The organism is Chitinophaga sp. 01L420, assembly GCF_056399985.1.
Window position 1 is genome coordinate 1 of record NZ_JBFTSK010000055.1, and the last position, 54,665, is coordinate 54,665.

Annotated in this window: 6 protein-coding genes; all 6 read right to left on the bottom strand. The window is 47.4% G+C overall.

What is annotated here, in order from left to right; translation table 11 throughout:
- Positions 1–9,655 (bottom strand): amino acid adenylation domain-containing protein (locus AC1DP6_RS32150; protein ID WP_477058527.1); only part of this gene is annotated, 9,655 nt, incomplete at its 3' end.
- Between the two features lie 56 nt (positions 9,656–9,711).
- On the bottom strand, positions 9,712–19,515 hold the full coding sequence (locus AC1DP6_RS32155; protein ID WP_477058528.1) for a non-ribosomal peptide synthetase: 9,804 nt from the start codon (positions 19,513–19,515) through the stop codon (positions 9,712–9,714).
- Between the two features lie 35 nt (positions 19,516–19,550).
- Complete coding sequence (locus AC1DP6_RS32160; protein ID WP_477058529.1) at positions 19,551–32,483, bottom strand: amino acid adenylation domain-containing protein; 12,933 nt, start codon at positions 32,481–32,483, stop codon at positions 19,551–19,553.
- 33 nt (positions 32,484–32,516) lie between these two features.
- A complete protein-coding gene (locus tag AC1DP6_RS32165) occupies positions 32,517–50,237 on the bottom strand; it encodes an amino acid adenylation domain-containing protein (protein WP_477058530.1) in 17,721 nt (5,906 codons plus the stop codon).
- Positions 50,238–50,313: 76 nt separating this feature from the next.
- Positions 50,314–51,939 carry an MBL fold metallo-hydrolase gene (locus AC1DP6_RS32170; RefSeq protein ID WP_477058531.1) on the bottom strand — a complete coding sequence of 542 codons (1,626 nt, stop codon included), beginning with the start codon at positions 51,937–51,939 and terminating at the stop codon, positions 50,314–50,316.
- A gap of 472 nt (positions 51,940–52,411) precedes the next feature.
- Positions 52,412–53,701: a diaminobutyrate--2-oxoglutarate transaminase gene (ectB, locus tag AC1DP6_RS32175; protein ID WP_477058532.1), complete on the bottom strand. Its 1,290-nt coding sequence runs from the start codon at positions 53,699–53,701 to the stop codon at positions 52,412–52,414.
- Positions 53,702–54,665: the final 964 nt, after the last annotated feature.

Here is a 54,665-nt window from a genome sequence, read left to right on the forward strand (position 1 = left end):
CGGTGTTGCCGACAATAATATGGGCTTCCGTATCAGTAAGCATATAGGCAATACGATCGGCAGGATATGCGGTATCAATAGGCACATATGCACCACCCGCTTTCAGAATACCCAGTATTCCAACGATTAATTCCAATGACCGGTCCATGCAAACAGGCACCATTGTTTCCGCTTTTACGCCTTTGCGCCGCAGATAATGCGCCAGCTGATTGGAACGTTCATCCAGCTCCTGGTAAGTTAAACTTTGTGCTGAAAACACAAGGGCCACCGCGGCAGGTGAAAGCATGGCCTGTTCGGAAAACAGCGCTGCAATTGTTTTATCCTGTGGATAAGCACTGGCAGTGGCATTAAATGCCCCCAGTAATTGTACCTGTTCCTCAGGCGTCAACAACTGTAATTCGCTGATCTTTGCAGCAGGAGAATCCACTATCGCCTGAAGCAATTGCTTAAAATGAAGCATCATCCGGTCTATCGTTCCGGCTGTAAATAAGTCGGCACAATACACTACAAATCCATTCAAGCCATTGGGTCCTTCCTGCAGGTACACTGTCAGGTCAAACTTCGCAGCTACTTCTTCCGTGTCCAGCTGAGACAGTTGTAATGCGCCCATTTCCAGTGAAGCTGCTTCCGGTACATTCTGCAATACAAACATTACCTGGAACAAAGGATGCCGGCTCATATCACGCTCCTTCACTACCAGTTCTACAATTTTTTCATAAGGTACCTCCTGGTGCTCATAAGCACTCAGTGTGGTTTGTTTCACCTGCTGCAACAACGATATAAAAGAAGGATCATCATGCAGATCTGTGCGCAACGCTAATGTGTTAATGAAGAAACCTATCAATCCTTCCACTTCCTGTTGTGTTCTGCCTGCTATCGGACTGCCTACACAAATATCTTCCGTACCGCTGTAACGGTTCAGCAATACATTGAATGCTGCCAGCAAAGTCATAAACAAGGTAACACCCTCTTGTTGTGACAGCGCCTGCAAACGGTCTGACAACTCCCTATCCAGCTCAAATTCGCAGGTACTGCCGCGCACACTCTGCACGGCGGCCCGCATATAGTCTGTTGGTAACTGTAGCGTATCTACGCCGGTAAGCTTTTCTTTCCAGTAATCTGTTTTCCGCTGCAGCACTTCTCCACTCAGGTGCTTCCGCTGCCAGATGGCGTAATCTGCATACTGCACGGGTAAGACAGGCAAATGTGCCGTCCTTTCTTCCACAAAAGCAGCATATCCTTCTTCCAACTCACTCACCAGTATACCGGTAGACCAGCCATCAGAAGCAATATGGTGCAGGTTAAGTACCAGTACATGGTCTGTTTCACCAAATACCAGCAAATGCGCGCGCAACATATGATCCTGTTTCAGATCAAAAGGAACATCAATGAGTGATTTTATGTAATCCCTGCATGCTTTTGTTCCAGGGCCAAAGCGCAGGTTCTCCACAATGGTCAGCTTCCAGCGATCTTTATCCAATACCTGCTGCCAGGCCATTCCATCCTGTTGCACGATGACGGTACGTAATATTTCGTGCCGGTTGATAATAAGCTGCAATGCCTGTTCCAGGGCTACTTTGTTGACGCTCCCCTTCAAATGCAGGATATGCGGCGTATGATAATGTATGCTTCCTTCCAGCTGATCTATAAACCACAAACGTTCCTGACTATACGAAAGCGGAATATGTGCAGGCCTTTCCACCGCCACCAGTGGAGGCGTTATATTTTTTTCGCTGCTGCCGGTAATTCTCCCGGATAAGGAAGAAATCGTCGGATAATCAAATACATCTCCTATGCTGATCTCTACTCCCAGTTTTTTCCGGATGGCAGATACCACGCGGATGGCTAACAGCGAGTGACCTCCCAGTGCAAAGAAATCATTGTGTACACCTACCTCCTCCAGCTCCAGTAATGATGACCAGATGGTGGCCAGTACCAGTTCCGTTGGTGTAACCGGAGCTACTGAAGCTGCACCCAGACTGTCTCTGTCAGGATCAGGCAAAGACTTTTTATCTACTTTACCATTGGCCAGTAAAGGAAACTTGTCCAATACCACCAATGCCGAAGGAATCATGTATTCCGGTAAATGTTTTTTCATACCGGTGATGATAGCCGTAGTATCTATCTGACTATCTGCTGTTATCACATAACCGATCAATCGCCTGCTGCCGCTGTCTTCTCCACGCGCTATCACCACGGCCTGATGCACCGCATCCAGCTGCAGTAAAGCCTTTTCTACTTCTCCCAGCTCCACGCGGTAACCACGGATCTTCACCTGGTCATCTACACGGCCGGCAAACAGGATGTTGCCATCCGGCAGGATCTTTACCACGTCGCCGGTACGGTATAATTTTGATGTAGCCGTTCCTGCAAAAGGGTCTGTAACAAAGCGGCTCTCTGTTAAAATGCCATTATTCAAATAACCTGCTGCCACTCCGTCACCACCAATGTATAATTCACCTGGAACACCCACCGGACATAACTTACGGGCTGCATCCAATACGTATACCCTGGTATTGGAAAAAGGTTTACCAATGGGAATGTGGTGACCATACGTTGCAGGATCATTCACTACATGCAGTAATTTTCCTATAGTCGTTTCAGTTGGCCCATAGTGATTCACGATGGTACAGTTGGCGCCATAAGCACGGATGCTTTTTACCACCGTTGTTTCCAATGCTTCTCCTCCGAAAATGAGCAGTTTCTCCGGCAATAGCAATCTGCCGGAAGCAGACAGCGCTTTCCAGTGGGAGGCCACAATTTTGATACAATCTATTGGATGAACAGAAAAATAATTGTTTAACAATTCTCCATCGCTGATCATTTCTTTAGAAAACACATGCAGCGTTCCGCCTGAAATCAGTGGCGTAAACAATACCGTATTCCCCAAATCCGTAGCGATGCTGGAGAGTAATCCGAAAGAACGGCATTCTTCCACCGGCAGCGCAGCTTTCAGCCCATACAGGTAATCCACCAGGTTGCGATGGGTAACGACCACCCCTTTGGGGTTACCGGTACTGCCAGAGGTATAAATCACATACAAGGGCGCCTCCTGCGCAGATGTAGCAGTCAGTGCGGCTATAGGGCAACGGCTGATAGCAGCCTCCTCTCCGTCCAGCGTAACAACGCTGGCAGTCATTCCTGCAGGCAGTTTTGCCTTGCCGGCATTATTGCTCACCACTATTGCCGCACGGGTATCTTCCAGCATAAAAGAGATACGGTCCGCAGGAAAATCAGGATCGATAGGTACATAGGCAGCACCCGCTTTGAGGATACCTAATATTCCCACCATCATCTCTGCTGATCTTTCTACATACAACGGCACCAATGAACCCGCCTTCACACCCTGCTCACGCAGGTAATGGGCCAACTGGTTGGATTTTTCATCCAGCACGCGGTAACTAAGCCTGGTATTATCAAATACCACCGCCAGCGCATTTGGACTGTGTGCTGCCTGCGCAGCAAAAAGGTCTGTAAACGTTTTATCGGTTGGATAGGCTACCCGGTTGGAAGATAATAAGGGTGCATGCTCTGCTGCTGTAAGCAGGTCAATGTCCTGCAACTGCAGCGCTTCTTTATGAATGATCTGTAATAATGCCTGTTTAAAATGACCAGCAATTTTCTCTGCATAAAACGTGTCCAGCAGATCACTGTTGTAACTGAACAACAGGCTTGTTTCTGCACCAATGCCAATGATAATGGTTAAAGGATAATTGGTATGGGGGTGTACTTCCACCTCCGTCACTTTCAGTTGCCAGGCCCGGGAGGCCACCACTTCTCCCACCGGAAAATTCTGGAATGTAATAGAGGTATCGAACAAATCTCCGCCCACAGGAGTCCATTGCAGGATGCTATTCAGCGCAGTATACTGGTACTCCCTGCTTTGCAACTGTGTTGCCTGCAGTTGCCGCAGCCACGCGGCAATTACTTCCGCCCCATCTGCTCTGGCATACAGTGGCAATGTATTGATATATAACCCAACACGTTGTTCCACACCTGCCAGATCTTCCGGCCGCCCGGAAACAGTTACACCAAAAGCCACGTCATTGCGGCCGGTATAAACAGACAACAGGTAACTCCAGATACCCTGCATCAGTGTATTCGGAGTGATATGCGCTTGCTGCGCATAGGCATTTATCTTTTCAGTGAGGGTAGCATCTAACCTGATCTTCTCTTCTTTATAAACACCAACGCCTTTTGTACGTGCAGCAGTAGCGTCTACAAATGGCAACAGGCAACCATCTTCCATTTCCTTCAGATATGCCTGCCAGTAGGAGGCTGCTTCTTCTTTGTCCTGGCGCCCCAGGTAATGGATATAATCTTCATAACGGTCCTCTGTTACTTCCGGTAACACTTTTCCTGCCAGCAACGCTTCATAATTCTCCAGCAATTCCCCAATCAATATCGGCTGAGACCATCCATCCAACAGGATGTGATGCACGGTCCACAATAACCGGTAGCGGTCTTCCGCCAACCGGATTAAACTGATCCGCATCAGCGGCGCTGTTTTAAAATCGAAGCCCTGACGCAGGTCCGCCTGCTCAAATTCACGAAATGCCTGTTCCTGTTCTGCGGGACTCAATCCCCGGTAGTCCAGCTCCAATGCAGGTAATTCCACCTCTTTATAGATACATTGTACCGGTATACTAAATTCATCTACATAAAAAGCACTTCTTAAAATGCTATGGCGAAGCAATAAATTTTGCCAGGCCTGCTTAAAAGCGGCTGGTTGTAAATGCGCCAGTTCACAATTCATTTGTTCTACATAGGTACCTGACTGCTCATTGTATAATCCCAGGAACAACATGCCTTCCTGCAATCCGCTCAACCGGCATAAACCGGCTAACTGGTCACGTCTTGGTGCGCCTTTGTAAGGAGCAGCCAAAAACCTTTCCAGTGCCTCATTAGAAACCTCTGCGCCCAAACCATAATCCGAAGGGGTGTAAACAGGTACCCGCTGCGATATACAATGCGCGATTAATTTTTCGAGATGAGACAAACAGCCGGCTGCCAGTCTTTCTATCGTAGCGGTATCAAAATGCTTACGACTGAAAGTCCAGTTAAACACCAACTCTCCACCTTCCACCATGCTGTTAACGGAAATTTTATCATGTACTGGAAAATCATCCCCCATAGGCAATCCGGGTGATTCAGCAGTACCGGTTAAAACTCCTGCCCGGCTAACGCTGTTATCCAGCTGCCCCAGGTAATTAAACACTACATCCCATGGGTCTTTTTCCTGTAAATAATCTGCCTTGCTGATATATTTCAGCACCCCATATCCTATCCCTTTATCTGTGACCTTACGTAATTGCTCCTTAACAGACCTGATCATTCCTCCTTCCTTTTCATCTACCGGTACTTCCATCAATACCGGGTAAAGATTGGTAAACCAACCTACGGTACGACTGGTATCTATATCTTTCATTAACGCTTCCCGTCCGTGCCCTTCCAGTCCGATCAGCACCTTAGGATGACCATTCCATTCAGACAAAGTAAGTGCGAGTGCTGTCAGCAGCAGATCGTTTATTTCAGTGTGATATGCCTTCGACGCTTCCTGCAGTAAACTTTTCGTTTGTGCGGATTCCAATACAGCGGTATGGTGTCCCATATCCACCATGGTGATCCTCCCGGTATAGTTTTTATCGACCCGGAGCGGCGCATAACCGGTGGCTACCTTTTGCCAGTATCCCCGTTGTTCCGGTAAACTACGGCGCCGGCTATACGCAGTCAGCGCATTATACCACTGACGGTAAGAGCCGCTCTTCGCGCCTAATACTTCTGTTACTTCTTTGTGGGGATCCTCTTTTAACAATAATTGCAGATCCTCCAGCAGGATACGCCAGGATACACCGTCTACCACCAGGTGGTGCACCACCAGTAATAAACGGTTATTAGTTTCAGCAGCGGGTGTTAACATCAATACCGCTTGGATCACGCAGCCTTTACCGATATCCAGACTTCGCTGAAATTCCGTGCCGGCAGCAGTGATCCGGGCAGACAGCTCTTCTGCAGCAGTTTGCTGCAGGTCCACAGTTTCCAGTTCACCACTGGCCGTACCATATTCCTGGGTCCAACAGGAATTGGTGTTACGGAATGTAAAACGTAGTGCGTCATGGTATTGTACCAGCTTTCTGATGGCTATTGCCAACGTATCTGCTGTTACACTTTTATCTATTCCAAGTAATACGCTCTGGTTAAAATGTGCGGATGTATCTCCGTCCACCAGATCAAAATACCATTGTTGTACCGGCAGTAATCCGCTTTCTCCGGACAGTATACCTTGCTCGCCGATGGCAGCATTATCGCTACGTCCCAATAGCAGGGTACCTAGCCGTTCAATGGTTTGATGCACAAACAGGTCCCGGGGTTGCAGCACATATCCTGCGCGTCTTACCCGGCTAACCACCTGTATCGTAATAATAGAATCGCCGCCCAGTTCAAAAAAGTTATCGTATATCCCTACACGTGCTACTCCCAGCAAGTCTTGCCAGATGCCCGCCAAGGTGTGTTCTATCGCATTTCCGGGCGCCACATACAACTGTTGCGTCAACGCGGTGGCATCGGGAGCCGGCAAAGCTTTCTTATCTACTTTCCCATTTACATTCAGCGGCAGTTCTTTCAACTCCATGAGCAAAGAAGGCACCATGTAATCAGGTAGTCTTTCCTTGAGATAAGCAATAATTTTTTCTCTCTCAAATGGTCCTTCGGGAACTATATATCCCACCAGTTTATTATAGTGGCTATTGTCTTCTTTTTTCACCACTACCACTACCTGGCTGACCCACTGGCATTCCTGCAGCACACTCTCTATTTCACCCAGCTCAATACGGTAACCACGTACCTTCACCTGGTCATCGATACGACCTACATACACAATAGTGCCGTCTGCCTGCCAGTTAACCACGTCACCGGTTTTATACCAACGACCCGGGTGGCCTTCCAGCGTAATAAATTTTTCAACGGTAAGGCTTGCGTTATTGATATATCCTATGGCAACACCATCACCGCCTACATACAATTCCCCGTTTACACCCACCGGTACCGGTCTTACGTTATGATCCAATACCAGCAACTGTGTGTTGGCTAATGGCGCACCTATGGGAATCGTACGCTTTCCTGCCGTTTCATTGATCGGGTAAGCCGTAGCATATACGGTTGTTTCAGTGGGGCCATACATATGCACGATCCTGTTGGGTCCCAACGAAGACAACGCACGATCTACGTGTGGTACCGATACCAGTTCACCACCAAACAACAGCTTCCGCAGGGATTGTAATCCACTCAACCTGTTATCGGTAAAATTGTTGAACAACGCAGTAGTCATAAAACAGAAGGAGATCTGTTCCCGTTCCATCATAGCGGCCAGCTCGTACACATCAGATGCTGCGGCATCGGGAATCAGGTACAGGGCGGCACCTTTCAGCAGCGCGCCATAAATATCGTAAGTGGAGCCATCAAAAGCGTAGTTGGACCATTGCAATACTTTATCTTCCGGCACAATAGCAATAGGCCCCGGCTCATATACCAGCTTTACAATATTGCGGTGGTTCACTGCAATGCCTTTGGGTTTACCGGTAGATCCGGAGGTGTACATTACGTATACCACGGCTTCACTACTGATATTTACCGCAAGCGCATCCGACTCATAAGACAACGCCCCGGCTATATGCAGCCCCATGCCCTCCGGTAATTCCAGCGCGGCAAATAACTTAGCGTCTGTATACAGCAAATGATTCACACCGGCATCCTCCAATATGGCTTTTACCCGCTCTGAAGGGTAATCAATATGAATAGGCACGTACGCATTCCCGCTTTTCAGAATTCCCCATATTGCCACGATCATTTCCAGACCGCGGTAAGATAGCAGGCCAATATAGTTCCCCTGCCTCATACTCCGATCTCTCAAATAATGGGCTACCTGGTTGGACCGGTCATCCAGTTCCTGGTAGCTAAGCTGTTCGCCGGCATAGCTCACAGCGATGGCAGCAGGCGTACTTTTCACCTGCGCTTCGAATAATTCCAGCACCGTTTTTTCCGCAGGATAAGGAGTCGCAGTAGCATTGAAAACGTCCAGCAGCAACCGTTCTTCTGCCCGACTAATCACAGGCAGGCTATTAATGGATGTGGAGGGCGCCTTTACAATCGCCTGTAACAACTGTTCGTAGTTGGCAATCATCCGCTCAATGGTGGCGGCACTGAATACATCCACGCAATATTCTATGATACCGGTTAACCCCTCCGGTCCTTCCCGGAGATTTAACGTGAGGTCCAGTTTAGCCGTATCGTGTTTTATTTCTTCCGTAAAAAGCTGCACCTCTCCCAATGCAAGGTCGGTGGCATCGGGGATATTCTGCAAGGCAAACATCACCTGGAATACCGGTGTGCTGCTCATGTCCCGGTTTTTCACCACGGCCTCCACTACTTTTTCGAAAGGTACATCCTGATGCTCGTATGCTGCTAACGTTGTTTCCTTTACCTGTTGCAGGAAATCTGTAAAGGGAATGTCATCCGACAGCTGGCTGCGTAAAGCCAGCGTATTAATAAAAAAGCCTGCGAGGTCCTTTATTTCGCGTTCCGTTCTGCCAGCGATGGGACTACCCACACAGATGTCGTTTTGACCGCTATAACGGTATAACAGCACTTTAAACGCAGCCAACAGCGTCATGAACATTGTCGTATCCTGTTGCCGCGACAACTTTTTGATGGCAACAGCGAGTTGCGGATCCAGTTTAAACTCCCGTCCCGCGCCACGGATACTCTGTACAGGTGGCCGTTTATAATCGGTTGGCAACTGCAGCATAGCCACTCCTTCCAACTGTTTTTTCCAGTACCCCATTTTTTTATCCAGCACTTCTCCGGAGAGATAGTCACGCTGCCAGATAGCGTAATCCGCGTACTGTACCGGCAATGGCTCCAGATCCGCAGCGCGGCGTTCTGTAAAAGAAAGATAGCCGGCTACCAGTTCGTGTACAATAATGCCTAAAGACCAGCCATCAGCGGCGATATGATGCAGGGTCACCACCAGCACAAATTCCTCTTCTGCCAGTGTTACCAGGTGTGCCCGCAGCAGGTGATCCGCCGACAAATCAAATGGGGTATCTACCAGCGATTTTATATATGCCTGTAGTGCCGTTTCTTTTCCGTGGTAACTTTGGCCCTCTTTCAACATCAGTTCCCATTTGTCTTTTTCCTGCACCTGCTGAAAAGCAACGCCATCTGTTTGCCGGATGRCCGTACGCAACACTTCATGACGGTTAACAATCAACTGCAATGCAGCGGCCAGCGCCTCCCGGTTCAGTTTCCCCTTCAACCGCAATACCGCCGGAATGTGATATTGCACACTTCCTTCCAGCTGATCAATAAACCATAACCGTTCCTGGTTAAAGGATAATGGAATATGGGTGGATCCGTTTCTATGGGCAGGGACTATTTTTTTACGCTGGGATATCGTCTCTTTACCTTGCTGGTGTTCTTGAAAATATGCCAACAGATGTTCTTTATTTTCTTTCAGCTCACTCAGTAATGAGCTGTCAACCGTTTTCTTTTTATCGGTCTTTACAATCAGTTTATCGTTGTCGAAGGATACATTAACGCCGTTATCTTTTGCTTTTTCCAACAGGTCAATAATATCCACCAGGTTAAATCCAGGCATTTTTTAATAATTTAGGTATGAAAAAAGGCATCTACTCCTATCGCACGATTCCTCCATTACAGCTCTATAATATCTACATCTTCATCCGCCAGTGGTTCTTCCTGCTGTTGTACTTTCAGGTATTTCACCAGTGCTTCTATGGTAGGCAACTGGAAGATGGTTCTAACGGATAGTTCCACTTCGAATACGGCATTCATGTCAGCAATCAGGCGCATGGCCAGCAGGGAATGGCCGCCCAATGCGAAGAAATTATCGTGTATGCCTACCCGTTCTACGCCGAGCAATACCTGCCATATATTGGCCAGCTGCTGTTCCCGTTCATCACGGGGAGCAACATATTCGTGCGATGTCAGGGCCATTGCATCCGGTGCCGGTAAAGCCTGTTTGTCCACTTTCCCGTTTGTAGTCAGCGGTAAAACGTCCAGCGCTATGAGCCATGCAGGCACCATGTATTCCGGTAATTTTCCGGCGAGGTATTCCAATATGCCGGGTCTGTCAAATTCTCCACGCGGCACTACATAACCAACGAGGCGATACTGACCGGTATCCGCGCTTTGCTGCGCCACTACTACCGCCTGGCTCACTCCTTCAAAGGCCTGTAATACATTTTCTATTTCTCCCAGCTCTATACGATAGCCACGGATCTTTACCTGGTCATCTATACGACCCAGGTATTCCAGGTTACCATCCGGCAACCATCTTACCAGGTCGCCTGTTTTATACAGCCTGCCGTCTGCCTCCGGATGGAAAGTATCGGCTACAAATTTCTCCCCGGTTAATTCAGGGCGGTTCAGATAACCACGGGCTACCTGTACACCGCCAATATGTAATTCGCCTGCACCACCCAGCGGTACCAGGTTACCTGTTTTGTCTAACACATAGAGTTGTGTATTCGCCACTGGTTTTCCAATCGGAACTATCTTTATATCATCGTTATTACGGGCGGCATGCCAGTAGGTAACATCTATCGCTGCTTCTGTAGGGCCGTATAAATTATATAATTCTACCCCGGCTAATTTTTCCCTGAAAGCGAGTACCTGCTGCGGCCTCAATGCTTCCCCACTGCAAATGACGGTATGCAATTCAGCGCATTCCCCCGCCGTCACATTTTCCAGGAATACATCCAGCATGGAAGGCACAAAATGCAGGGTGGTAATGCCCTGCTGCGCGATGACGTTTTTCAGATACGCCACTTCTTTTTGTCCGCCGGGTGAGGCCAGTACCAGCTTCGCTCCCACCAGCGATGGCCACAATAATTCCCATACCGATACATCAAAACAGAAAGTGGTTTTCTGTAACACTACTTCATGGCTATCCAGTGCAAAATATTCCTGTGCCCATAACAGCCTGTTGACTACTCCACGATGTTCATTCATAACTCCTTTGGGGGTACCTGTAGATCCGGAGGTATAAATCACATACGCCAGCTGTTGTGGTTGCACCACCGTTTTAACGGGAGATATCGGTTCTTTGGCAATATCCACCCACTGTGTATCGAGAGATATGATGTTTTTATTGGCAGCTATACCCGCCAACACCTGAATATGCGTGGCGGTGGTAAGCAATAAGTCTGCGTTTACATCAGACAACATAAACCGGATTCTGTCTGCAGGATATTCCGGGTCTATTGGCACGTAAGCGGCGCCGGCTTTCAGGATCCCCCATATACCTACAAGCATTTCAAAAGATCGCTCCAGGCAAACAGGTACCAATGTTTCCGCCCCTACCCCTTTACCAATCAGGTAATGTGCCAGCTGGTTGGAACGGTCATCGAGCTCACGATAGGTTAACTGCTGATTTTCAAACACCAGGGCAACTGCTTCTGGTGTACGTTCCACCTGTACAGCAAAAAGGTCGATGAGGGTTTTATCTTTCGGATATGCCCTGTGGGTATCATTAAATGCGGTCAGCAATTGCTGTGTTTCTGCCGGTGCGAGTATAGATAATTCACTGATGGTAGTTGCCGGTGTGGCGACTATTGATTCCAGCAGCTGCTCAAAATGCTGCATCATCCGGTCTATGGTCCCAGCATCGAACAGATCGGCACAATAAACGATTTCACCACTCAGGCCCTCTGCATCTTCCTGTATGGAAACAGACAAGTCCAGTTGCGCAGTGGAATGATCTACAGCTTCTTCTGAAAGCTGCGCTTCACCTAAACGAAGCGCCGGTGAACCGGGTAAGTTCTGCATCACAAACATCACCTGAAAAAGTGGTGTCCGGCTCAGGTCACGCACTTTCATCACCTTTTCCACTATTTTCTCAAAGGGCACTTCCTGGTGCTCATAAGCGGCCAGCGTGGTTTCCTTTACCTGTTGTAACAAAGTAATAAAAGATGGGCTACCATGCAGATCACTGCGCAATGCCAGTGTATTGATAAAAAAGCCTGCCAGTCCTTCCAGTTCCTGTTGCGTTCTGCCCGCCACCGGGCTACCGATGCAGATATCTTCCTGCCCGCTGTAACGGTACAATAATACCTTGAAAGCTGCCAGCAAAGTCATAAACAAGGTAGTGCCCTGTTGTTGCGACAATGCCTTCAGCTGGTCGGATAATTTTTTAGAGAAGGTAAACTCGCGGCTGTCACCACGTACCGGCTGTATGGCAGGACGCTTATAATCTGTGGGAAGCTGTAGTGGCACAACACCCGCCAGCTTGTTTTCCCAGTAAACCAATTGGCTGGCCAATGTTTCACCAGATAAATACCTGCGTTGCCAGATAGCGTAATCCGCATACTGGATCTGCAATGGCGGCAATTGAGCGGAAGTTCCCGCTATATATGCGTTGTACAACGCGATCAGTTCCTGTACAATAATACCGGTAGACCAGCCATCCGATGCAATGTGATGCAGGGTAAACTGTAATATGTATTCTTCTTTGTCCAGCACCAGCAAATGTGCTCTCAGCATATGTGCTACTGATAAGTCGAACGGTATCCGGAACAAAGAGGAGATTAAAGATTGCTGTGCGCGGGCGTCTTTTTTATAGGGGCCTACCTGCCTCACATCCAGCTGCCAGCCGTTTTCCGGCAGTATCAATTGATAAGGCTGCCCTTTCTCTTCTCTGATCACTGTTCTCAGCACTTCATGCCGGTTAATGATCGTTTGCAACGCATATTCCAGTGCAGCGATATCCAACACACCCTTTAGTCGTAACACGGCAGGTATATGATAGGCCAGCGTGCCTTCCAGGCGGTCCAGAAACCACAAACGTTCCTGGCTATACGAAAGCGGGATATGCGTGGGCCTTTCCGCTGCTACTACTGCAGGGAGCCGCGAACCTTTATCCTGTTGGTAAAGGTAAGCCGTTTGCGCTGCTACCGTAGGATACAGGAACAAAGACCTGATAGATAATTCCGCATTTAACCGGTTTCGTAAAATGGATATTAAGCGGGTGGCTAATAACGAATGTCCACCCAGCTCAAAGAAATTATCGTGTATGCCTACCCGTTCTACCCCAAGCAATTCCTTCCAGATGGTGGCCAGCTGTTGTTCTGCCTCATTCCGGGGTGCCACATACTCATTGGCGAGCAATGCGGCAGCATCCGGATCCGGCAATGCTTTCTTATCTACTTTACCATTAATGGTCAATGGTAAATGATCCAGTTCTACCAGTAATGATGGCACCATATATTCCGGCAAACGCTCTTTCAGATAGCCGAGTATGGCTGCTTTGTCAAACATAGTATGTGGTACCACATATCCTACCAAACGGCTATTGCCGCTATGGTCCGGCCGGTTTAACACGACTGCTTTACTCACGGTATCTGATTGTTGTAATACACTTTCAACTTCTCCTAATTCAATACGATAACCACGGATTTTTACCTGGTCATCTATACGGCCCAGGTATTCAATGGTGCCATCCGGCAGCCACCGGCCCAGGTCTCCGGCGCGATATAGTCTGCCACCAGGAATAAAAGGATCCGGAATGAATTTTTCCGCAGATAATGCAGCACGGTTCAGATATCCTCTGGCTACGCCCATACCGCCTATATACAATTCACCGGCTACGCCTACCGGCGCGAGCGACTGATATTTATTCAGAATGTAAGCATACAGTGTAGGTATCGGCTTACCGATCACACTCGCACTGCTTTCCAGGTGGGCATCTGTTAACTCCTGGTAAGTTACATGTACGGTGGTTTCCGTGATGCCGTACATATTGATCAAACGGCAATCGGGATATGCCTGTCTCCATGCCTTTATCCTGGCAGGATTCAATGCTTCTCCCCCAAAAATTACATACCGGATAGCCGCAGTATTTTCGGGTGCGGTCAGAAAATCCTGCAGCACATAAAAGGAAGAAGGTGTTTGATTGAGAATGGTTACGCCTTCCCGGATTAATAGTTCCCCAAACAAGGCCGTATCTTTGGTAACCAGTTTAGGCACTACTACGAGGCGGCCACCGAAAAACAATGCACCATACATCTCCCAGACAGAGAAATCAAAAGAGAAGGAATGGAACATTGCCCATACATCCTTTTCATTGAAATCAAACAGCGGGTGGGCGGTTCTAAATAATCTCACTACGTTGACATGCGCTATCAATACCCCTTTAGGCTTACCGGTAGATCCGGAAGTATAAATCACATAAGCCAGTTGAGAAGGTGTGATAACACTATCAATGGCCACAGCAGATTCCTTGCTGATATTTTCCCATTCTTTGTCTACCGCTACTACCTTCAGAGAAGGAGAAGCCTGATGACATATTTCAATACATGCGCTGCTGCTAACAATGATCGCTGCGCTGGTATCGTCAAGTATGTAACGGATCCGTTCTTCCGGATAGGTGGGATCTACAGGTACATACACACCGCCGGCTTTTAATATACCGAGTATGCCAATGATCATTTCCAGGCTCTTATCTATACAAACCGGTACCAGCATTTCTGTGGTCACCCCAAGATGACGTAGATAGCGGCCCAGCTGTGTGGAACGATCATTCAGTTCCCGGTAGGTTAAAGACAAGTCTTCATACACTACTGCTATCGCCTCCGGCGTACGGGATACCTGCTCTGTAAACAGGTCAACGATCGTTTTATCCTTCGGATAATCCGTATCATCCGTATTTAATAATTGGTTTAATTCCGGTAGAGAGAAAATTTCATTTCTATTTACCGGTACCTCGTAACGTTCAAGATAGCCGTCGAGTACTGCATCAAAATAACCCTGCAGCGCTGCAAGCGAATCACCGGACCTGAATTTCCGTTTCAGGGAATTGTTCACCACCAGCTGATTGCCAGTGATGCTGAGATTGCAGGTGAGGTAAGTATTTACCACGCCATAGCTCAACACATTATTCAATTCACTTTGTGTTTCCTCTGCCAGTCCCTGTTCCATATTTTTATAGACATGGAAGTTGGTGAAGTTGAACAGTACATCGAAGAAAGGATTTCCTTCGGAGAAATGCTCACCGGTAATTTTTATAATCTCTGGAAGACTCACCCGGTCTCTCTGCTTCATTTCTATCAGCTTACTTTCTATTTGCCCGAAGTATGTTTTCCAGGTAAAAGCAGCTTTGTCCTGTTTGAAGCGGAAAGGCACTGAATTAAGGAAGCAGCCAATCACCTTGTCACCATCCTCTTTCACCGGTCTGCTGTTCGCTACCAGGCCCACGGTCACTTCGTCTTCATGGGTGAGCATATTAAGCGCAAATACCATTGCACCGAACAATAAACCCTTCAGTGAAATGCCATCTTCTTTGGTACGTTGCTGGAGTAAGTCCAGGTAAGCCGGTTCGTAAGTAGTCACCAGCCGTTTATCTTCCGCTTCATGCGTGAAGATGTTCAGTCGTTTATATTCGTCCAGGTCGTTTTTCCAGAATTCCCTGTTGGCTACGTTTCTCTTTTCCACAATATGTGACAGCACATAATCTCTGTAAGTACATTTCAGCGGCCGCAATGGAGGTACGTCTGCTCCTGCTTTCAGCTGGAGATACAGGTTATTAAGTTCGGTGTTAAAGGAGGCGTCACTCCAGCCATCTATGATCGCATGATGGCACTGGAATAAAAATGCTGAATTATTTTGCAGATTAAACACCGTCGCACGCCATGTAGGCGCCTTATCCATTTGCAGGGGACGCTTACGTTCGTCTTTCAGGTAGTTGTCGATCTGTATTTTTGCTTCGTTATCTGTTAGCTGGCCATAGTCGAGATATTGTACGGTAACAGGTATTTCCTTATATACAATCTGTAATCCTTCTGTATGGGAATGCAGGTCGAATGTAGTTCTCAGGATGGCATGTTTCTGCGCCATCATAGACAACGCTTTTTCCAGTACCACCGGATCTAAGCCTTTTGCGAGCAGATGTCCCATCTGATCGTGATAAATACCCAGTTCCGGGTTTACCAATGAAGCATACACCATACCGCTCTGTATATCACTCATCGGGTAGATATCTTCTATCAATGCGGCGTCTGCACGTGTTTTCAGTACTTCATTTTTCAGCGCCGTTATTTCGGCTTCTACGTCCGCGTACTCATCATTTGTGGTGGATGTCAGATCTTCCGGCTGGTCTACCATTCGTGCAATCTGCTCTACTGTTGGCGTACCATATACTTCAAACAGTTTAATATCCTGTTCAAAAGCATCGCGCAGGCGTGTTACCAGCGTGATCACCAGGATAGAGTCACCGCCCAGTTTAAAGAAATCATCGTATACTCCCACACCAGTCACTTCCAGTACCTCCTCAAATATTTCCGCTACTTTTCGTTCTGCAGAAGTACGCGGCGCCAGATGGGTGCCATTCTGCAAGCCGATCACATCCGGGTCGGGCAAGGCTTTACGGTCTACTTTACCACCGGGAGTGAGGGGCATACTTTGTAATTCCACGATCAAAGCGGGCAGCATATAATCCGGCAGCAGTTTTTTGCCATAAGCCAATATGCCTTCAGGATTAAATTCGCCCTGCGCCACCACATAAGCCACCAGTCGTTTAGTACTGTCCTCCCCTTTTGCCAGCACCGCTATCTGATTTACCAGGTCAGATTGCTGCAGGATATTTTCTATTTCTCCCAATTCAATACGGAAGCCCCTGATCTTTACCTGGTCATCAACTCTTCCCAGGTATTCAATATTACCATCCGGGAGCCATTTTGCGAGGTCACCCGTTTTATACATACTGGCACCCAGGTTTTTATTGAAAGGGTTGTTGACAAATTTTGCGGCCGTTAACTCAGGGCGTTTTAAATAACCACGGGTAAGGCCTGCGCCGCCGATATACAGTTCACCGGTCACCCCGATAGGAACAGGGTTGCCATGACCATCAAGCAGATATACCTGTACGTTCGCCAGCGGACGGCCTATTGGCAGCGCTTCTGCATAACCGGCGCTATCTTTTGTATAATGATAGGCGATCGCTGAAATGGTGGTCTCCGTAGGTCCGTAGATGTTATAAAAATCTACCAGCCCCGTCCACTTTTCTGCAAATATTTTTCGGCAAAGCTCTCCTCCTGAAACGATCCTTTTAAGACCACCATACCTGCCTGGTTTGAGGTTTACCAGGAAACTGGGTGTAGCCTCTATGTGGGTGATCTGTTGATCGGTCAGCAACTGTTCAAACAATACGGTATCTAATTGTACGGCTATATCTACCAATACCAATGCCACCCCATTCAGCAAAGCAAAAAATATCTGCTCTACAGACGCATCAAAAATATAATTAGACAACAGCAGTACGCGTTCTTCTTTAGTGATGTTATATACTTTGCTCTGGCAGTGGATCAGGTTGATGAGCGACTGTTGTGTGGCCAGCACGCCTTTCGGGTAGCCGGTTGACCCGGAAGTATAAATCACATACGCCAGCTGTGTAGCGCTCATATCTGTTACCAGGGCCGTTTTGGGATACCCCCCTATGATATCATCATTATCCAGTGTTACGATGCTGATCGCATGGGTGATGCTTCTAAGTTTCGCAATGATATTTTCATTGGTAAGAATAATGTTGGCGCCGGTATCTGCCAGCATATAATTGATCCTGTCCAATGGATATTCGGGATCAATGGGAACATAAGCGCCGCCGGCCTTCAGGATACCCAATATACTAACGATCATTTCCAGGGAACGGTCTATACATACCGGCACCAGTGTTTCTGCCCTTACGCCTTTACCATGCAGGTAATGCGCCAGTTGATTGGATCTTTCATCCAGCTCCCGATAGGTCATGGAAGTAGGACCATACACTACCGCTGTCGCATCCGGGATATCGGCAGCATGTGTGGCGAAAATCCCGGCAATTGTTGCAGTGGCGGGATAGTCCGTTGCGGTATCATTGAACGTGTGTAGCAATTGTTGCTCTTCCGCTTCGCTTAACAGGAGCAGGGAACCAATCCTCGTGGAAGGTGCAGTGGCAATAGAACGAAGTAGCTGTTCAAAATGTCCCATCATACGATCGATGGTTGATTTTGTGAACAGGTCAATACAATATTCCACGCTGATGGATAATCCATCAGCCCCCTCTTCCGTAGTAACCGTCATATCATAACGGGCCATATCCTGCGCTGTTTGTACAGAAGAAAATTGTACGTCGCCCAGCCGCAAATCCGGTATTTCCGGCATGTTCTGTAATACGAATGCTACCTGGAACAATGGCGGTCTGCTCTGATCCCTGTTTTCAATGACGGCATCCACAATTTTCTCAAAGGGTACATCCTGGTGGTCATAAGCGCTGAGTGTAGTTTGCTTTACCTGTTGCAATAAAGCGGTGAAAGCAGGATTATTGCTCAGGTCATCACGCAGTACGAGTGTATTTACAAAGAAGCCGATCAGCCCTTCAATTTCTTTACGTGTTCTGCCGGCAATCGGGCTACCTACACAAATATCCTCCTGGCCACTGTAGCGGTACAGTAATACTTTAAAAGCTGCCAGCAGCGTCATAAACAAGGTAGTGCCGTGCTGCCGCGATAAGGTGCGAAGCTGTTGTAATAAAGCATGATCCAGTTGATAGCTGGTGGCGGCACCTCTGGCACTTTGTATGGGCGGACGCGGAAAATCAAGTGGCAACTGTAATGCGGCTACACCGCTGAGCTTTTGTTTCCAGTAGCCCAACTGTTCTTCCAACACGGCACCCGAAAGATGCTCCTGCTGCCAGATGGCGAAATCTGCATACTGCAGCTCCAGGGTGGCCAGCTGTGGGGCACGGTTTTCGACATGTGCCCGATACAGTTCCCGCAGTTCTTCCACAATGATGCCGGCCGACCAGCCATCGGAAGCGATGTGATGCAGGGTGACTTCCAGTATATGTTCTTCTGTCCCCAGGATAATCAAATGCGCACGCAGCATATGATCCGCTGCCAGATCAAACGGGGTATCAATCAGCAATTTTATATAATCCCTTAAGGCTGTTTCATCGGAGATGTATCCCGGTTCATCAATGATGTGCAGTTGCCATAAGTCCGGTTCCAGAATATGCTGATAGGCTACGCCGGCGCGTTGCCTGATCACAGTGCGCAATACCTCATGACGGTTCACAATGGTACGCAGGGCATGTTGCAGGGCATCACGGTCCAGCTTTCCTTTCAGACGCAATACGGTAGGTATATGATACGGCACGCTCCCTTCCAGCTGGTCAATAAACCACAAACGTTCCTGGCTAAACGAAAGCGGGATACTTGACAATACTTTCCTTCGGTCCGGGTCTATCCTGCTGCCGGCCGTATTGTCTGCCGCCCCCTGCCTGGAAGATTTCAGGTAGGCGATTAAATGTGTTTTATGATTTCTCAGTTCATCCAAAAACAATCCGTCAATTTCACGTTCTTTTTCTACCTGCACAATCAGCTCGTTCTCCTCCACAGATATTTTAATTCCACCCTCGTTGGCGCGTTCCAGCAACGCTATTACGTTAATTAGAGTATGATCAGACATGTTTCATGATTTTATTGTGATAATGGGGCACCCGATTATAACCGGATAGTTTTTAGGTCCTTGTCAGGGGCAGTAGTGTCATTCTGATGAATATTCAGATGTCTGTTTAGTGATTCAATAGTAGGCAGCTGGAAGAAAAGGGCCACCGGCACTTCTATCTGCAATGCCTCGCGTATTTCGGAGATCAGCCGCATGGTTAACAGCGAGTGTCCTCCCAAATCGAAGAAATTATCTTTAATCCCTACACGGGGTACATTCAACAGCCTTTGCCAGATAGCGACGAGCACTTCTTCCTGTTCATTGCGCGGAGCTACATATTCATTGGTCAGCAACTCCTCTGCCGCAGGGTCTGGCAGTACTTTCTTATTCACCTTGCCATTGGCTGTCAGCGGTAATTTATCGAGGCTTATCAGCAGCGATGGCACCATATATTCCGGCAGTTTGCTTTTGAGATAGAAGAGAATACCTTCTTTATCAAAAGCCCCTTCCGGCACCACGTAGGCGATCAGCCGTTTAAAGCCGTTACCGTCTGCCTTTGCCAGCACTACAGACTGATTCACCAGTGCACACTGTTGCAGAATGCTTTCTACCTCGCCCAGTTCTATGCGATAGCCGCGGATTTTCACCTGGTCATCTATACGACCCAGGTATTCTATGTTGCCATCTGGCAGCCACCTGGCCAGGTCGCCGGTGCGGTACATTCTTGCCTGCGGAAGGTGGTGGAAAGGATCTGCCATGAATTTTTTCGCGGTGAGTTCCGGTTGATTCAGGTACCCATTGGCCACCTGTACGCCACCGATGTATAATTCACCACTGATGCCCCTCCCACACAATTCTCCGCGGGCATCCAGTATGTACAACGCGGTATTGCTGATAGGCTTGCCAATAGGCGGCAGCAGCCTTTCTTCGAAGTCAGTAACGGTTACTTCGTAGGAGCTCACCACATGCGCCTCCGTAGGGCCGTAATGGTTATACAGCCTGGCGCCGGAATTGTCCAGCAGTGCTTTGATATCAGCACTCAACCGCAATTGCTCTCCCGCCGTAAATATAATTTCCAGGGAAGCAGGATAAAGCGACATCGCTTTTGCATAGTCTGCTATACTTTTCAGTACCACATAAGGCAGGAACAGGTAGTTGATACGATAGTTCCTGATTTGCCGCAGCAGTTCACCGGCATCCCTGCGGGTTCCTTCTTCTATCAGGAAAAGTGTATGCCCCAAACACAGCGAAGAAAATATTTCCTGGAAGCTGACGTCAAAATTTAGACTGGCAAATTGCAACACGCGTTTGCTGAGGGTGGTATTCATTTGCCCCTGTTGCCAGTGCAACAGGTTCACCATCGCGCTGGTAGGCATTTCCACACCTTTGGGGTTGCCGGTAGTACCCGAAGTATAAATCACGTAGGCAAGGAAGGCAGGTGTGATGTTGGCCGCTTCGCGCACCCGCCGTGTATTGATCTGTTCCCACTGCGTATCTATCTCCACAATAGTTACACCCGGTTGCCTGTTTACTTTTTCCACACAACTGCTGCTGGTCAAAATCACATTGCCACGGGTATCTGCTATCATGTATTGAATACGGGCAGGTGGATATTCCGGATCTATGGGTACGTAGGTGCCACCAGCTTTCAGGATCCCCCAGATTCCTACCATCATATTTAACGATCTCTCTATGCACACGGGCACCAGTGAACCTGTCACTACTCCTTTGCTGCGCAGATAAGTAGCTAACCTGCCGGAGCGTTCATCCAGTTCCCGGTAAGTCAGCTGATCACTACCAAATACAACTGCTATCGCATCCGGATGTTGTATTACCTGTGTTGCAAACATATCTGTCAGCGACTTTACAGCAGGATATTTTACATGGGTAGCATGGAGAGATGACAACAGGCTGTCGCGCTCCTGTTCGCCGATCAAAGGCAGGGTATCTATACGCGCAGCCGGCGATATCGTAATGCTGTGCAACAATTCTTCAAAGTGGGCAAATAACTGCCGGATGGTATCTTCTTTAAACAGATCCGTGCAGTATTCAATATTTATCTGCAGACCGTCGTGGTGCTCTGATGCAAAAAAGGTGAGATCAAATTTGGAAGAGGTATGCGCCACGGCTTCCGGCAGCAGTTGCACTTTTGTAAGACAAGGGCTGGCGGTTTCTTTGGTTTCCCATACAAACATTACCTGAAAAATGGGATTGGTACTCAGATCCCGATGCCTCACCACCGTTTCTACTATTTTTTCAAAAGGTACGTCCTGGTGATCATACGCACGTAAGATCGTGGTCCTCACTTCCTGTAACAGCGTGGTAAAAGAAGGGTTGTCGCTCAGATCACTCCGCAAAGCCAGCGTATTTACAAAAAAGCCAATCAGACCTTCTACTTCCTGCTGCGTTCTGCCGGATACCGGTGTGCCCACGCAAATATCCGTTTGCCCGGTATAGCGGTACAACAATACTTTAAAGGCAGTCAGCAACGTCATAAACAAGGTACTGCCCTGTTCCTGGCTTAACTGCAGGAGGTGATCTGCTATTGCTTTATGGATATGGAAAGACAGGAAAGCGCCACGTTTACTCTGAATAGCGGGCCGGGTAAAATCAGCAGGAAGATGCAGGGCGATTACACCGTCCAGCTTATCTTTCCAATAATCCAGTTTCCTTTCCAGCACCTCACCGGAAAGATATTTCCGCTGCCAGATGGCATAGTCGGCATACTGTACCGGCAATGCAGAAAGTCGTGGAACAAATCCATGCTCATAGGCGCCGTACTGTTCTGCAAACTCCTGCACCAGGATTCCGTGCGACCACTCATCCGATACCAGGTGATGCAGGGTTAACACCAGGATATATTCATCTTCCGGAAGCATGATCAGATGCGCGCGCATCATATGGTCTGCCGCCAGATCAAAAGGCTGATCAGTCAGCGTGGCAATAAATGCTGCCAGTGCCTGCGGATCATCTCCATACTGCGTTCCGTCTACAGTGGTCAGTTCCCATTGGTCCTGGTTCATAATCTGCTGATAGGCTGTTCCTCCTTCCTGTACAATAATGGTGCGCAGCACTTCATGGCGGTTCACCGTAGTACGAAGTGCATACGCCAGCGCAGCCGGCTRCAAAGCGCCCTTCATTCTCAGTACGATGGGAACATGATATTGCACACTGCCTTCCAGCTGATGTATAAACCACAAACGTTCCTGGCTATACGAAAGTGGGATCTGTGCCGGTCTTGATTCCTGCACCAATGGCGGTGTAATTATTACATCCGTATTTCCTGATAACCTGCCGGACAACAACGAAATAGTGGGATAGTCAAATACATCGCCGATGGCGACTTCTACTCCCAATGCTTTCCTAATGGCAGATACTACACGTATGGCCAGCAGGGAATGACCACCCAGCGCAAAAAAGTCGTCATGAAGACCCACTTTCTCCACCTCCAGCAACACAGACCAGATATTTGTCAGCACCTGCTGCAACGGCGTCTCAGGCGCTGTATAGTCATCTGCTGTTCCGGAGAAATCAGGATCCGGTAGAGATTTTTTATCTACTTTACCATTGGCCAGCAATGGAAAACTATCCAATACCACTAAAGCCGAAGGGATCATATAATCCGGTAAATGCTCCGTCAGCCAGGTAGCAATAGTGTGCTGATCTAATGTATCGTTCGTGATCACATAACCGATCAGGCGCTTGCTGCCACTATCCTCCCCACGTGCTATCACCACAGCCTGGCTAACCAGGTTACTACGCAATAATACCTTCTCTACTTCTCCCAACTCTACACGGTAACCACGGATCTTTACTTGGTCATCTACACGACCGGCAAACAGTATGTTGCCATCCGGCAGCAGCCTTACCACGTCGCCGGTACGATATAGTTTTGAAGTAGCGGCGCCAGCAAATGGCGAGGCTACAAAGCGGCTTTCTGTTAAGTCCGTGTTATTCAAGTAACCTGCTGCCACTCCATCACCACCAATGTATAATTCACCGGGCACACCCACAGGGCATAACTTTCCGGCAGTATTCAACACATATACTGCTGTGTTGGAAAATGGTTTACCAATAGGAATATGATGACCATACTCCGTGTAGTCATTCACCACATGCAGCAATTTTCCTATAGTCGTTTCCGTTGGGCCATAGTGATTCACAATGGTGCAGCGGGAACCATAAGTACGGATACTTTTTACGACTGCTGTTTCCAGTGCTTCCCCTCCGAAAATGAGCAGCTTCCCGGGCAACAATAATCTGCCGGAAGCAGACAGGGCTTTCCAATGGGAAGCCACAATTTTGATACAATCTATCGGGTGAACAGAAAAATAATCATACAGCAATTCTCCATCGCTGATCATCTCCCTGGAAAATACATGTAAAGCACCTCCCTGTACCAGTGGCGTAAACAATACCGTATTACCCAAATCCGTAGCAATGCTGGAAAGTAATCCGAAAGACCGGCATTCGGCTACCGGCAATGCGGCCTTCAGTCCATACAGGTAATCTACCAGGTTGCGGTGGGTAACCGTTACTCCTTTAGGATTACCAGTACTTCCGGAAGTATAGATCACATACAACAGGTCCTGCGGAGCAGGTAAGGGCAATTTATTTTTGGTACTAGCCTGGCTGATGAGATGCTGATCTTCATCCAATGCTATCACTTCCGCGCTGATTACCTCTTGCAATTGCGCCTTGCCGGCACGACTACTCACCACCACCTTTGCGGCGGTATCTTCCAGGATAAAGGCTACCCTATCCAATGGAAAATCAGGATCAATGGGAACATAAGCGGCACCTGCCTTTCCGATACCTGCTATGGCCACTATCATCTCGGCAGATCTTTCTATATACAACGGAACCAGCGAACCTTTTCCGATGCCCTTCGTATGCAGGTAATAAGCCAACTGCGTGGCGCGTTCGTCCAGTTCCCGGTAAGTCAGTTGTATATTTTCAAATGCAACGGCGGTAGCCTGTGGCGTCAATACTGCCTGTGCAGCAAACAGGTCCAGGAACGTTTTATCCTGCGGATAGCTGATAGACGGATGTGTTAAAGCCGTCTGCAACTGCCCTTCTTCCGAAGGAGACAGCATCTGCAACGCATCTATTTCCTGTGCAGGATTGGCGGCAATCGCCTGTAATAACTGTACATAATGCGCCCCCATCCGTACAATGGTATCTTCTGCAAACAGGTCACTTCTGTACACCGCATTTACATGTAAACCGGTGGCTTCTTCGGCAACAAAAAATGTAAGATCAAACTTGGCAGTGGTGATCTCTACTTCTTCTCCCGACCATACTACATCTCCCAAACGCAGGTCATCATCGCCCGGTACATTTTGCATAACAAACATGGCCTGGAACAATGGACTCCTACTGGGGTCTCTGTCTTTCACCACTGCTTCCACCACCTTTTCAAAAGGCACGTCCTGGTATTCATACGCATCCAATGTAGTGGCTTTCACCTGTTGCAACAACGTAGTGAAAGCAGGACGGTTATCCAGATCACTGCGTAATGTCAGTGTATTAATAAAAAATCCGATCAGGTTTTCTATTTCCTCCTGCGGACGTGCGGCCGTAGAACAGCCAACACTGATATCCGTCTGGTTGCTGTAGCGATACAATAACACCTTGAAAGCAGTCAGCAGCAACATATAAATCGTTACGCCCTCCTGCTGCGACAAAGTTACCAGCTGTTCCTGCAATACCGGATCTATATGGAATAAAATGCTGCCCCCGTGAGTAGTTTGTGTTGCAGGACGACTATAATCTGTTGGCAATGCCAGCGGCGTAACGCCCGACAGTTTTTCTTTCCAGTAGTCCAGCTTTTTATCCAGCACGGCACCCGACAGGTAATTCCGCTGCCAGATGGCATAGTCGGCAAATTGTAACTGCATAGGCGGCAGTTGCGCTGCACGACCCGCTGTATAAGCCGCATACAATTCCATTACTTCGCTTACAATGATAGCAGCCGACCAGGCATCAGAAGCAATATGATGTATCACCAATACCAGCACATATTCATTTTCCGCCTGCACAATCAAATGTGCGCGCAGCATATGATCCACCGACAAATCAAACGGTGTTTCCATCAGTGATTTTGTGTAGGCTTTTAAAACAGTCTGATCATTTTTATACGCCGGTTCATCTACAACAGACAACTGCCATTCGCGCTCCATTACACGCTGATGCGGCACACCCCCTTCTTCCCTGATCACCGTACGTAATACCTCATGGCGCTGCACTATCATTTGCAGGGCGTAGGCCAGTGCTTCCTTGTTGAGATTACCTTTTAATCTTAATACTTCTGTAATATGGTAATGTATACTTCCCTCCAACCGGTCAATAAACCACAAACGTTCCTGGCTATACGACAACGGAATATGTGGTGGTCTGGCATGTGCTTTCACCACAGGAAGCTGCGTACTTTTATCAGGCACCTGTACCTGTAACCAGGCCGCCAGCTCTGCTACCGTAGGATAAAGGAATAAACATTTAACAGGCAGCTCCGCCTGTACTTCCCGGCGAAGCACAGACATCAGGCGCATGGCCATCAGGGAATGTCCTCCCAGCTCAAAGAAATTATCGTATATCCCTACCTGTTGTATACCCAGCAATTCCTGCCAGTTGCTGGCAAGTACCTGTTCCAGTCTGTTGCGCGGTGCTACATAGCTGCGCTGTAATTGCCCATCAGCAGCAGGTTCCGGCAAGGCGTGTTTATCAATTTTGCCATTGGACGTTAGTGGCAGTTCTTCCAGTTCCACCAGCACCGGTACCATATACTCCGGCAATCTTTCTTTCACAAAAGCCAGCATTGCTGCTTTATCGTATAACTCATCAGGCACCAGGTATCCCACTAACCGTTGATGCCCTTTATGGTCAGGTTTGGCTACTACCACTACCTGTTGTACCCATCCGGATTCTGCGATGATGCTTTCAACCTCTCCCAGTTCAATCCGGTGACCACGTATTTTCACCTGGTCATCCATACGTCCCAGGAACTCTATATTTCCATCCGGCAACCATTTACCCAGGTCACCGGTTTTGTACATTCTTTGTCCGGTACGAAAAGGATCCGCCACAAATTTTTGTGTGGTTAATTCTTTTTGGTTGAGATAACCGCGCGCCACGCCGATACCAGCTACGCAAATCTCACCGGGTATTCCCAGCGGGCATAACTGCTCCTGTTTATCCAATATGTAAATCTGTAAATTCTGAATGGGTGCGCCTACCGGAATATTAGCAGCAGCAGGTGCTTCATACATGTAATAAAAGCTCACATCATCCGAGGCCTCTGCAGGGCCATAGGCATTTACCACCGGGATATTGCCAAAGCGCGGATGGCCGAACCATTCCTGCAATAACTGCCGGGTCACCGCTTCTCCGGTAACCAGTAAGTATTGTAACGCGCTTAAGGTGACTGTTGTATGATCATGCAATACGGCGGTAAGATAGGAAGGCACCAGTTGCAATAAAGTAACCTGCTGTTTGTCGGCATCTGCTATCAGCGCTGCCGGATGCAGGATCAGTTGTTGCGAATAAATGATCGTACGACCACCGCAGATGAATGCATTCAGCATTTGCCATACTGAAATATCAAACGTATAGGAAGCGGTGAATGCCACCACTGTATTATTATCCATCCCGAACTCATCTACCATGGCCAGCAGGTGATTAAGCATCCCCAGATGTTCTACCAGCACCCCTTTCGGTCTGCCGGTTGTTCCGGAAGTATAGATCATATAGGCCAGGTGATGCGGCAATGGCCACGTGGCCGGCAAAGTGCCTGGCTGTTGTTCAATGATGCCGGCATCTGTATCCAGCAAAACGAAATCGGCGGTTGTTCCTATAGGTATTTTTTCTTTACCGTAACTGCTGCTTACGATCAGTTGCGCGTTACTATCCGTTAGCATATAACTGATACGGCTGGCAGGAGATTCGGGGTCAACAGGCACATAAGCGCCCCCCGCTTTCATAATAGCCAGTACACCAATGATCATCTTCAAAGAGCGCTCTATACAAATGGGCACCAGGGTATCTGCCTTCACGCCCTTACTGATCAGGAAATGCGCCAGTTTATTGGATAATACATCCAGTTCCCGGTAGGTCAACTGTGTATCTTCGAATACCAGTGCAATCGCATCGGGGCTGTCCACCACCTGTTCTGCAAACAGATCCACAAATGTTTTATCTGTTGGATAAGCTACCGCAGTATCATTAAACGTATAAATTAACTGATGGGTTTCTGCTGGTGTAAGCATATTCAGCGCACTGATACGCGATGCCGGCAGCGTTACAACGGCCATTAGCAATGATTCAAAATGGGTAATCATCCGGTCGATTGTATCATCAGTGAACAGATCAACACACCAGGCCACATACCCGCTAATTCCTTCGCTGCTGTCGTTAATAGAGAAGTTAAGATCAAACTGCGCGGTAGTGCGTTCCGCTTCCTGCAATAATACCTGCAGGTCATGTAAGTGCAGATGCTGTTCTTCTGGTGTACTCTGCAAATCAAACATTACCTGGAACAACGGCGTTCTGCTCAGTGATCTTTCTGCTACCACCACTTCCACTACTTTTTCAAAAGGCACTTCCTGATGATCGTAGGCGCCCAAAGTAGTTTGCTTCACCTGTTGGAGGAGCGATAAAAAAGTAGGGTCCCCATCAAGGTCACTACGCAGAGCGAGTGTATTCACAAAAAAACCAATCAACACTTCTGTTTCCCGTTGCGATCTACCGGCAATAGGACTGCCCACGCAGATATCTCCCTGTCCACTGTAGCGGTATAATAATACTTTGAAAGCTGCCAGCAACGTCATAAAGAGCGTGGTTCCCTGCTCATACGACAATGCTTTCAACTGTTCCGACAATTCCTTATCCAGCAGGAACTTCCTGCCAGCTCCTCTTGTACTTTGAATAGCCGGCCGTATATGATCCGTAGGCAGGTTTAAGGTAGTTACGCCTGACAGCTTATCTTTCCAGTAATTTAGTTTTTTCTCCAACACCTCACCCACTAACCAGGTACGTTCCCAGATGGCGTAGTCGGCATATTGAAGTGGCAATACTGATAGCTGTGGCTGCCGGTCTTCCACATATGCGGCGTAACGCTCTGCCAGTTCTTTGATGATGATACCGGCAGACCATAAGTCAGAGGCGATATGATGAATAACTACCACCAGCAGATGTGTTTCTTCTTCCAACACGATCAGGTCTGCCCGCAACATATAACCGGCAGATAAATCAAAAGGCGTATTTACCAGGTGGCTGATAAGCGCCTCCAAAGTATCCGCATCTTCCCGGTATACCGGTTCATCTGTAATACTCATTTCCCAGTCAGCAACATCCTGGATCAACTGATAAGGGACACCTCCCTCCGTAGCGACTGCTGTTCGTAATACTTCGTGGCGGCTCACGATCGATTGTAAGGCATATGCCAGCGCCGTTCTGTTGAGCTTTCCTTCCAGGCGTAGTATGGCAGGTAAATGATATTGCACACTGCCTTCTTCCAGCTGGTCAATAAACCACAAACGTTCCTGGCTATATGATAATGGAATATGTGGGGGTCTTTCCACTGCTTCTACCGGCGGTAGCTGCACGCTTTTGCCGGTAGACAGCACATGTGCAGTCAAACCAGCTACAGTTGGATACAGGAATAATGATTTAATGGTTAATTCCGTATCCAGCTCCCGGCGAATGGCAGCTACCAGCCGCATAGCCAGCAGTGAGTGACCACCTATTTTAAAAAAATTATCGTATATCCCTATTCGTTCAATACCCAGCAACTGCTGCCAGATGCGGGTTAACAGCTCCTCTGTTTCGTTACGTGGCGCCACATAGGTGGCCGTCATTAACAGGGACGCATCCGGGTCCGGTAATGCCTGCCGGTTGATTTTTCCATTAGCAGTCAACGGCAGTTTTTCCATTTCCATCAGTAACGATGGAATCATAAATTCGGGCAGTTTATCTTCCAGGTAATGCAAGATCTCATCTCTGTAAAATGGTCCGTTGGGTACTACATACCCGATCAGCTTTTTAATACCGTCGTTATCTGCTTTTGCCTGCACCACCACCTGATTTACCAGCGGACATTGCTGCAATACACTTTCTATTTCCCCCAGCTCAATCCGGAAACCCCGGATCTTCACCTGTTCATCTATACGACCCAGGTATTCGATGGTGCCATCCGGCAGCCATCTGCCCAGATCACCGGTGCGGTACATCCGCGTCCCTGCATCCGGACTGAAAGGATCCCTGGTAAACTTCTCCGCCGTTAATGCCTCCCGGTTAAGATAACCACGGGATACCCCCACACCGGATACACAGATCTCACCGGCAATACCCACCGGACAAAGCTGTGATACATTATTGAGTATATAGAGATGAAGATTTTGTATGGGCTTACCCAGTGGTACATTTACACCCAACGGCGTACTCCGCATAATATGATGACAGATATCATCAGAAGCTTCTGTAGGTCCATAGGCATTTACCACCGGGATGGTACCGAACTGCGGGTGATCAAACCATTGCTTCAGGAGCGGCTGGCTCACCGCTTCACCGGTCACCATCAGGTATTGCAGTTGCGAAAACTGCACCCCCGCATCTTCCTGCATCAAAGACGCGAGGTAAGAAGGCACCAGTTCCAGTATGGTGATCCTGTCCGCATCAACACGGCGAATAAATTCCGCCGGCTGAAATATCAGTTCTTCCGGATAAATAATTGTTTGCCCGCCACAAACCAGCGCCGCAAACATTTGCCATACGGAAATATCAAAAGTATAGGAAGCTGTAAAGGCCAGTTTCGTTTTATCATTAATGAAAAGGTCATTTATTTTTGCATACAAATGATTGAGCATACCACGATGTTCTACCATCACCCCTTTGGGCTTACCGGTAGAACCTGAGGTATAGATCACATAAGACAACTGATGTGGCAATGGCGCCACCACCGGCACTGTGATGCGTTGCTGTTCCAGGAGTTGTTTGCCACCATCCAGCGCTATAATATGTATATCATCTGCCACCGGTATTTTCTCCCTACCATAATTGCTGGTCACAACAATGGTAGCGTTGCTGTCTTCCAGCATGTAGCCGATACGTGCTGCGGGATATTCCGGATCCACCGGCACATAAGCCCCGCCGGATTTCCAGATACCCAGTATCGCTATGATCATTTCCGGGCCCCGTTCTATACAAACAGGCACGAGTGTATCTGCAGTAACACCTTTACCCTGTAGGTAATGTGCCAACTGATTGGAACGGTCTTCCAGTTCTCTGAAGGTCAGTATCCTGTCCCCAAATACCAGGGCCGTGGCATCCGGCGTTTGACTGGCTCGGGAACTAAACAATGCCGGTAATGTTTTTTCATGCGGATATTCTCTGACAGTATCATTAAAAGTCACGAGTAACCGGTACGCTTCTCTCGATGTAAGCATCCCCAGCACACCTATTTGTTCTGCCGGTGATTTTACGATGTCCTGCAACAGCAGTTCATAATGCACCATCATCCGGTCGATCGTTTCTGTAGTAAACAGGTCGGCACAGTATACTACCCGGCCGCTCAGTCCTTCTGCACTTTCTTCCATAGAAAGGGACAGGTCAAATGGCGCGGTGATCTGTTCTGCCTCTTCCAGCATAAGCTGTAAATCACCCAGTTGCAATGCCGGCTCATCGGGCACATTCTGCATCACAAACATTACCTGGTACAACGGATTACGGCTAAGATCGCGCTCTTTTACCACTGCCTCCACCACCTTTTCAAACGGAACATCCTGGTGTTCATAGGCGCTTAAAGTAGTTTGTTTTACCTGTGCCAGCAGCGATAAAAAAGAAGCATGACTATCGAGGTTACTGCGCAGGGTAAGAGAGTTAAGAAAGAAGCCAATCAGCCCTTCTGTTTCCTGCTGCGTTCTGCCGGCTATCAGGGTACCAACACAAATATCTTCCTGGTTGCTGTAACGATATAATAATATCTTGAAAGCAGCCAGCAACGTCATAAACAGCGTAGTTCCATGCTGACGCGACAACGCCTGCAACTCATCAGACAATTCCCTGTTCAACGTAAACTGCCGGGCAGCGCCGTGGGTGCTTTGCACCACCGGCCTTGTAAAGTCGGTGGGTAATTGCAGCGTAGCTACACCGGACAATTGCTCTTTCCAGTAATTTATTTTTCGGTCCAGCACCTCCCCGGATAAATAGTTCCGTTGCCATACTGCATAGTCGGCATACTGAATATCCAGTGGAAGCAACTGTGAGGCACGGCTTTCCAGTGCAGCAGTATATAATTCCACCAGCTCTTTTACAATGATACCGGTAGACCATCCATCAGAAGCAATGTGATGTATCACTACCACCAGCGTATACTCCTGCGCTCCCTGCACAATCAGTTGGGCACGCAACATATAGTCCTGCTGCAAATCAAATGGTGTGGCAATGAGCGTTTGGATAAAAGACTGTAATGCGGCTGTATTCTCCTTATACAATTCTTCCTCTGTGATAGTCAACGACCATTCATCTACGGGTTGTATCCGCTGGTAAGCAACGCCTTCATCTTCAGTCAGCACGGTACGCAATACCTCATGACGGTTCACAATCGTGTGCAGTGCATGCGTTAATGCGGTGGTATTCAACGCGCCTTTCAGTTTTATGATAGCCGGTACATGATATTGTATACTGCCTTCCAACTGATCAATAAACCACAAACGTTCCTGGCTATACGAAAGCGGAACGCGCCGCACGCTTTCCCGGTCATAGGGCTGTATACCGGTGAGCAACGCGCTGTCTGCATCACCGGGTTTATGATTCCTGAAATATTCTATCAGGTATTCCTTGTTATCTTTCAGTCTGCTCAGCAAAAGTTCATCTATCTCCTTTTCCTCATGCATCTGCAACAGCAGTTTGTCATTATCGAAAGACAGACGGATTCCCCTGTCATTGGCTTCCTTCAGCAGATCTATTATACCGGCGAGGTTTGTGTCGAGCATAGTTGATAATTTAAAAACGAAACAGTGAGCTGATTACAACGTGATGGTCTTATTCTTTCCAAATTCCAGTTCAGGCTCCTCCTGGTTAACAGCTATATATTTAGCCAGCATAGCAATAGTGGCCAGTTGAAAAAATGTTCTGACAGATACCTGTAAACCGAACTCCTTTTGTACAGCCGCAGCCAACCGCATTACCAGCAGAGAGTGCATACCCAGCTCAAAAAGATTATCGTGTACCCCTATCCGTTGTATGTTCATTAAACCTTCACAAATAGCAGTGAGTATTTGCTCAGTAGTATTGGAAGGCGCCACATATGCGGTGGAAGACAATGCACTGATATCCGGTTCCGGTAAAGCTTTCTTATCAATCTTTCCATTATCTGTCAGTGGCAGTTTATCCAGCGCTATCAGCATAGCAGGAATCATAAATTCAGGTAACCGTTCTCTAAGCCAGGTATAGATTTCTTCCCGGTCGAATGTGTTGGTAGGGACTACATATCCCACCAGCCGCTTGATACCATCATCGGCTGTTTTTGCCAGTATTACCGCCTGGTGCACAGACTTACATTGCTGTAAAACACTTTCAATTTCACCCAGCTCTATACGGAAACCGCTGATCTTTACCTGCTCGTCTATACGGCCCAGGTATTCAACGGTACCATCGGGCAGCCATCTGCCCAGATCTCCGGTTCGGTACATGCGGGCCTGCCGGTCTGTGGTAAACGGATCTGTGATGAATTTTTCTGCCGTTAGTGATGCATTGTTGAGATAACCACGCGATACCCCCACACCTGATACGCATATTTCCCCGATCACTCCCACAGGGCATAACTGTTTTTTAGCATCCAGCACATAGATACGCAGGTTTTGCACCGGCCTGCCTAACGGCACATTCGCCGTCAGTGGTGCCTCATACATGATATGATGACAAATATCATCAGATGCCTCTGTAGGGCCATAGGCATTAACTACCGGGATCTTACCAAATACGGGATGATTAAACCATTGTTTCAGCAACGACTGGCTTACCGCTTCGCCGGTGACCAACAGGTATTGCAGGGTGCTGGCATTGATACTGGCTTCTTCCTGTAAAATAACCGCCAGATAGGAAGGCACTATTTCCAGTATGCTGATATTGTTTTTAGTGATAGACTGTAAAAATCCTGATGGCTGGAAGATGAGCTGATTGGTATAGATCACCGTCGTTCCTCCGCAAACAAGTGCGGCAAACATCTGCCATACGGAAATATCAAATGTGTAGGAAGCGGTATATGCTAACCTGGTTTTATCATTGATCTGCAGGTCATTTATTTTGGCAAACAAATGATTCAGCATACCACGATGTTCCACCATTACCCCTTTGGGCTGCCCGGTAGATCCGGAGGTATAAATCACATAAGACAACTGATGAGGTGCCGGCAAGACGGCCGGCGCTGTAACCGCTGCTGCCTGCAGCGAAGCATTGTCAACATCCAATGTAACAATATGTAATCCTTTTTTTGCCGGTATCCGCGGGCGAAGATCATTTGTAGTTACTAACAGGGTCGCACTGCTGTCGTCCAGCATATAGCTGATACGTTCTGCCGGATACTCCGGATCCACCGGTATATAAGCACCTCCTGCCTTCATGATACCCAGTATCGCTATGATCATTTCCGGCCCCCGTTCCATGCAAACAGGCACCAGGGTATCTTCCTGTACTCCGTTATGCTGCAGATAATTCGCCAGTTGGTTGGAGCGCTCATCCAGCTCCCTGTAGGTGAGTTGGACGTCTTCAAATATCAACGCAACTGCATCCGGTGTATTCGCAACCTGCCTGATAAAGAGTGAAGGAATCGTTTCATCTTCCGGCCACGCAACGTTATTATCGTTAAACGTTACCAACAACTGCTGCGTTTCTGCCCGTGTTAGCATATCGAATGTACTGATCCTGGCAGCCGGCGCATGCACCACCGCCCGGAGCAATTGTTCAAAGTGAGCCGTCAGGCGCTGTATGGTCTCTTCTGTAAAGAGATCTTCACAATACATCACCGATCCCGCTAAACCACCACTGCTTTCTTCTATAGAAAAAGTAAAATCAAACTGTGTAGTAGCAGGGTCTGTTTTTTCCAGCGACAACTGCAGGTCATTTAATCGTAATGCTGCATTCTCCTGCACATGTTGTAATTCAAACATCACCTGGAACAATGGCGTTCTGCTGAGATCACGTTTTTTCACGATCGCTTCCACTACCCTTTCAAACGGTACTTCCTGGTGCTCATAAGCGCCCAGTGTAGTACGTTTCACCTGTTGCAGCAAAGTAGCAAAAGAAGGATCATTACTCAGATCACTACGCAGCGCCAGCGTGTTAACAAAGAACCCAATCAGCGCTTCTGCTTCCTGCTGCGTTCTGCCGGCGATCGGACTCCCTACGCAGATATCTTCCTGGCCGGTATAACGGTACAACAGTACCTTGAAAGCAGCCAGCAAAGTCATAAAGAGTGTAGTACCCTGTTGCTGCGACAGTTCCCGTAACTGGTGTGATAAAGCTTTGTCCAGTTGGAAACTTTTAATAGCGCCACGGGTGCTCTGAATCGCAGGACGCGGATAATCTGTTGGAAGTTGCAGCGTAGCTACCCCTTGCAGCTTTTCTTTCCAGTAATTTATTTTTTTATCCAGCAATGTTCCCGACAAATGATGCCGTTGCCAGATAGCATAGTCGGCATACTGGATGTTTAAAGGCGTTAATTCCGCACTTCGGCCTTCTAGCCAGGCGGCGTATAACGCCGCTACCTCCTTCACGATGATGCCGGTAGACCAGCCATCGGAAGCGATATGGTGTAGCGTAAACACCAATAGATGTTCTTTCGGGCCGGTTACGATCAGGTGTGCACGCAACATATGATCTGCATGCAACTCAAACGGAATGGCCAACAGCGACTGGACATATGTCTGCAATGCCAGGTGGTCTTCTTTATAGTTTTGCTCGTCTATAACATTTAACTGCCACCCATCTTTGTCCAGCACATGCTGATAAGGCACACCTGCTTCCTGCACAATGACAGTACGTAACACTTCATGACGGTTCACAATAGTTTGCAGGGCGTCGGCTAATCCTTCTACCTGTAGGTTCCCTTTTAATTTCAATACTGCCAGCGTATGATATTGCACACTGCCTTCCAGCTGATCAATAAACCATAAACGTTCCTGACTATACGAAAGCGGAATACGCGCAGGACGTTCATACCTGACAATAGCCGAAACGGTGGCTGCATCGGAATGTTGTCCTAACCGAACAGCCAACGACGCCACGGTGGGATAGTCAAATATATCGCCGATAGCGACTTCCACACCGAGGGATTTCCGGATAGCCGATACTACGCGTATGGCCAGCAGAGAGTGACCACCCAATGCAAAGAAATCATCATGCACACCTACCTGTTCTACCTCCAGCAAGGATGACCAGATGGCTGCCAATGTTTGTTCTATGTCACTTACCGGCGCAGTATATCCCGCGGTAATAGTCGTATTATCCGGATCCGGCAGCGATTTTTTATCCACTTTACCATTGGCCAGTAACGGAAAACTATCCAGTACCACCAATGCTGAAGGAATCATATATTCCGGTAAGTGTTCTCCCAGATGTGCCAATACGGCTTCCTGGTCTACCACCCCTTCTCCGATTACATACCCAATCAGGCGTTTGCTGCCACTGCTTTCTCCGCGCGCTACTACCACCGCCTGGCTAACCCGGTCAGTTCGCAGTAATGCCTTTTCTACTTCGCCCAGTTCCACGCGATAACCACGGATCTTTACCTGGTCATCTGCACGACCGGCAAACAGGATGTTGCCATCCGGTAAAACCTTTACCAGGTCACCAGTACGATATAGTTTTGAAGTAGCCGCTCCGTCAAACGGATCTGCTATAAAACGGCCCGCTGTTAAATCGTCATTATTTAAATAACCTGCTGATACGCCATCACCACCAATATACAATTCACCAGGAACACCCACAGGGCATAACTTACCCGCGGCATTCAGCACATATACCCTTGTATTGGAAAATGGTTTACCAATAGGAATGTGGTGGCCATAAGTAGTCTCCTCATTCACTACATGCAGTAATTTTCCTATAGTCGTTTCCGTTGGGCCGTAGTGATTCACGATGGTGCAACGGGAGCCATAAGCGCGGATGCTGTTTACCACCGCTGTTTCCAACGCCTCTCCTCCGAAAATAAGTAGCTTCTCCGGCAACAATAATCTACCGGAAGCAGACAGGGCTTTCCAATGGGAAGCCACAATTTTGATACAATCTATCGGGTGAACAGAAAAATAATCATACAACAATTCTCCATCGCTGATCATCTCTTTGGAAAACACATGTAAAGCACCACCCGAAATCAGTGGCGTAAACAATACCGTATTACCCAGATCTGTAGCAATGCTGGAGAGCAATCCGAAGGAACGGCAATCTTCCAGCGGCAATGCGGCTTTCAGCCCATACAGGTAATCTACCAGGTTGCGGTGGGTAATTATCACTCCTTTCGGGTTACCGGTGCTGCCGGAGGTGTAAATCACATACAACGGCGCCTCTCCTGCAGGAATAGTGGCCCCTGCTTTCACTTTACAACGGCCAATTGCTGCGGCATCTCCATCCAGTGTAACAACATGTGCGGTAATAGCAGCAGACAGTTTCGCCTTGCCGGTCTTATTACTCACCACCACTTCTGCACGGGTGTCTTCCAGCATAAAGGAAATACGATCTGCCGGAAAATCAGGATCAATGGGTACATAGGCCGCACCAGCTTTCCCGATACCTAATATCGCCACAATCATAGCGGCAGATCGTTCCAGGTACAACGGTACCAACGAACCCTCCTTTACACCCTGCTGACGCAGGTAATGCGCCAGCTGATTTGATTTTTCATCCAGTTCCCGGTAAGTCAGTTGTGTATCTTCAAACACAACAGCGGTGGCCTTTGGCGTCAGTGCTGCTTGTGCGGCAAACAGTTCCGGGAATGTTTTATCCTGCGGATAACTAATGACAGCATGCGTTTGCAACTGCCAGGCTGAGGAAGCCTTCAGCACAGATAATTCGGATAGCTGATGAATGTTGGCATAGGCTATTTGTTCTAATACATATTCAAAATGCGCGGCAATTTCCTTTACATACACCGCTTCCAGCAATGCAGCATTATAGGCAAACTCAATACTGGCTTTCTTACCGGGAGTAACCATTACCACTAAAGGATAATTGGTTTGTTCGCTGGTGATGAAGCCGTCAATACGCAAACTCCAGTGACCTGCAAATACCTCATCACTGATGGGATAGTTTTCAAATACCAGAATATTATCAAACAAATCCCCGGTGAAACCAATCATCTGTTGAATCTGGTTAAGCGCAGTGTACTGATGTTCCCGGCTCTGGTGCTGACTTGTTTGCAGTTGCTGTAACCACCCGGCTATGTTTCCGGCTTCGGGTACTTTTACATGAAGCGGCAAAGTATTGATGTATAACCCCACCCTTTTTTCTACTCCGGGTAAGTCTTCCGGGCGACTGGAAACAATTACGCCATAAGTAACCGCTTGTTGAGCGGTGTAGTTGTGTAACAGGTACGCCCATACGCCCTGCATCAGGGTATTCACGGTAATACGGTGCTCCAGTGCATATCGTTGGATAGCTTCTATTAACGGACCTTCCAGGCTTAGTATTTCTTTTTTATAGGTACCAATTCCTTTATTACGGTCAGCGCTGGTGTCAATAAACGGCAGYAGGCTGCCCCTGTCCATGCCTGACAGGTAATTCCGCCAATAGTTGGAAGCGATTTCCTTATCACGACGATCCATATACTGGATGTAATCTCCATAGCGGTCTTCTTCTACTACTGGTATTACTTTTCCTTTTACCAACCCTTCATAGGTGTTCAGCAATTCTTCTACCAGTACGGCCAGTGACCAGCCATCCAGCAAAATATGATGGAAGGTGCACACCATCCGGTAGCGGCCTTCTCCTAAACGTATCAGGCCTATACGCAGCAATGGCGCTACGGAAAAATCAAATCCTTCATTCCGTTCAGCAGTTTCATAGGCAGTCAATGCCTGCTCCTGCGCTGATCCGCTCAAGTGACGGTAATCCAGTACCGTTAGCGGCAACTTCACCTGGTGATAGGCACATTGTATCGGTATAACAAATTCGTCGTAGTAAAATGCGCTTCGCAGAATACTATGCTGCTGGAACAGGAGCGCCCAGCTTTCCCGGAACAAACGAAGATCCATTTCCCCCACACCGCAGGTAAACTGATCAATATATCCACCGGCAGTTTTATCATACAGACTATGAAACAGCATGCCCTCCTGCAAACCACTGAGCCGGTATAAGCCCGCTACCTGGTTACGCCTGGGCGCACCCTTGTACGGTGTATCCAGGAACCTGTCCAGTGCCTCATTGCTGATGTCCTGACTCAATCCATAATCCGCCGGCGTGCAGTAAGACTCACTTTGTGATACACAATGTGCAATCAGGATGTCCAGATGGTGGAAATATTTGTCCGCCAGTGCTGCTATGTCTGCAGGTCTAAAATGCGGAACACTGTATCCCCACTCCATCACCAGTTCACCCCGTTGTACAATGCTGTTAATAAATAATTTATCCTGTACCGGATAACCCGCTCCTGTCATGCTACCTGCTGCTTCTTCCGCTATATTCAGATAGCCATTAACGTTAGTGATGTTATCCAGCTGTCCCAGATAGTTGAAGGTGATATCCCAGGGATCTTTGCCCTGTAAATAATCTACCTTGCTGATGTACTTCAGCACGCCGTAACCAATCCCTTTGTCAGTTATCTTACGGAGTTGTTCTTTCACTTCCTTCAGCAAGCTACCCGGAGAGCTGCCCGCAGGTATCTGCAGGAGTACAGGATATAAGTTGGTAAACCAGCCAACGGTATGGCTGGTATCAATGCCCAGCGCCGCATCTTCCCGGCCATGTCCTTCCAGGCCAATGGATACTGCAGTCGTGCCGTTCCATTCTGCCAGGGTGAGCGCCAGCGCTGATAATAAAATATCGTTGATCTCAGTATGATAAGCACGGGGCACTTCCTTCAGGAGACGTTGTGTTTGAAGGGCGTTGAGCCGTACCACATGCAAACCGGTTTCTGCCATCGTTACCTTACCTTCATAAGCGGTAGCCGTGCGTAAAGGAGCATATCCCTGTACCACCTGCTGCCAGCAACTTTGCTGGCTAAGCAGCCGATCCTTCCGGCTATACTTTAGCAAGGCTTCATATGCCTGACGATAAGAGCTGCTCTTCCTCCCCAATACTTCGGGTTCATTATTTACCGTTGCCTTCTTTAATAACAACTGAAGGTCATCCAGCAAAATACGCCAGGACACACCGTCTACTACCAGGTGATGAATCACCAGCAACAAGCGGTTATGTGATTCACCGGCGGGAGTCAATAACAGGGCTGCCCGTACCAGCTTACCTTGTTTTATATCCAGACTGTCCTGTATTCTTTCTCCATGCCGTTGTATATTCTCTGCCAGTTTTTCCGCCGCAATCACTTGCAGATCGATCACCTCTAAAGTACCTTCCTGCCTACCATCCAGTTGCTCCCATCCCTCATGGCTATGCTGGTAAGTATAACGGAGCGCATCATGATAGCGCGTCAGTGCCGCGATGGCTGCAGATACCCTTGCAGGTACTATTTTTTTATCTACCGTGAGTAAAATACTCTGGTTGTAATGTGCGTCGGTATTATTTTTTTCGAAATACCACTCCTGTATAGGCAATAATCCGATGCTGCCTTCCTGTATGGTTTCTGCCGAAATCACCTCAGTGCTTTGCTGCGATTCCAGCAACTGGGAAAGCTTTGCAATGGTTTGGTGGGTAAACAGATCTCCTACCTGCAGCATGTATCCCAAACGCCTTGCACGGCTTACTACCTGGATAATGATAATAGAATCACCCCCCAGTTCAAAGAAGTTGTCGTGTATCCCTACCCGTTCTACGCCCAGCAATTCCTGCCAGATGCTGGTCATCGATCCTTGCATCTCATCACGGGCAGCTTCGTATATGCCGGTACGTGACCCCGTTACATCCGGATCAGGTAAGGCTTTTCGGTCGATCTTTCCATTTACCGTTACCGGGAATGCATCCTGTGGGATCAGTAACGCAGGAATCATATAGTCAGGCAACCACTCTTTCAGATAAGTAATAATGCCGGCTTTATCAAATTCGCCATTCGGTACTACATAACCGATGAGGCGTTTATTCCCCGTGTCATCAGCCCTGGCCAATACTACCGCCTGGCTGATCCTTGTACATTTCAGCATCACACTTTCTATTTCACCCAACTCTATGCGGTAACCGCGGATCTTTACCTGGTCATCTTTACGACCCAGGTATTCAATATTTCCATTCGGCAACCAGCGACCAAGATCACCAGTCCGATATAACCGGCTGCCTGGTGTTTTGCTGAATGGGTTGGGTATAAACTTCTCCGCCGTCAGCTCGTCCCGGTGCAGGTAACCACGCGCCAGGTTAGCACCGCCAACACATATCTCCCCGGTAACACCCAACGGAGCCAGACAATCATTGATGTCCAGCAGGTACACCTGCACATTGGCAATGGGCTTACCAATTACCACAACATCATTATCAAGAACAGGCTGGTCCGTAAGACTGGTACACACCGTATTTTCAGTGGGCCCATAGGCATTGATCAGTCTTACGCCACCTGACATCATTTCTTTTGCATCTTCCAGCATCATGGCTTCACCGGCAGATACGATAGTTTTAACCGGCCCCAGTACATCCTTGATGGTATGCTGGTACGAAGGCGGAAGCGTTACTACTTCTACCTGTTGTTTGTTAACCAGTGCCGCAAAATTTTCTGCAGACGATAAATCACTTTTAGTGGGTAACACAAGTATACCGCCACTTAATAAAGTATTGAATATTTCATAGCAGGATGCATCAAAACCCAATGAGGCAAACTGCAGCGAGCGGGTGCCTTCTTTCAATCGTAGTGCTTCCTGTTGACTCAATGCCAGGTTCACCAGACCCCGGTGTTCAATCATTACACCTTTCGGCTTGCCGGTAGACCCGGAAGTATAAATCACATAGGCAAGATCTTCCGGCCGGAGTACGGTTACCGGTGAAGTAACCGGATGCGTTGTTATCAACTCTCCTTCATTTTCGAGGATGATGATGCGTAAAAATTCTTTTACCGGCAGCTTCGCGGCGCAGGCCCTGGAGCTTACCAGCACCGTTGCCCTGGTATCGTCCAGCATATAACTGATACGGTCTGTTGGATAGTCAGGATCAATGGGTACATAGGCGGCGCCGGTTTTCATAATCGCCAGGATGGTGACAATCATCTCCAGGGATCGCTCTATACAAACCGGTACCAATGCGCCGGCTTTCACACCATTATGCTGCAGGTGATGCGCCAACTGACCCGCCCGCTCATTGAGCTCCCGGTAGGTAAGCTGTGCATCTTCAAACAGCAAAGCAGCAGCATCCGGAATACGGGTGGCCTGTGCCTCAAATAATGCGATGGCTGTTTTATCAACTGGATAAGCCATCGCTGTATTATTAAAACCTACCGTCAGTAGTTCTTGTTCCGCTGCATTTAACATCGGTAATGCCCCGATCCGTTCCTCCGGCGATACCACCACCGCACGCAACAGCTGTTCATAATGCAACAGCATCCGTGTGATGGTTTCTTTCTTAAACAGGTCTGTACAGTATTCTATATTGGCTACCAGTGAACCATCCGAATTTTCCAGTATGTAAAAATTAAGGTCCGCCATCGTGGTAGTCCTGCCGAGCGACTGCTGTGACAGCACTGTTTCGCCAAGTTTCAATGCTGTAAAATCCGGGGTTTTCTCCAATCCGAATATTACCTGCTGTAACAGGTTTCTATCCTGCTCCCTGTTCTTCACGACTGCACCTACTATTTTTTCAAAAGGAACTTCCTGGTATTCATAGGCAGACAACAACGTTTGTTTCACCTGCTGTAACAGTGCTGCGAAAGAAGGATTATCACTCAGGTCACTACGCAACACCAGGGTATTTACAAAAAAGCCGACCAGCTCCTCTACTTCTTCCTGCATTCTGCCTGCGGTAGGGCTGCCTACACAAATATCTTCCTGACCGGTATAGCGGTATAAAAGCACCTTAAAAGTGGTCAGCAATAACATATATAGGGTTACCTCCTGTTGCGGGCACAGTTTTAATACCCGGTTGGTCAACTCCCTGTCCAGCGGTAATGTTACAATACCTCCGTTGGTAGTTTGTATCGCAGGCCGCACATAATCAAGCGGCAAATTTATTGGCGACACACCTGCCAGTTTTTCTTTCCAGTAGTTGAGTTTTTCATCCAGTATGCCAGCCACCAACGGAGAGCGCAGCCATATGGCATAATCGGCGTATTGAAGGCGCAGCGGCGTTAAATTGGGCTTACTGCCACTGATATATGCTTCATACAATTGCAGCAATTCCAATAAAATAATGTCTGCCGACAATCCATCAAAAGAGATGTGATGTGCGGTCAGCACCAGCAAATATTCTTCTTCCGAAAAACGCAACAACTCACCACGCAGCATATGATCCTTCTGCAGATCAAAAGGTTGATCTATCAGCGGAGTAATATTATCAGATAAAGCTTTGGCATCTTCCTGATCAAAAGTTACATCCGTTATGCCAAGCTCCCAGCAGTTTTTATCCAGTATTTGCTGTGCTACTTCATCACCATTGGGATCTATCACGGTTCTGAGTATCTCATGACGGTTTACAATATCCTGCAACGCATAACGTAGCGCACTTGTATTCAATGTTCCTTTTATTTTTAACAACATCGGAACATGATATTGCACGCTGCCTTCCAGCAGATGTACAAACCACAAACGCTCCTGGCTAAACGAAACGGGGATATGTGCCGGCCGCTGTTGCAGCATAAGGGGCGGCAGTCCGCTATTCAGCATCTCTGTGGTTACCTGTGCAGACACCGGCCCGCTGGTAACGGCAGGCGTGGGTAAAAAGCCTGTCTGTTGCAACTCCCGGATGCTGTCCTTGATAGATCTGGCAATAAAATCAATATCCTCATCTGAATGGGCATCAGATAAAAAGCAGGTACGTCCTTCCCATATATACACCCCTTTTTCGAGGAGGTGATAGAAGAACAGATCCATATTAGTGTTAATGGCAAAATAAAACAGGGAACCAAAATTATGTACCTGTATCGGCACATTGTTTTCTTCGAAGAAGGCAGATATATCCTGTACCAAACGGGTTGTACGTACATTCAGTTGTTCCTGTAAAGCCGGTCCTCTCCGTTCGAGCTCCTGCAGCAATGCCAGTGTGGAAGCCATACTCAGCGGATGCTTACAGAAAGTACCTGCAAAGAAAGTAGTGTCTACCGCAGGATAGGAATCATCACCATACTGCCATATTCCGCCGTCCAATGCGTTCATAAACCGGCAACTGCCGGCAATAATGCCAATAGGTAATCCTCCGCCGGCAATTTTACCATAAGTGGCAAGATCTGCACGTACACCAAAATGCGCCTGGGCGCCTCCCGGATGAATCCTGAAACCAGTGATCATTTCATCGAAGATCAGGGCTACATTTTCTGCCGCCGTCATACGGCGTAATTCATGCAGCAACGCCTTGGGCTGATATCCCGGACGGCGACTCTGTACCGGCTCTACCACCAATGCTGCCAGCTCATGTGCATGTGCCCTGATATGTTCCACTACATCCGGATGATGATAATCGAATACCAGCACATCCGCCACCATATTATCCATGATACCCGGCGCCATCGGTACGCCTGCATGGGTTCTTTCCAGGTCTTCCGGTGCCGCGAGGGTGCCATCGAAATGACCATGATAAGCGCCTGCAAAAACCGCAATTTTCTTTCTTCCTGTTACAGTACGTGCCAACCTGATAGCAGTCATCACCGCCTCAGTTCCGGAGTTATGAAAACTGGCCCTCTCCATTCCGGTAAGCCTTGTTACCAACGTGGCTACTTGTCCTGCCAGCGGTGTTTGAGGACCGAGTTGAAATCCTTGTTGTATCTGTTGCATCAAGGCCGTCATCACTCCAGGCGGACAATGTCCGAGCAGGTCTACCCCAAAACCCATCGCAAGATCAATATATTTGTTGCCGTCTACATCCGTGATGGTAGCACCCTGAGAGGAAGCTGCCAAAATCGGGTACACTAATTCTTTTGTCGAAAACCGGAACCCTGCTGAAGCACGGTTATCCGCCAACACCGGCCGGTATTGCTGTGTAAGCGCTTTGGATGTTTTGGTTTTTTCATTATACCGCTTTATAAAGGCATCCAGGTATTCCTCTTGAGCAGTGGTATAACCTGTTTGTCCGGGCTTCTTTTCCATCTTAGGGAAAATGGATACATGCTTTTTGGGCGCTTCACTGATAGTCCCATTTTGTGGCAATGCTGCGGTTGCTTTTTCCGGGGTAATATTATTCGGCAATACGGGTGCGGGAACGGGCGCCTGTAATGCTGCTGCGGGTAATGCCTGTACACCTCCCAATTGCAAAGACAGCAATTGCAGCTGCTGCTCCATGATATTAAAAAGACGCTGTGTCAGGGAAGGGTCTGCGTTCGCACCAGCAGCAACGGGTAAGTTAATCGTTTGTAATGGCGCCCCTATAGGCACCTCACTCACCGGAGGTGTTGCAGATGCTGTTATTACTGCTGCTTCCGCCGCAGGTAGATGGGTGGAATGCTCCAGAATATAACCGGCCATCAGATCCAGAGAAGTCAGTGTTTCGAACAACTGCCGGATCGTAAAATTCAAGCCATATTTCTTTTCTATTTTGCGTACCGCGCTGGCCAGTATCAGTGAGTCTGCTCCCAGTTCCAGGAAACGGGTATAAATATTAATCTCTGCGGGCGGCATTTTAAGAAGACGACCAAATATGTCAGCTACATCCGCCAATATAAGGGCACGCTGATTAGCAGGTGCTTGCTTTGTTTCAGTCATAGCCGGTGATTTATGTGTGTGTGAGACAGGGAGAGATGGGATGGTTGCGTCCTCATCAATCCAGTAAGGTTGCCGCTGAAATGCATAAGTTGGTAAGGATACTTTCTGGTAACCCGGGCTGTCGTAAAACGCAGACCAGTTGACTGGTAAACCTTTTGTATGGAGTGACATGAGGCAGTGCAACATGGTATTCCATGAAGACTTATCCATGTGCATAGCTGGTAACAGGCAGTCTTCCTCATAGGCGGCTGAAAACTGCACTATCGACAAGAGATTAGGCTGTGGTCCTAACTCCATCAATACCTGACCTCCCAGGGTATTAATAGTTTGGATACTCCTGGAAAACTGAACCGGTAAAACAATATGCCGGCACCAATAGTCGGCATGGGTGATCTCATTGGTCACCACATTACCCGTTACATTGGATATCAACTGCAAGGAAGGCATATGATACCTGATGCTTTCAGCTACCTTCCGGAATTCTTCCAGCATTGGCTCCATCAGCGGGGAGTGAGAAGCATGTGCGATCAGCAGCTCCCGGCCGTTTACGCCTGCCTGTTGCAAGGATTCCAACGCAGCACCAATAGCTTTTTTCTTGCCGGAAATAACAGTGAGTGCCGGACCGTTTACAGCGGCAATAGCCAGGTCATTTTCATAAGGCCTGATAGCTTCCGACACCTCTGCTTCAGTGGCAAAAATGGTCGCCATCGCTCCCGGTTCTTTCACCGACTGCATCAACCGGGCCCTTTCAGTTACCAGTTTCAGACCGTCATCCAAACTAAATACGCCCGCCACATAAGCGGCTGCATATTCCCCTACGCTATGCCCGGCTACTATAGCGGGGGTGATGCCCCATGATTTCCATACGGCCGACAATGCGCAGGAAATAGCAAAAATAGCCGGCTGGAAATAGGTCATCTGTAATAACAGCCTGTTGGCTTCTTCTTTATCCTTCTTGTACAACAGATCGGTTAAAGACATGCCCCAGCATGTTTTCAGATAGCCGTCACAGTGATCAATGATATTTTTAAAGATGGAATTGTTTTCATAAAGGTCGCGACCCATACCCCAGTATTGGGAGCCACCACCGGTAAATAACCATACCAGTTGCCCCTGTGGTTGATGTGTATTTCCTGTCACCAACTGACTGGAAAAAGGGCTGGCAATAAATGCCTGTAACTGTTTCCGCGCCTGTTGCCGGTCGGTAACCGCCAGTGCCGCACGATGAGGAAAAGCTTCTCTCGTGAATGCGCTGCTATAAGAGATGTCTGCTATATCTGCTAATGAAGAAGCAAAAAACGTATCGTACTTGTCTGCGAGTTCCTGCAAAGCTGCCGGTGTTTTAGCAGACAGCAACAATGGATAGGCAGGCCATACTGGCTTTTCCTGTTGAACGGTTGTAGTGATGACCGCTTCCTCCAGGATCACATGCACATTGGTGCCACTTAATCCAAATGAGCTCACCCCTGCTCTTCTCCCAGCCCTTCCGGGCTCCCAGGCAACCAGTTTGTCTACCACTTTCACGGAAATATCTTTCCAGGGAATAAATCGGTTAGGGGTATGATAATTCAATATGGCCGGCAACTGTTTGTGTTGCAGGCTTAATACCGTTTTTATGAAACCGGCAATACCAGCAGCTGCTTCCAGGTGCCCGATATTTGTTTTCACCGCCCCTACCAGCAATGGCTGGCCAGCAGGACGGGAACGGCCATAAACCGCCTGTAGCGCCTGTACTTCTACCGGATCTCCCAATTTAGTGCCGGTACCATGCGTTTCTACATATTGCACCGTGTCTGCTGCAACGCCTGCCTGCTCCAATGCTTTTTCTATCAGTTGCTGTTGTGCGATGCCATTGGGTGCCGTGAGACCGTTGCTGGCACCATCATGGTTCACCGCAGAACCATTGATCACCGCCAGAATATTATCCCCATCTGCCACCGCCTTGTCGAGGCGCTTTAACACCACGATGCCGGCACCTTCTCCTCTCACATAACCATCTGCGCTATCATCAAAAGTTTTACATTGGCCGGAGGGCGACAATGCTTTCATCCGGCATAAGCGGATGGTCGTATCCGGCGTCAGCATCAGGTTTACACCGCCGGCAAGTGCCAGTGAACATTCACCCAGCAACAGGTGCTGACAGGCCTGGTGTATACTGAGTAACGAAGAGGAACAAGCCGTATCAGACTGCACTACCGGACCATGAAAATCCAGTACATACGCCAACCTCCCTGCTGCAACACTTCTTTCTAATCCCAGGCTGCTGAAAGCATCTTCAAATAACGCAGGCGGAGTATGATGATGAACAATCTGCTGATAATCATCCGTACCCATACCAATGAAAATACCACTGTCACTCCCCTTTAATGCTGACGGTTTAATGCCTGCATGCTCAAGTGCCTCCCAGCACACTTCCAGCAATAAACGCTGCTGCGGGTCCATACTGGCAGCTTCTCTTGGAGAGATACCAAAAAACAACGGATCAAACTGATCTACCTGGTCTATAAAACCACCTGTACGGGTATACATCTTTCCCAGCGCATCCTCATCTGTACTAAAATAGTCATCCGCATTCCAACGGTTCTGCGGAATAACGGTAATGGCACTACGCTGTTCATGTAATAATTTCCAGAAAGCTTCCGGCGTATCAATACCGCCGGGAAAACGGCAACCAATACCCACTACCGCAATCCGGTTATCTGTTGTTTCATGAACATCAATTGTTCCGGCTTCTTCCACTACCGCCACTTTCCCGATAGCAGCAAGGTGATGGGACAAAGTCGCCACGGTAGAAAAATTATAGATGACCGTTTTGTCAATAGGCGCCCGCAACAAGGTCTCCAGATCTGCGGCCAGTAGAACGGCCTGCATGGAGGTAACGCCATACTCCGCAAAAGATCTTTCTGCAGCAATATCTGCGGCAGTGAGCTTAAGCCGCTGTTGCAGCCACTGTATCAGCCATTGCCGGATAACAGTCAGCTCCTGCTGGTTAACCACCGGAACTGCCGGAGCGGCAACCCGTACTGTTTTTTCTTCCTGTACCAGCTTATTTTCCTGCGCTATTTCGCGCAAAATTTCATCGTATACGCCTTTCCGGTAGTCCTCTGCAAAAAGATAGCGTTTTACTTTACCACTGGTTGTTTTAGGCACTTTTCTTACCGGCAGTACATGTTTTACTTCGAGCCCCAGTTTAGCAGCTACAAATCTTTTTACCTGACCGATAACAGGTATAAATTTCTGCACAGAAGATTTGTGTAACAGAAATACCACAATAGCTTCTGATCCCGTTTCTTCATCCGGCACGCCACAAACCACTACCTTACCTGTTTCTATGCCTTCCATCTGTTCAAGCGTAGTTTCTATATCATGTGGATATACATTGCCCCCATTTACAAAAATGATATCTTTCACCCTGCCAATCACAAATAAATCGTCCTCCAGGAAAAAACCAGTGTCGCCGGTATTCAGCCATCCATCCTTTGTAATCGCTGCTTTAGTCGCTGCTTCATTGTTGTAGTAACGACTGGTCACGGCATCTCCCTTTATCCATAGGATGCCCATGTGACCATCTTTCAATTCCTTTTCCTGCTCATTGCAAACCCTCACTTCCACCCCATCAATCACATATCCCATATTCACGATTTCCACACTGTCTTTGATATTTTCATTCGCCCGGCGCCCGGTTACAGATTGTCCTATTGTCAGCGCATCCCGTTGAATGGTGATGGTTCTGAATGGTTGGCGTAAACCAGGCCACGTAACTTCCAGTGTAGCTTCTGCCAGTCCATACCCCGCACACATCGCCAGTGGATGGAGCTGAAATTGCCCAAGCGCCTCCATGAACGTACGACATAATGATGCCGATACAGGCTCCGCACCATTTAACACAGCCTTTACGCAGGAAAGATCCAATCCCTTTGCTTTTTCAGGCGTAAACAAATTCAGGTAATATTTATATCCGAAGTTGGGAGAACAAATAATAGTTACTCGATGTTCAGACACTTTCTGCAGCCATAACAATGGATTCCTGATAAACAAATCCGTAGGCATGAGATAGTGATCTACACCGATGCCAATGGGATAAAGATGAAAGCCTATCAATCCCATATCATGTGTTAGCGGCATCCAGCTAAGATGGCTGTCATTTTCGGTTAACTGCTGTGCAGACGTACCCGCATAAATATTGGTGACCAGGTTTTTATGCGTAAGCACTACTCCCTTGGGGTTACCCGTAGAACCGGAGGAAAATTGCAGAAAAGCAATACTATCGGAAGTAGCCGGATATATCGTTCCGGTACCGGTATAACCCTCCAGATCTTCAATAAACAATGTTTTCTCAAAACGATGTTCTTCCACCGTACTATCTGCAAATGCAGTTGTGGTTAATTTTTCGTGGTGAACAGCACTGATAAATAAGGTGGGGTTATTCAAAAAAGGACGTATTTTAAACAGCTTCTGCGCATTTTCACCCTGGTAGGTAACTGCCACCGGCACCGGGATAATCCCCCCCATGATGCTGGCCCAAAAGATCTGTAAAAATGTTTTATGGTCTTCTACCTGTAATACCAGCTCATCGCCGGGCTTCAGCCCTCTGTCCTGCAGAAACCCCAGCCAGGATACAGCATTCGTGTAGAGCTGCTGATAAGAAAGAAACTCTTCGTTATTACTGCCTGCAATAAAAGTAATTCCTTTGTCTTTAACATCTTTCATCCGCAATAATATCTCGGGTAACGTTTGGGGCTGCGGTAATTTCTTCATAAAGTACGGAAGTTTATTATCTGTGTTTGTGATACATTTTTGCTATTGACAGCCATAGTACAGTCGCTGCATGGGTTTATTGCAGCGCTGCAACAATGACTTCTTTACGTTCGTACAGTAATTCTTTCTCTCCATACAACCGCTCCGCTAAAATTCCCTTCTCCTGACAGAGCTTCACGAGCCTGTTGGATTGAATGATGGGATTGGATTCATCTGTATACTGAATACTGCTGATAAATTCCAGCCAGGGCTCCATTCCCATCGCATATACATATGCCTCTTTTGGTTTGAAGATATCTACCAACGCCATCCCTTTGGAACAATCAGAACCAGCCAGTCTGCGGCTACCATCCTGTTCGCGGGTGATTTTCTTTGTCATCAACGGGCCATACAACCAGGTGAGTGGCGCACCATCGCATTCCATGCCAAGAAACATGACATCCACATCACCGGTTTGCTTGTGAATGTGTTTATATAATGCCGATTCAACGATCCTGGAATCTGCGAGGAACAACAACTTAAAGTCGCTGATCTGCACCAGGTAACACGCTTTTGTCAGAATGCACAGGTCACTGTGTTCTCCTGTAAAAGGAAGGCCGGTAATTGCAGTATCTGCAAATTCAATGGTTTCCATTTCATCTATTGCCACTACATTTTTAAAACCAACGTTGTTAAACATCAGCTTCAGATCCGGATCTTCCAGCTTGCCACTGCAGGTGCGTGGCACAATCAGGTTTTTGATTTTATGTCGCAGCGGCAGTAACGTTTCGAATAAAACGTGGTCCTGGTGATTATGCGTAATCAGCACATAGTCTATTACATCGGGCAAATCAGCATCGGAGAAATGCTCCAGGTCTGAATCATATCCATAGTAGCTCACGAGTGGATCTACCAGGATGCTTACATCCTTTGTTTCTACCAGGATACACGCATGTCCGAAATAGCGCATCCGGATTTTATCACCGGTATATTTTTTATACACCGGAGGAGGTGTTTCCGTAAAGAAGCTATTAAACAGGGCTTCCTGTTCCGGTGCAACATTCAATATATTCCTGATATAGTCTATTGTTTGCGGGGTACGCTTCATTCTTGCCAGCTCGTCAATCCCTGCATGTTCAAAAGATATCGGGAGATGTAACACATGGTCATCGTCCAGGCGCGGAGTACTGAGGCAAAACGGGCGATGATCATTATCCGTAATCCAGAAAGCCATACTTTGGGCTGATCTGTTATAAAATTCACTCTTATATAACAGGGATTCAAAGAAACGGAAATCAGCGTTGTTATTGCGGTCATAATATAATTCTACCAACCCTTTCAATAACGGAGGTACTTTCTCATATAATGTTTCCAGTCCAAACCCGGTGGCTTCCGCTACCAACAACTTATCCAACTCCTTCACCGCTTTCGCAAACTGAATCACATGTTCCTGGCGGCTGAGGGTTTCGGCTTTTAGCGACTTCACTGCTTCGAGTTTTTCTACTGCTATATCCATAAATGGACCGCCTTTCATTTTAGGGTTCGCTACTGCTTCCACATGGATGGCTGGCGCCATAATAAAGGAATCGATAATAGAAAGGTGCCTTCCTACTACATTCATCGCAGTAGTAGCCGGAGATATTAAATGGCTCCAGGCGTACCATCTGTCGACCAAAGGTTCAAAAACAACGTTGGGTTTCAGATAAACTTTTTTTTCACTCATGGCTAATAAATTATGATTTGAGCAGACATATTTTCTCTGTTTACAGCTGATCTTTCCGATCAGATGCATTATAACGGGCACGTATATATGAATAACTGTCATCGGAAGAGCTCATACTCTCCTTTGGGCACAAAGCTTCGCTACTGCAAGTCACATTATCGACTTGTTTTACGCGGTAGCTGTAATTTAAAATGAAATCCGGACCGCAGGTATACAGTCTGGTGTAAGCGCCTTATATGGCATGCTAGCGGGTAAACAGGGTTTCAGTTAAAAAATAAATTGATTACTTGAGCGAATAGTAACTGTCTTTCATTTTAGTGGGTTTCATCTGGATTAACCATCATACTATCGTTCAGAAATTATGCTATCAAAAATATAGGATGAAGATAGTGAAATAATTATTTGCAATAAACAAAAACAAAATATTCATATTCCGTTAACGAGTTATAACATTCAAAATGCTTCCGGTCCATTACAGTACAACCCCTTTTAACCGTTTACCGGAAACGGCGATATGCTGCGTTACCGACTGCTTGATTATATTCAGTGCATTGTCCAGCACCTCATCTTCAATAGTCAATGCAGGCAATAGTTTGAGAACTTTATCTTCTCTTCCTACACATTCAATTATCAATTGCTTTTCAAAGCAGTCCTTCGCTATTTTTTTTGCCAGTAAGGGATCTTCGAATGAAGAAAGGTCTATGCCCCACATCATTCCAATTCCTCTTATGTGAATCCTTTCATCTATTGTTGCCAGTTTCCCGAGAAAACTGCGGATATAGGCAGACTTACGTTTTACATCTGTTTCCAGTCCGGTCAATTGTCTGAATTCCAATGCGGCCTTTCCTCCTGCAAATGCCAGTTGATATCCCCGGAAGGTACCATTATGTTCTCCAGGCTTCCAGATGTCAAGTTCAGGTTTTATGAGCAGCATAGCCATAGGCAAGCCATAACCGCTTAAAGATTTTGACAGGATCACGATGTCAGGCTTAATACCCGCACGTTGAAAAGAAAAGAAATCACCAGACCTGCCGCAGCCAATTTGTATGTCGTCACAAATGAATAGTATCTGGTGTTGTTCACAGATATTTTTCAATGCTTTCAACCACTGCGGGGAAGCCACATTTACACCACCCTCTGCCTGCACAGTTTCAAGAATAACCGCAGCCGGTTTCTCAATACCGGAATGCGTGTCTTCCAGGATCATCTTCAGGTAAGCCAGACTGTCTGTATGCTGCGGATGATTGCCATCAAAAGGAATAAACGTAACATTATGCAATCCTACACCAGCAGCCTTCCGGTGATATTCATTACTGGTAATCGCCAGGCTCCCATGCGATAATCCATGATAACCTCCCATAAAAGAGATGACATTGGTACGGCCGGTGTAATTACGTGCCAGCTTAAGCGCCGCCTCTACCGCATTAGTGCCGGTAGGGCCACAAAACTGGAACTTGTAGCTGAGCCCCAATGGCTTCAACAACAAATCATTGAAAGTGGTAATAAACTCGCTTTTTGCCACCGTAAACATATCCAGGCCCTGCATAATATAATCATCCTGCATATATTCCAGCAGCCGTGATTTAATAAAGTCATTATTATGACCATAATTCAATGCCCCCGCTCCCATCAGAAAATCGATATAAGGTTTTCCGTCTTGTGCGTAGAGAAAAGCATTTTTAGCCTTGTGGAACACTACCGGGTACGACCTGGAATAGCTGCGCACATTTGATTCAAATAATTCAAAAACATTAACTGTCATAAGCTTGTTTTTAATAAAAACGGTATTGAATAAATAAACCTTATAAGGCATGGCCTACATGACTTCTACAGTCCGTGTAAAAAAAATGTCCTTACCTGAAAAAAAATTGATTACCACCCGATGGGATATGGACCGATAAGGATATGGCTGTCGCCTCCGCTAATTCCAGTTTAGCGCTATCACAATGGTATGCAGTTTTAAAAAAAAGGGAGACAGGTTAAACTATAGGAAAGAAGTTTTCATGTGCCCAAAAATATAAGTTACCGCTGCTACAAAACCGCACCGGTAATTTTAAATGGTAGCACCGGTAAAATAAAATGGCCATCTGTTTGGGAAAGAAGCCCTCTATACTTGTTCGCAGTCCTATTAAAGCTATGACAATGAATGATAAAATGGATAGAAAAAAATATTAAAGAAAATTAAGGTACTATTACGCAAAATAGGAAAAGAAGATCTGGCGTCAAGATGCCATGTCACCACTGCCATTGTATCCCAAAGTAGCTTTTCAAGTGGCCAAGTAAAATTGTTTTTTGTCCCATATTTGTATATATAATATAAGCTATCCTAACTTAAATAATTATATACTCAACGTCTATTTTCCGATACAAAAAATATTTCGTATGATTTTCCTTTTTATGGTAAAACAAAAAGCCGCTTAAATCCTGTGATTCAAGCAGCTTTAGTAACCTTTGATATTCTTTCTGTGATCCCCTTGGATCTTCAATCTAATAAATACCAATCAAAAATTCGGCATCAAAAATCTCCTTCATTTTTTTTAACATCATTTACTGCAGCATACAAAGAAAACAGAAACTATGAGTTATCATGATGACCACTTATAATAGTATAAATGACAAACAAAAAATCACTCGTTATTAAATCGTAATGTCATTGCGAATTTACAACTTCCTTTACAGTTCAAAATCCATGTTGGTCAAAGCAACAGTTAAGTTATAATATAAAC

Bases quoted from the DNA above. Each gene is read 5' to 3' on its own strand.
- AC1DP6_RS32155 (WP_477058528.1), bottom strand. From the start codon at position 19,515: ATGTCTGATCATACTCTAATTAACGTAATAGCGTTGCTGGAACGCGCC.
- AC1DP6_RS32170 (WP_477058531.1), bottom strand. From the start codon at position 51,939: ATGAGTGAAAAAAAAGTTTATCTGAAACCCAACGTTGTTTTTGAACCT.
- ectB (WP_477058532.1), bottom strand. From the start codon at position 53,701: ATGACAGTTAATGTTTTTGAATTATTTGAATCAAATGTGCGCAGCTAT.